Origin of the sequence: Nocardia coffeae, assembly GCF_019890715.1 — a bacterium.
GTDB lineage: Bacteria > Actinomycetota > Actinomycetes > Mycobacteriales > Mycobacteriaceae > Nocardia > Nocardia jiangxiensis.
Genome location: NZ_JAINZY010000027.1, coordinates 1 through 50,832, shown reverse-complemented (window position 1 = coordinate 50,832; position 50,832 = coordinate 1). Strand labels below are relative to the sequence as shown.

The window sequence follows — 50,832 nt, the reverse complement described above, 5'->3', positions numbered from 1 at the left end:
AGCAGTCAACGCTTTCGCGATCACCTTCGCCGACCGCTGGCCCAACACCCAAACCTACTGAGAGACAACGCCGGAAACACCGTTAGCGAGATAGACCCCGGCCCGCAACACGCGCCTAGCTTGAGTTTTTTTAACCTTTATGGCGTGGTCGAGGCCCGGCTGGTTTTGATGCTCGGGTGTTGCTGGTGGTTTTGATGTGCACGTCGTAGCGGGTGTTGGTTGGGGTGGCCGGGTGGCCGGGTGGCCGGGTGGCCTGCGCGGTCCGGGCCGGGAGGGTTCGGTGCTCGGGCGGGACAGTCGATGTTCGCGCGTAGGTGCCGAAACCCTCGCCGGATGCGTGTTGGTGTAAGCCGTTGCGGGGCAGCGGGTTTCTCCCACGGCCTTCTCAGGTCGGCGGCCAGGCTGCGGGCCAGGCGGAGCTGGGTGTAAGCAGCCAGGTCCACCGGTCGGCCGTAGTCGGGTCGCGGAGTTTCGGACTGGTCCGGCCCAGGGTCTTTTTCAGCATGCGGAAGGTGTGTTCGATATCGAACCGGCGAAGAAACGCCTGCTCTAACACATCGACCGTGTCCGTGTCGAGATCGACGACCGAATGCCACAACCACACCGGTTTCAGGATGGCGTCGCTGGGCAGCCGGTCGACCTCGAGTCGGATTACGGTGCCCTCGATCACCGGCAGCCTTCCGAGCTCGGTTACCCCGGACGAGCGGTGAGTCAGTCTGGGATGCAGGTGATTCCACGATCTGGCGGCTGTGGCGCACCGGTGGAGGTATCAGCGGTGACCTGCTCGACATCTGCTCATCCCCTGCCAAATTAACCCGGCCGGAACTGCATTCACATCGGTACCCGATCGGCAGCGTCACGGATGAAACCGCGACTTCTTGCACCGCTGGCCGGCCGGATCTTCATTCCATACCGCAGCGCCGACACCACCAACTATGGCGGCAGTCTCTACGCTCGATAATCCTGTGCGATCTCGCACAGGAGGATACGGGAGCTCTTCTCGGACAATGCTATTCGACTCAGCTGGTCGGTGACGCTCTCGTAATGACCGATGTCCCCATCCCGTTGCAGGCGCAGGGACCGGGGGGCGCCGTCGATGAAGACCTCCGGGGGCTCTGGTGGGTCACCAGCCAGCTGCACCCCGAACTCCAGCAGAACGAAACTGGCGAGGTGAAGCCCGATGTGGCTGGTCACCTCTGGGCCTATTATGCGGATCGAGACCGTCGGTCGCGCGCTGATCTCCACCAGATGCGACAACTGAGCGAGCATCACCTCCGGTCCCCCCATCACGTGCCGCAACGCCGATTCGAGGATGTATATGCGAGCTTGAAAGTTATTGGTGTCTATTCTTTCCCTGTGCTGCTCGGCTAGCTCGACTCGCCGGTCGATATCGGTGGGCGGATCATGCGGGTGCAGGATTCGTTCGAGGGCGTGGCGGTAGTCAGCGGTGTGCGCCAGCCTCGGTACCAGGGTGCCGCCGAATGCCGTTCCCGCTACCGCGTGCTGTTCGAGCGCAAGTCGATCCAGTTCGTCCGCGGACAGCAGATCGGTGAATGGACTCCACCAGTCTTGTCTCGACCGCCGAGCTTCGCGCGACTGTTGTATCAGCTCGAGCAGAAGCTCGCGGCCGTCCCCGGTGACCCCGTAGAGATCGCACAGAGCGTTGATGTGGAGGTTCGACATCCGCGTGTATTGGCCGTCCTCGATTCGGCCGATGGACTGCGCGGACAGATAGACAGCTTTTCCCGCCGTACTTTGGCTCATACCAGCCGCGATCCGAAGCGTGCGCAGGTGGCGGCCCAACGACCGCCGAACAGGATCCAGCATCTCAACCCTCTCGTAGTTCATGGTTTTTCACGTCCATGCGCACCCGCCCGACCGAGGCGCAGCCGTAGCAGGTCACCTGTCGTGCATTCCTGGGGATGCGATGCGGGCACGCAGACCGGGCACGAGGCGGCGGACTTCACGAAGCGACATCCCGAATGCCCTGATCGTCAACGCTGGGACGGTGCCGTCATCGGGAAGACCTGCCAGAAACAACGCGTCACGCAGGCGGCGCGCCGAGGCGAAATCGGCTGTCGCGGCGATCATCTCCGCGTACGTCTCACCCTGCCCGGCCCGCAGCGCGCTCTTGGCCACCTGCAACCTGATATCGGCGGCCACGACACGATCCACAACGAGAGCGATCTGTTCCTCGGGCACCCGATACTTGGGCGCCGGCTCCGATGCCGAATCGTAGGTAATCCCCTGTCGCCCACGTTGTTTGGCTCTGCAGGAGCCTTCGTCACAATAATGATGGAGGTCGAGCAGTATGCGGCCCACGGGTTCGGGGACCGGGCCGGGGTCGATGCGGCAGTACTCGTAGGGCACGTCAACCACCGGGGAGGCCGCCACCAAGGCATTGACCCGGTCGATGTGGGCGTTGTACGCGCCCTCGAGGCACTCACGCGGCGGGAACAGGTTGACGCCGAACTCGTCGAACGCCTCGCACACCCGCGCGTGCATCCTGCACTGCTGCGGGTCGCACTCACGCGTGAGATCAGCACAGGCAACCGCAATCGCCACCGAAACGATCGGGCCCGGATCCTCATCACAATCGTGCCAGGGAATTCCGCCAACACCAGTATCGAACACAGAAGATCCCCTCCCACACAGAGCGTTCCGTTCACTTCCGCCGGTGAGCGTTTTCTGCCGCAACCGGGCCATTGCCGCACGCAGGACCGGGCATTCGTCGAGCCGGTGGTCGGCATGGAACTCGGCCAGCTCCTGCGCGCGAGTGAGAGACAACGCGTCGTAAAACTCCACGCCGCACATGTCCTCGGCGAAGCGGCTCTCGGCATCCACGAACATGTGCGGATGCGACCGATCAGCCACGCTGATCACCACCCTCGCGACTCCGGCTCCCTCGATCGGCACAGGTCACGTTTGATCCTCCGTTTCTTCAGGTAGGCCCGTCAGCGGTATTGCTGCGGCACAATAGATTTCGATACAAATTCAGGCCCTCGCTGGTGAGCCAGTACACCGGCTCACGATGCCGCCCCGCGGTGTGTGATGTGCCCGAATCCACGTACCCGCCGTCGAGCAGCCAGCGCAGCGCGGCGATGGTCGGTCCGAGCGGGAAGCTGCCCGCGAGACTGCGGGCCGACATCGGCTTCCCGATCAACCCCAACGCCCGAATGGTCCGGGTCAGGCTGCGCGAGAACTCGGCGTGGTCACCGACAGAATCCGATACGCGATCCATCTCGCCCATCGGTCAGATCGCTCCGCTCGAATTCTGTTGTCCTGGAGATAATTCCGCCCAATATTCCCGACGGATCGCGTCCCACAACTCCGACGGTCTCGGGAACCGCTCACGCATCTCGGCCAAATCCGGCGCCGCAGCGAGCATGGCGGCGGAAAACAGGTGCTCTGTCTCGGATCTATTACGTACCAGCAGTATTCGAATGCAGTGGTGGTCCAGACTCCAGTGCGCGACCCAACCGCCTGCTTCGGTGCAGCGCTCACTCATAACCGACCCCTCGAAACGGCTAGCGATCGCCGTCGACGCCAGGTGTGCTCCCTGCAGGCGAGCCCAACTCCGAAAGCTTGCTCAGCACATCGCGGATCGTGTGCGTCGGGAGCTCGCTGGGCCCGCACGGTTCACCGAGTCTCGTCGGGAACGTGAGCCCCCGTGCCGCAGCTCGCTCACGTGGGCTCCACCTCGGGGGCATGAGCCGGCCTGCATCCACCAGCGTGCGATAGGCCGCCGTCTTCCACGCACACCGATCGACCCGGCAGCCCAGATGATGTTGCATCAGCTCATGCGCTACCTCGACATCAGCACGGTCACAGACCCGTGACGGTGCCACGATCACAGCTTCGTCCATCACACCGCCCCCGACTCGACCGAAACCGGATGTGCGGCCCGCGCCCACGTCTGTGCCGGGCACACGGCTTCCAGATCGAAGTCCTCACACACCCGCGACGGTTGATTGTCGACCTGAGCCAGGTCGTACACCACGATCACCGCCGCATCGAGCCCGGCCGCGATACCCAGCGCGTAAGCGATCGGGTCGGCAGCGTCGCGCGGGGGCCGCACCGTGTACAAATACCGATACCCCAACCCGATCGCGTGACGCTCCACCTCCAGCGCATGCCGCGGCGCATCTATCCCCGACACCTCACCTCGCACCACACCGATCGCCTTCGGACGACCCTCCTCTGAATCTGGTTGCGCTGCTTTCTCATTCGTCATTCCGACGCCTCCGGTTGATGGGGCAGACATAAGTTGCGCCGAGCTGAGCGCAGATTCCCGATCCGTGGCCGGAAAATTCGGCCAGTCCGCCGTTCTGTCTGTATCAAAACCACTGTCCAGCAAGCTATTTCGACTACGCGAGGCAGCGGGTTCAGGAGTGCAGGCGGTCGATCTCCACGCTTGCTTGATGTGCACGCACCAAGTAGACACCCAACGCCAGCTTGTATGGAATGTTCCATGCTATATTTAGTCATATACATTTATTCCATGATGACACGGTTTATATGACCAGTTCAGGTAGCCGTTCCATTCGAACGGCTACCTGTAGCTACGCTAACGAAAGGTGAGCGATGGCCAGTACGAGATTGCCCCAACGGATGATGGCGAAAGCCCTTGTGCGACTTCGGGAGTCGGCCAATCTCAGCCGCGAGACGGCGGCAAAGCACATCCAGGTCGGCACGCAAACCTTGTGGCGTTGGGAAACTGCACGCGGAGGCAGTCTGCCGAAACGCGTCTACATCGATGCCTTGTGTACCCGGTACGACGCTCCTCCGGAAGTTCGGGAAGCCTTGCTCGCGTTGACTGACGAGGCGCACGACACCGCATGGTGGCACCGCTACACTTCCGCCATCCCCGAAGACTTCGACTTCTTCTTGGGCTTCGAAATGTCCGCTAAGGAGATATGGACATACCAAGCATCACTGCTGCCGGGTCTGCTACAAACGCCGCAGTATCGACAAGCGATGATCGAGGCTGGAGCCCTGGGCGGCTCACCATTGGTGTCTCAACAATGGATCGAGCTGACTGCTCGACGACAGAAACGGCTGGGCGAGGACGAATTTTCGCTGAACGCTGTGATGCCGGAGTCGGTGCTGCACTACCCGATCGGAGGCCCGGCGATCATGTCCCGACAGCTCACAAGGCTTGCCGAGACCTCCGAGCTACCGGGCGTGTCGGTCCGGATCATCCCGTGGTCTGTGGGCGGTCATGCCGGGCTGACCTCGGGCTCTTTCGTGCTGTTCGATTTTCCGCCACAGAAGCTCGACTGGATGAACGAAGACCCGATGGTGTACATCGAACAGCGCGCCAGTGACCTTTACCTGGGTGACGCTGCAGCGGTGGACCAGTACCGTAGTGTCTACCAGGCCGTCGAGGCTGTGGCACTACCCGAGAACGAATCGAGACAGCTCGTTCTCAAGATCGCAGAGGAGCTCGTTCGTGATCGCTGACCTATCCGGGGCACAGTGGTTCAAATCCAGCAAAAGCCCCAACAAGGACGCCTGCGTGGAGGTGGCATGGCTCAGCGGTGGTCACGTCGGCGTTCGGGACTCGAAGAACCCCACCGGTCCCGCGCTGGTCTTCGCTCCGAGCGAGTGGGACGCATTCGCTACGTGCATACGGGACGGGGATTTCAACCGGCAGGGGGCGTAGCAGTCTTCGACTGCGTATCGCACATGTCAAGCGGTCCCACTCTGACCGATGTCGGAGTGGGACCGCTTCCTTGTGACCGCACGGGCTGCGCGGCATAACTCGAGAGCATCTGTCCCATGTGCGGCGGACAGGCCGGTAGGTTGACCGACGGCTTCGATACCGTGAGAGCTGCCGCGTAACCGGATGGGAGGACCGCGCACTGTGGGCAGGATCGAGTACTACAACGACCCGCAAGCCCCCAAGCCGAATTCGCTTGTGGTGGCCTGCAATCTACTCGTCACCGACGACTCCGGAGCCATCCTGCTCCAGCGCCGCCGCGACACAGGGCAATGGGCATTGCCCGGCGGCGCGATGGACCTCGGCGAAACCGCCGCACAATGCGCCCTACGCGAATGTCACGAAGAGACCGGCATCACCGCGCAGATCACCGGCTTTCTCGGCATCTACAGTAACCCCAACCACATCATCGCCTACACCGACGGCGAGGCCCGCCAACAATACGAGAACACCTACATCGGAACAGCCATCGACGGCGAGCCCACCACCAACGCTGAAGCCGATGGCGTCGCGTACGTCCAGCCCGACGAACTCGACCAGTACGACATCCACCCGAGCATGCGCCAACAGATCGGCGACTTCCTTTCCGGTACTTATCCTCACCTCGGGTGACTTACCGAAATACCCTCAACCCCCACCTGCAGTCGCGAGAGTCTCACAGGGCGCGCAGCCTGGGCGCTATGTCGCGTTCGAACAGATCCAGAAAACGGCGCTGGTCGCGTCCGGGAGCATGGAAGACGATGTGGTTCAACCCAGCCTACACATTGGGGTTGATCTGCTGCGCGTCCTCGTCCGGGTCGGTAATCCAGTGCTTCTGCTCGGCGGTCGGCGACAGTGACTGCGCTCGCCGAAAATCAGTGAGCGCCGTCATACTGCTGGCGATCCCGCTACCGCACCGGTTGGTTCCTTGGGGGTCGGCGTGGACGACTTCGCCCTGAGGCGCTGAAACCGTTGCGGCACAGCAGGATGTTGGTGTCGATGTGGGTAGGGGAGGTTCACGAGGTTGGTGCGGGCGCGTCGCGAGGTCCCCACGGGATATGTTGGAGGAGCGACAGATTCGCAAGCTCCGTCGCAGCGCGGCATGCTTCGGGGGATTCGCCGGTCGCAGATGATCCATCGAGAGCGCTGCCGCACTCGGATGCCTGGGAGAGTAGTCGGCTGTGGTGCGGCGGCGCGCTGTCTTTGCGTCGCGGTTGCGCGTCCTGCTGATCGCGGCATACCCGATCCAGTTGTTCCACAACGCATGCACCTCGGCCCACCGTTGAGGGTCCGCTCCGCCTGCCGCTCTCATCAGCGACCGCCGGGGCTCTGAATCATCAGCGCACCACAACTTTGCACCCGAGCCTTTATCCGGCGCCCGCTGGCAATATATTCGACCCTTCACCGAGCATCGACACACCGAACATGCCCGGCACATTCTGTTCGACACCGTCCATACACATCTACCGCGGACCAACCCCGGCCAACCCGCCCCAACGGGGCATGACCGGGAACGGCAGCGGCGAGGCAGACCCGCCGCCCCGCCGGAAACTACCCTGGTCCGCGCGCCGTAGGCGCACGGACCACTCACGACAACCACTGGTGGATCCGGCCTGCCCTGTGGACGCTCAGGCCACAGCGCGGGTGGTCGGGTACCTTGCGTGAAGGTCGGTGCGGGTTCGATCGGCGATGACCTCAGACTTGTTCGACGGTGCCCCGCAGCGGGGTGGCGTTCTTGACGTTGTCGAACATCGGTGAGGTCGCTTCCGCGGCCGCCCGGATCTCTTCGAGGACGTTCGCGGGGGCGTCGGTGTCGACGTGTACGACATAGTTCACGCCGGTGAATCCGGGCCGGACTTTCTCATCCAGCGCGAGATAGCCGCGCAGATCGTAGTCGCCGTTGACCTCGACCCGCAGGTTCCGGTACTCGATGCCGCGTTGGACCGCTTGGGTCACCCATCCGATGGTCAGGCAGGTGCCGACTGCGGCGAGTACCAGTTCCATCGGATCGAAGGCCTTGTCCGTGCCGCCCAGTGGTGCGGGCTCATCGGTTTCGAGGGTGAACGAGCGGGCGGTGGTGCGCGCTTGCGCGCCCGCGGTCCAGGTCGTCACGGTGCTGAACGCCCCGGTGCCAACGCTCGCATCATCGGCCACCGCCGCCTTGGTGGCTTCGTAAGCCGACAGGTCGAGCGTGTGAGCCTTCGTCATGGTTACCCCGTTCTCATGGACAGAATGATTTGTACGGACAATTGCCGTATTGTACGGACAATTGACCCTGCCAAGTATGGCCGATCCGGGCCCGCCGCGCTGCTCGTTCCACCGGACCGGTCGCGGACGAGAGGAGTTGCGGTGCCGAAGGATTCGCGACAGGGATCAACCCTGTGGTCCACCGTGCTGGCCGATCTACGCACACGGTTGGACGCCGGCGAGTTCACCGAACGCTTCCCCAGCGACCGGGAACTCGTCGCGCACTACGGGGTGAGCAGACACACCGTCCGAGAAGCGGTCCGGCGCCTGGACATGATCGAACGTCGCCCGCGAGTCGGCGGACTGGTGCGCACCCCACCCACGGTTCTGCGCCGGTTACTCGACACCCTCACCGCTCTCGGTGTGCAGACCTCCCGCACGACCACGACGGGTGAACATCACTCGGTGGAGATCGCCGGTCGGCTCGACCGTGCCCCTCGCACCCTGCTCACCGTGCACACCGCGGTATTACGCGCGGATGGGGGACCATTGATCTGCCTGCAGATCTGTTCCGCCGCATCTGATTCGGTGCCCAGCGAACTCGCGGATATGTTGCTCGACGGATCGGACCGGGAATCCGGTCAGGTCAGTGTCGTGTATGAGGGCACGGTGCCTGCTGCACCCGACCCCGAGGTCTGCGAGGCGCTCGGGATCCCCACTGGCAGTGTCACCTTCTGCATCGAGGCGCGTCTCGACCTCGCCGACGGTGCACCCATATTGCAGCGCGCATACGTCCGCCCCGACCGATACCCCTGCATCCTGCAGTTCTCCGCACCATGAACCACACGTACGCCACACCGCGAAACCGTATGAGCCGGTGCCGATTGCCGCAGCTTCCACACCCGCCCACTGGTGCCACACCGACCTACCCGGAGTTCGCGCGGCTCGGACCGTCACGAACTCCTCGGAAGGGAAACCGATGCTGATCCCTGCCCCGCAATCACAGTCACTGACCTGCGCAAAACCACGCGACCGAGCCCCTACCCCGGGTATGGTAGACGTCACGAAACCGACTATCGCCCGTGTCTACGATTACAGCCTCGGCGGTAAGGACAACTACGAGGTCGACCGCGCAGCCCTGGCGAAGGTCGAACGCATCGCGCCGCGGCACGGTGAACTCGCGCAGATGAACCGTCGCTGGCTGGTTCGGGTGGTTCGGTTTCTGGCGGGCTCGGCCGGGATCGATCAGTTCCTCGACATCGGCGCCGGGTTGCCCACAGCAATCAACACGCATCAGGTTGCGCAGCAAGAGAACTCCGACGCCCGGGTGATATATGTCGACAACGATCCCATGTGCGCTGTCTACGGCCGCGCGCTCCTCGAACAGAACCAGAACACCCATTACCTCCACGGCGACATCCTCGAAGCCGGCACCCTACTGCAGAACGAGCAAGTGACTCGCCACATCGACCGGGACCGGCCGATCGGCGTCCTCGTCTGTGGGCTGCTGCAGCACCTCGACGACGGCCTCGATCCAGCCCAGGTGATGCGCGAATACAACACGCTGCTACCCGACGGATCATTCATGGCCGTCACCAATTTCTGGGATCCAGCCGAGGAGAACCACGAACTTCACACGCTCGCCGAACAACTCGAACGAGCGTTCCTCGACGGCGGCCTGGGCTCGGGCTGGTTCCGCACCCGCGAACAGCAACTCCAGTACTTCGACGGGCTCGAACTCCTCACGCCAGGCTTGACCGAACTCGAAGACTGGTGGCCCGCCGGACCAGCGACACAGCCGCAGGCACCGGAGCAACGGGTGGTCCTCGGCGGAGTCGGGTACAAACGCCCACCTGATCCGCGTCGAATTCACCCGCGCTGAAAACGGTGAACCGCAACCGGTCCCGGGAGGCGAAACGGTGCATGTTGTCGGTGTCGGCGAGAAGCCGTGCAGCACCGCAGGGGCCGATGCCGTTCAGGTCCATCAGGGTCGACCCGCGTGCGAGGACCAACTGTTTGAGTTCCTTGTCGGCAGCTTTGGTTTTCCGGTCGACGACCTCGAGATCGTCGATCAGCTCGCTCACCAGCCGCAGACGAACCAGGGCCGTGGCATCGACCGGTTCGACGGTCTCGGCCAGGGCGCGGGCTTGCATGGCCGGCAGAACCCTCTCGGCACCTCCGGGTACCAACTCCAGCAGCAGCCGGTGGATACGGTTCAACAATTCGGTGCGGGCACGACCGAGCTCGTCACGACGATCGACCAGCAGACCCAACGCGACCAGTTCCGGATCCGCCTGTACCTGACGTAGATTCGGCGCCCGCAACGCCGCCAACGCGACCGGATGCGCATCGACCGGGTCGGTTGTGCGGCCGTTGCCGGTGGCGAACACCCGCACCTGCGCCGACAGTTTCGCCGGGACGTCGATGACGGTTTCCCCGTCGGCTACCAGCCGGTGCGCAACATGCCAGCCGACACCGTTGCAGCCCTCGATCGCCCACACCTGTTGCGGGAATCGTTGTGCAGCGGTGAGCATTTCACCGTATCCGGGGGTGTCGGTGCCGTAACGCCCGGATACGATGAAATGCCCACGGACAGCGGGATTCCCGCACGTTCGGACAGAACGAACGGAGCGGCTCGTCGGCCGGCGCTGTGCCACCACCCTGTGGACGCGGCGTGAACTCTGGCATCAACGGATCGGCCAGCGCCCACAACTCATCTGGGACAAGGCATTTGGACAACTCATCGACCACAAATCGAACATCATGCAGCACAACCGGATCTGACGCAGCAGATCCGAATCACAACCACGTATGGCAGACGTCTAAGGGCTCGTGGTTAATTAATCACGAGTGCCTAATCGACAGAAGATCCCGAATCGCTGTCATCGGGTCCCATAATTGGCGATCGGTCCCTGTCACCGCTTGCGGTTGACGAGTTGGCCTCAGTGGCGTCAGGGGAATGCCGACTCGGCCCGTCAGACGGTGTTTCCCGCATGCAGCGCATGGCGACAGTCGCTGTACGGTCAACTAGATCCTGCAGTAGTCCCGGCCTTCTGCTCGTCAGCGACGTTTCTTGTCGCTGGCTGGCGTCGTTTCTACTGCACGGCAGCCGATGCCTATCGAATCACCGCAGCAGAAGCCGGTCGAGGATGATCGGGCTGTGTGGATTCGATGCAGTCGAGAAAGGCGGCGACCGCAGGGTTCGTTTCTCCCGACCGCCACACCGCGTACAAATCGAGAGTTGGTACCGGCTCCATCAATTTCACCGCGACTGAAGGGCTGCCGGGCTCGCCGCTACCCATATAAATTGCGCGCGGTAAGGACGCGAAACCGACCAGCGGCCGTACCGACACCAGGTGCGCCGTCGCGCCCGGATCATCGGCCTGATGCGACACCGACAGCGAGATTTGTGACTGCGCGGCCGCGTGGAAAATGGTGTCGTACATGGCCGGGCATTGCTCGCGACCGAACAGCACACACTCCTGATGCTGCAGTTCGTTGAACGACACACCTGGCCGATCTGCCCACCTGTGCCGCCGCCCAACCACCGCAACCAGCGGCACCCGATGCAGCACCTTCCGGTACCGGAAGTCCACGGTGCTGGGGTGACCGTAGACGAGGGCAATATCCAACGATCCGTCCGAGAGCGCAGTGAGCTGCGGCCCAGTGCGCTTTTCCCACAACGACACCACTACATCCGGATGTCGCTCGGTCATCCGGGTCAAAGTGCGCGGCAGAATGTGGCGGCTGGCGGGCAAGTTGTAGCCGACACCGACCGAGCCTGCCCGGCCCTCGGCGGTGGCCTTGGCTACTGCGGCAGCGCGGTCCATCCGGACCATGATCTGGCGAGCTTGTGGCTCGAACGCCCGCCCAGCCGCAGTCAACTGCACCTCGTGCGAGTTGCGGGCGACCAGGCGTACTCCGAGAGACTTTTCCAATTTCTGTAGCTGGGCGGACAGGCTTGGTTGAGTGAGGTGAAGGCGCTGCGCTGCGCGACCGAAATGTAGCTCTTCGGCGATGGCGATGAAAGAGATCAAATGCCGGAATTCCATGACGCTGCTCCTTCCGAGCGTTCGCCACGGTAGCGTGGAGAGATAACCAGCGATGAATCATTGGGGCACGGTCACCATCAACTTGGTTGCATGCCAGTGAATCCGAGTAGCCAGCCTGCAAGATAAGTAATTGCAGAATGCTATATCCCCAAGAATTACCCTGCAGTTCGTGGTCGGACACAGTGTCGCAACACAACGAGCCACCAGATGTACGTCTTCATTCCGGGAACCGAATGTCGAGCCCGCTCGGCGCTGTTAATGATACCTCAATTCCACCAAGCGTCCAGTTCGGCGCCAATTACCGCCGATCCACCGATGGGCAGTTCGGGTATCAACGGGGATCGCTGCCTGAATGTCGGTGATCGCCGGGGTGTAGTGGTTAGCGCACATCGCGGCCGGACGCTGCGGCCCCGGTCGCTCAGCCGTGCGGCGGTAACAGTCGAACGTCCTCATACCAGTAGACCGGTTCGGTAATCACTGGAACCGGATGTCGCCATGAAGGGCTGAGTGCGGATTGGTGCGGTGCGGCGAGCTTTGTGCAGGTAAATCGGATGACGACGAGGTGACCGTGACCCTGGAACCGATCCATTCGGGACGGAGACGGACAACTCTGACGCGATCCGTGTGCGAGCCGACGGTGTAGCTATCTAGCAGTTACCAATTGACTGCGTCGTCGTTGCCGTCGACGACGGTAACCGTACCGAGAAGAAGGCGATATTGACCGTTTTCTCCGCTATGAGGGGCGCGCCCAGCTGGACTCGCCGGAAGATTGTCATGTGTGAGAGTCGGCTGGATAGGGTGGGAAGCGCCGTCGCGGCATCGGGTGGAGATTGGCGTAATCGCGATGGTGGAGCCCCGTTCGTCCGCGTTGCCTGTGGCAGGTCCGCTGTGAGGCGGGCGGGGCTATCCGATTGGCGGGTGAGAACCGGGGTGATTCTGATGATGAAGGAAAGGAAGCGATGCCGGTAGTTCTGAACACGACTGCGGCGCATCTGGTTAGGGATATCGTGGCCCGGTACGGTTCGTTGGACGCGTTCTGTGCGCATCTGCGGGGCAGTGTCGAGAATCCGACCGAGGAGCTACGCCGCTTCACAGGCCACTGGGCTGGACCCGGGGCGATTCAAGCGCCAGAGAAGGCCGTGAGCGAGAGCTACGGCGGCAGGCACCGACTGCAACGCTGAGCCTTGGTGGGCGCAGCGCGATGTACTGACCAGAAGTGGTTGATTCTTCCCTCAATCCTGGTTCTGCGCCTCAGGGCAGCAGCCCTGCACGACACCGTTCATGCCGAGCCCGCGCATGATCCGGTCGACCGTGCAGAACGCCACAGTGTGGCCTTGACGGCGCAAGTAGCGGGTCATCTTGCGGCGCCCGTACATCGCTTCGGGTTTCTCGCGCGGATCACGCAGGGCGTTGTCCACAAAGGCATCGGCGATGTCGCGGGCCGAGGGTGGTCGGCGGCGGGCTTTGCGATAGGTCCTGAGGTGGCGACGGAAGCAGTATTTCTACCGGGTTATTGTCTCGACAGCGAGGATCAAGCCGAACGCAGTGAGCAGGCAGCCGACGCCGATCTCGAATCGCCACGCGCCTCGCGGTCCGAGATTCCCGACGAGCTTCGCGGCACACACCACGATGATCGGAAGAAGCACGAGACCCGCCGCGACGTCGGCGGCTCCCAGTATTGCGAGTTGCCGAGCGGGTGGAAGCGGTGCTCTGTCATCGACGAATTGCGGGAGAACGGCAATGAAGAAGAGCAGTACTTTCGGGTTGGTCAGGTTGGTCAGCAGAGTCGCTGCGAAAATTCCCCCGCGGTGACGTGGTGAGTGTGTGTCCGCGCCTTCGTGGCCGTCGTGGGGGAGTTCGCGCGGAACCGCTCGGATCGCAGCAATCGTTCGCAAGCCGAGGTAGGTGAGGTATCCCGCCCCCAAGAGCGAGAGGATCTCGATGCTTTCCGGTCGAGCGGAAATGAGCGTAGCCAGGCCGGCAGTGCTGAGAACGGCATATACGGCCAGCCCGGTGAGTGCACCCGCCGCGGCCGCGAAGCCCGTGGCGCGTCCGTGGCGGCTCGCCCGGATGATCATCATCGCGTCCGGGCCCGGAGAGAGATAGCTGACGACCAGGACGCCCATGAAGAGCCACCACTGCTGGCCGGAGAGCATCGGTGTCATGACAGCCAGTGTCTGGGATGCAAATCGCCAGCAGAACTGATGACTTGAGGACTGCATCGTAAGATCTTCTTATGATCGATGTGCAGCGTCTGGCGGTATTCCGGGAAGTGGCGTCAGCCGGCTCCTTCGCGGGTGCCGCCACAGCTTTGCATCACACTCCATCGGCGGTATCGCAGCAGATCGCCGCGCTGGAACGGTCGGTCGGTGTGCAATTGGTCGAACGAAGTACTCGTGGCGTGAGATTGACGGCCGCAGGCCACATCCTGCTCGAAGGTGCCGTCGCCGTGGCCTCCGAAGTGCGGGCTGTCGAACGACGATTGGCCGAGTTTCGCGCCGAAGGACCGTCGTCCCTGACCGTTGTCGCCTTTCCCAGCGCTGGTGAGGTGCTGCTTGCGCCCGCTTTGACAGATTTGACCGCCGACGCTCACCAACCTGCTGACATCACGGTGGTCGAAGCCGAGCCCGACGATGCCCTCGCAGCGGTCCGTCACGGTGAGGCCGACTTGGCGCTCGTCTATCACTTTCACACTCCCGAACCCCCGCGCAACTGGTCGGATCTGGCCGGTCCCGGTGAATACCAACACCTGATGAGCGACGAACTGCGACTCGTGGTCCCGGCAGATCACAACCTGGCCGGGCGGTCGTCCGCGAGCATCACGGCATTCGCCCACGAACGATGGATCCATGCGTGGGGTGAGCCTGGATCCGTATTGGACACTCTCGCAGCAGTTCACGGGTTCCGTCCCGAGGTCGCCTGCCGATCGAGCGACTACCGCTTCATGTGTGCGCTCGTCGCCGCAGGTGTCGGCATCGCGCTCGTGCCACACCTGGCATTGGCCGGTATACCCGGCACATCCGATCTCGCGATCGATACTCTGCCGAAAAGGTTCGTGGGCATCTACATGCCGATCCGGCCGTGGCGACACGGCGCAGCACAACGTTTGGCCGCTGCGCTCGAGATACGGGCACGGTCACTCACCGGCAGCCGGAGCCGCAATGATTCTTGAGGCAGTCGTATTCGGTTGTGGGACAAGACCTTACCGACGCATGGTGAGATCAGTGTCAATGTAGTGCGTGACGACACACTGGCGCCCAGTGCATTCCACGCGATCGCCGACAGCGCCGCCGGTTGATGGAGATGCTCGGCGCCGGAGAGACAGCGCTCGTGGCCCGGTCACGCCTACGGCCGACACATACCGCCTCTGAACAGTGCGGCCGAGATGCCACACATGCCGTTACGTGCGGCATCTCGGAAACGACAGGCATCTACGGGTGTGTGAGACAAAGTCTCAGTCGGCAGGCAACGCCATCTTTCCAGACTGAGGGTCGGGGCGAGCGCGTACCGCCCGCCAGGCTTGGGCGAGGACTCTTGCGCCGGCGACGATCGAATCCTCAGTCATGTTGGCGTATCCGAGGACGAGGGTAGGTCTGTTGTCCTGCAACTCCTCGAGTCGGAATCGTTGCAGGCTCAGAACAGGCAGCGAGAGTCGTGCAGCCTCAGCGACCAGGCGATCCTCGGCGCAGATATTCGGGAATCGAACAAGGAGATGCAGTCCGGCCGGGGCGGAGGAGATCTCGATGTCATCGAGTTCAGCGTGGAGGGCGGAGATGAGGGCATGTCGTCGGCGGTTGTATTTCGGGCGCGTTCGACGCAAATGACGGTCGAGCAGTCCGGTGGTGATGAGGTACGTCAGCGCCAGTTGGTCGATGACTGGAACCCCGAGGTCGAAGTGCTCCCGTATCGCGTTGACGCGCGGTGTCATCCAGGTCGGCGTGACCATCCAGCCCAAGCGGAGGGCAGGGCTGAGGATCTTGCTGGTGGTCCCGAGGTAGACGACTCGGTCCGGCATAGTGGATTGCACTGCGTGGACTGCGGCAGTCCCATAGTTGAACTCGGCATCGTAATCGTCCTCGATGACGAGGGCGTCGCGCGTGGTGGCCCATTCGAGAAGTTCGGAACGCCGAGCGTCCGACATGATCACTCCAGTCGGGAATTGGTGCGCTGGTGTGAGGAGCACGACCCGTACGTCCGGATGCGCCCACAGATCCGCGACGCAGATCCCCTCGTCGTCGACGCGGATCGGGACCAACTGTAGGTCGACCGATGCGAGCGGCGGACGCAACCGGTCCCAGCTGGGGTTCTCAACCGCTATGGTGCTGTGGCCCTCGTCGGCGAGCACACGTGCGAGCAGGCTGATCGACTGCACTGTGCCGCCGCATACATGAATATCGTGCGGCTGGGCTGCGACTCCTCGTATACGGGCCAACCGTTCGGCAAGCGCTTCGCGGAATTTGGCATTTCCGTTCGGGCTCGAATATTGCAGATCGTCACGTGACGCCGTGGACATCACATGTCGAATGGCATTCGTCCACTCTGTGCGGGGAAACGAACTGAGGTCGGCTACCCCTGCGGCGAAGGTTAGCTGCGATGTAGGAGACTTCACGGGTAGTCGGGGAGCGGGAGCGGCGGCGGGGCCCTCCGCGACGACGGTGCCCGAGCCTCGTCGAGATTGCAGGAATCCCTGCATGGTCAGCTGCCCATAGGCGTTCACTACCACCGACCGGGAGCAGTGCAGCTCACGGGCGAGCGTGCGCGAAGGCGGCAACCGGGCGCCTGCTGCGAGATGTCCGTTTCTGATCGCCTGTTTGATCGCCTCCTGAATGCGAACCGTCATCGTCTGTCGGCGGCCTGGGCTGTCGATGGTCAGGTCCAGACGCAGATCAGCGGCCCACTTCGGTGCGAAAGTTGTCATACGAAGGTGCACCCTCTCTCAGTGCGAGCACGCACAGTCACTCAACCCCCGTCGGCCCGCTGGCCTTCACCATAGCCATCGCTGCCGACAAGAAGCACCTACGCGAATTGGTCTGCGATCGCGGACCAGAATTGGATCCTTCGCTGATCTCGAACGCGACTAACGTCTGTCAACCTACGGGCAGAAAGTGCCCCAGATCACCTGCATGCCGCTGCTACGGAAAGATTACAGACGAATGAAGATCGGTTACCTAGGACCTGAGGGTTCCAACCACTGGCACGTGGCGACAACGATTGTCGAACGATTCGGAGGGCAGATCCAACCAATCGACACGCCTGCGGAACTGGCGACCTGCGCCGCGACCGGCGCGGTGGACTTCAGCGTCTTGGCCATGGAGACCAACCTCCTCGGCATGATCGAACCGCACTTCCGTGAGCTGCTCGATAGTGCCCTGGAGGTGTGCGGGGAGGTGGTCTACGAAGCGCCGCTCGCGCTCGTCGCCAAGCCGGGAACCGAGCTGAGCGAGATTACGCGGATCCACAGCCACCCGGAAGCGCTCTCGGAATGCCGAGCTTGGCTCAAGACGAACGTTCCGCACGCCGCTGCAGTCTTCGCCGGGTCGACCGCAGCGGGTGCCCGGGAAGTGGCGGCCAGCGCGGGGCGTGATCGAGCGGCGATCTGCGCACCGGACACCGCCGCGGCTCTCGGATTGGAGCAGCTCGTTGCTGACATCGCGGATCCGCCCGGCGACGTCACTCGCTTCTGGATGCTGGGCCGGGTGAACACTGTCGAGGCACCGGCCACGAAGACCAATCTGCTGATCACCCCCCTGGGGGCCGATGTCTCCGGCGTCCTGCGCGTTCTCGCCGCCTCCGGCGTCGCGATCGAACGTGTCGATGCCGTGACCCGACGGGGCGCCCTCGGGGACTACTCGGTGCATGTGAGCCTCCACCGGGGCCGCGACGGCGACAACATCGCTCTCGTCCGGAAAGAGCTCGAAGGCCTAGCGGATGTCCGTCACCTGGGCAGCTACGCCGAGTTCGCAGCCTGACTTTGCCGACCCCTACACCGATGCGAAACCAATCAGGAGCAAGACGATGACAATCACACTGGGAAGAAAACGGGGCCGCACCGCGATGTCGGTGACGGCACTGCTGGTAGCGGGTGCGCTCATTACAGCAGGGTGCGGTGCGCAGAAGGTCGGTGAGGCCGGAAGCTCGGGCGCGAACGGTGGCGCGAAGGCCAAGTTCAATTCCATGCTCCCAGAGCAGATTCGCGCAGCCGGCGTCCTGAAGCTGGGTACCGATGCGTCCGCGCCGCCCTTTGCCTTCATCGGGTCGGATAACCGGACTGTGGAAGGGGTCAACGTCGACCTCGCCAATGCCGTCGGCCCGCTGCTCGGGGTGCGGATAGACCTGCGGAATGTCGCGTTCGACCAATCGATTCCGTCCGTCACCAGCCACCGGGTGGATCTGTACTGGGACTGGACCAAGGACCGTGCGCAATCGCGGCTGAAGGTGGACTTCGTCGATTTCGCCATCACCGGCGCAGGAATCCTGGTCGCCCAGGGCAATCCCGCCAACATCCGGGTCCCCGCCGATCTGTGTGGCAAGACGGTGTCGGTGCAGGACGGTAGCAGCAACGTCGACATCGTCGAGACCCTCAGCGAGCAACAGTGTGCCGGTTCGGGAAAGCCTGCCATCGAGGTGTTGAAGTTCGACACGGTCCCGTCCGCGCTGCTGCAGATCAAAGGCGGGCGTGCTGTTGCCACTGTCGCGTCCTACGGAGTCGCGTCCTACGAGGGGCGGACAAGTCCGGACTATGACGCGACCGGCGATATCATCAGTCCGATCAAGGCTGGCTTCACAATGGCGAAAGGCCAGCCCGCCCTTCGCGATGCGGTGCGCGCTGCACTGCAGGAGCTCATCGCAACCGGACAGTATGGAGAGATCATGAACAAGTGGTCGCTCAATGGCTCGAAAATCGACAGCATAACCGTCAATGACGGAAATGCCTAGCATTGAACGTGCTTCAGGATGGATGAAATAGAAAATGAAAAGCAGCGCGACTACGCCGATCCAAGAACTGGCGAGACCGGTGGAAATAGTTCGTAAGAAACACTACGGGCGCTATGTGACAGGGGCGGTCCTGGTAGTCATCGCCGCATTGTTGATTCGGGCCTTCGCGAATGCCGATATTGGCTACGGTATTACCGCGGAGTACTTTACTCAGCCCTTCGTCATTTACGGCGTACTCAACACGGTCATTCTGAGCGTGACGGCGATGGCCATCGGACTTGTCCTCGGCGTTCTCGCCGCGCTGGCGCGGCTGTCGGCCAATCCCGTGCTCAAAGGTGTGGCCAGCACCTACATCTGGCTGTTCCGTGGTACCCCGGTGCTCGTCCAGTTGCTGTTGTGGTACAACATGTCACTGATCTTCCCCACGATCTATGTGCCATTTCTGGGCGAATACACCACCAATTCGATCATGACACCGTTCGTTGCAGCACTGATCGGACTCGGCGTGAACGAAGGCGCCTACATGGGTGAGATCATCCGCGGAGGCATCCTGTCCGTCGACAACGGTCAACGCCAAGCCGCCAAAGCGCTGGGCATGAGCCCTTTCCAGGTGACCACCAGGATCGTGCTACCGCAGGCGTTCCGCGTGTGCCTGCCCGGCACCGGCAATCAGTTCGTGATCATGCTCAAGTCCTCCTCGCTGGCGAGCATCGTCCAGTACAGCGAACTCCTCAACAAAGCCGAGACGGTGTACCAGCGGAACCTCGCCATCATCGAATTGCTGCTGGTGGCGTCGCTGTGGTACATCATCCTCACGACGATCTTCACGTTCGGACAGTCCCTGCTCGAGCGACGAGCCGGACGCTCCCAGCTCACTACCGCCAGACAGAGACGGTTCTTCCGGCGAAACCTCGCCGGAGCGTAACGTGTCGAGCCCGGCCCGCCCCAATGCATGGCGATCGACTCGGGCTTCGGACGCAAGTCTTACATCTTGGACAGTTCGAGTCGTCGGCACCGCTGGTCGGCGCAGGATCTAAGGAAAACCCATGCCTAACGACGTTATCGTGACAGCTCGCGATGTCGAGAAATCATACGGAACCAACTCGGTGCTGCGCGGCGTGAGCTTCGACGCTGGACGGGGCGAGGTCACGTGCCTCCTCGGCCCCTCCGGTTCGGGGAAGTCGACGCTCCTGCGCTGCGTCAATCACCTCGAAACCATCGACAAAGGTGTGATTCGGGTAGACGGCGTCGTAGTCGGCTATCACGAAAAGGACGGCAAGCTGTACGAGATGTCCGAGCGTGATGCGGCTCGTGCGCGGCACGGAATCGGGATGGTGTTCCAAAGCTTCAATCTATTCGCGCATATGACAGTCCTCGAGAACGTCATGGCCGGGCCCCGTATCGTCGGTAAACGGAAAAAGGAGCCGTCCCGGACCACAGCCTTGGAACTGCTGGACCGTGTCGGCTTGGCTGCCAAAGGTCAGTCCTACCCCGCACAACTATCCGGTGGACAGCAGCAACGAGTGGCTATTGCGCGAGCGCTCGCCATGGAACCCAAACTCATGCTCTTCGACGAACCAACCTCCGCTCTCGACCCCGAGCTTGTCGGCGAAGTGCTCAGTGTCATGAAGGAACTCGCGGCCGAGGGGATGAGCATGCTCGTGGTGACCCATGAAATTGCCTTCGCCCGAGATGTCGCCGACCAAGTGATCATGATGGATGGTGGAAGGATCATCGAAAGCGGGCCGCCGCAGAAGGTGCTCACTACTCCCGAACACGAGCGCACCCGAGCCTTCCTCTCGCGTATTCTCTGATCCTGTTATGAATTTCAACCTGGAGATGGGTGTCTGACCGTGCCCGAGTTCGTCCTGGGATAATTCTCCGACTGCCTGCATAAGTGTGGTCTGTCGTAGCGGACCTCGATGTCACTCTGGTCGCACTCGCACCACCGGGGCGGTTTCGTCGGTGTGCCCCGCAGGCCGCGCTGGCGATTGGATCAGCAGGCGGAAAGACCCAGTAGTCGATCGATTTCGCCAAGTCCTATACCGATCAGTACGTCATCGAGGCGAACAAGACCATCGGTAGCGGAGGCTGGCGACTGGACCCGATGAGGGGCGTACGACGGGCGGAGCAACAACTCCGCCCGTCGTATGTATTTATCTGGGGCACAGGAGAATTCGGATCCATCACCTGCTTCCCGCTCAGTCCTACCCCGGCCCGGCCACGGTGCTGCTCACGGTGGTTGCCTTCGCATTGGGCAGCGCCACCGGCGTTTGCCCCAAAAAGCTGAGCGCAAGCTCGGCTATGTGCTCATCCTCGTCGAGGAGGGACATGCGTGTCGGGTTGGGGGAGCCGCAGGTGCTCGCTACGTGTGGGTGTGCAGAGGTGTGCCCGACAATGCGAGCATTGCCTCACCCAGTGCCTCGTTCTGAGTGGGGTGCGCGTGGATGAACGGTGCGACGTCGGAGGGCAGCGCTTCCCAGGCGACGGCCAGCTGGGCCTCGCCGATCAGTTCGCCGACGCGATGGCCGACCATGTGCACTCCCACCACAGGGCCGGTGTCGCCGGCACGTATCACCTTGACCCCGCCCGAGGTCTTCAGGATCTGACTCTTGCCGTTACCAGTGAGGTCATACACCACGGACGTGATGTTGCCGTAGCGCTTCCGCGCGGCGTCTTCGTCGAGCCCGACGGACGCGACCTCCGGATGCGAATATGTCACGCGTGGAATGAGCTGGTCCGCAACAGGAACCGGCGCGAGGCCGGCGATCTCCTCGGCGACGAAGATTCCCTGATGGAAGCCGCGGTGTGCCAGCTGGAGCCCTGCCACGATGTCCCCGACGGCGTACACCCCCTCGGCGCCGGTGCGCAGACGATCGTCGGTGACCACGAAACCACGGTCGAGGGCTACGCCATGTTCGGCGAATCCGCTGTCCGCCGTGCGCGGACCACGTCCCACCGCCACCAGCAGGATGTCCGCCTCGAGCGTGTCGCCACCGGCGAGTTCCACATGAACTCGGTTCGAGGTTTCCTTTGCCGCGGCGACCCGCACGCCGGTGCGGGCGGAAATTCCGCGTCTGCGGAATGCGCGTTCGAGTTGCTTCGAACACCACGGGTCCTCCGCGGCTATCAGGCGGGGGAGAGCCTCGACTACGGTCACCTCCGCACCGAACGATGCCCAGACGCTGGCGAATTCGACACCGATCACGCCTCCGCCCAGAACGATGGCCTTGTTCGGAACGAACCCGAGGTTCAGTGCTTCGTTGCTGGTGACGATGCGCTCACCGAGGTCGATGGACTCGATCGTGCGGGCGTAGGACCCGGTCGCCAGCACCACGGACGTCCCCGTGTAGCGAGTGCCGTCCACCTCGATCGTCTTGTGCCCGACGTACTTTCCGTGCCCGTTCACGAAAGTTACCTTGTGGTGGACGACCAGGCCTTGCAGCCCTTTGTGCAGCCTCTCGATGGTGCTGTTTTTGAACTGGTGCACTGCCTCGATGTCGATCCCCTCGAACATCGTTCGCACTCCGAACGCCGCACCGCTGCGGGCGGTGTCGGCGACTTCGGCGGAATGCAACATCGCCTTCGTGGGGATACAGCCTCGGTGCAGGCAGGTTCCGCCAACCTTGTCCGCCTCGATCAGCGTGACCGACAGTCCGAGTTGCGCGGCGCGGAAGGCGCAGGCGTAACCGCTGGAGCCGCCACCGAGGATCAGGACGTCACTGTGCACGCCGGTCATCAGAGCCTCCCCAGCAGAGTGATGGGATTCTCGATGTAGTCGGCGAATAATCTGAGGAACCCGCCTGCGATGCCGCCGTCGCATACTCGGTGATCGAAACTCAGCGATACCTGAGTCACCTTCCGGACGGTCAACTGCCCGTCCACGACCCATGGTTTGTCGACGATGCGGCCGACTCCCACGATCGCGGCCTCGGGATGGTTGATGATCGGGGTCGACCCATCCACGCCGAAGACCCCGTAGTTGTTGAGGGTGAACGTGCCACCCGTCAGTCGTGTCGGCGGGAGCGTTCCCGCGCGGGCCAGCGCCGTGGTCTCCCGCAGTTGCCGGGCGAGTTCGACAGTCGTGAGCGCGTCGGCCTTGTCGATCACCGGGACGACGAGCCCGCGAGGCGTTTGTGTCGCGATGCCCAGGTGCACATGCCGGTATCGGACGATTTCGTTGTCTTCGGTATCGACGGAGGAGTTCAACTCCGGGAACCAGTGCAGCGCGGCGATGGTCAACCGCGCGAGCAGCGCCAGCAGACTGATCTGCTCGTCGTCGGTCAGAGTTGCATTGATCGTGCGTCGAGCCGCCAAGAGTTCGGTGGCATCGACATCCACCCACGTGGTCGCGTCCGGGATCTCCCGTCGACTGGTCGAGAGCTTGTCGGCTACGGCCTTGCGTAGCCCCTTGAGCGGGAATCGCTGGTCCGCTGTTGCCGGGCGAGATGATGTGCTCGGGTTGTCCGGGGCATCGGCGAGGGCGCGGTCGATGTCGGCACGGGTGATCACACCACCCACGCCGGATCCGGACAACGCCGCCAGATCCAAGCCGTGGGTGTGAGCGAGAAAGCGCACCACTGGAGAGATCACCCGGCTCGGTGGCCTGGGCGCAGCGGATGGTCTTGGTTTCGTAGAAACGACAGCGTCCGATGGCGCCCTGCTGGGGGGCGGAGCGACCGGTCGTACACGGCGCCTGCGGCGGCGGGTGTCCTGGTTGGTGCCGTACCCGATGAGAACATTGCCGGACCTGCCCCGTTCCTCCTCGAGGTGTTGCTCACCTGCGAGTGCGATCGAGCTGTCAGCGGTGTCGGCGTCGGACTCGGCGCCGCTGATGGTGATCAGTGGCGTGCCGACCTTCAGCGTCGAGCCTTCTTCGCCGTGCAATGCGATCACGGTGCCTTCGAAGGGAATTGGTACCTCGACCGCGGCTTTGGCGGTCTCGACTTCGACGACCACCTGGTCGATGGTGACGGAGTCACCGACCTGGACCTTCCATTCGGCGATATCGGCTTCGGTGAGTCCTTCGCCGAGGTCGGGGAGCACAAATACTTGATTGCTCATGCGGGCACCGACCAACGGGTGTCGACCGAATCGTTCCACTGCAATCGGTCGATACTGTCGAGTACCCGGTCGACGCTCGGCAGGTGGAGATGTTCGAGTTTTGGGGCGGGGTACGGGATGTCGAATCCACTGACCCGCAACACCGGTGCGTGTAGGTGATGGAAGCACCGTTCCTGGACACGGGCGACGATCTCGGCTCCGACCCCGGCGAATCCCTGTGCTTCCTGAATGACGATGCACCGCCCGGTCTTGCGGACCGATGCCATGACCGTGTCGTCGTCGAACGGCACGAGCGAACGCAGGTCGATCACCTCGATGTCACGCCCCTCTGTTGCGGCGGCCGCGGCGGACTCGAGCGCGACGGTCACAGACGGTCCGTACGCGATGAGGGTCGCGTCCTGGCCGGGACGACGCACGGCGGCCTGCCCGATCGGCGCACCTGCCCCCAGATCTACGTCGGCGCGCGAGAAGTACAGGCGTTTGGGTTCGAGGAAGATCACCGGGTCGGGGTCGTTGATCGCAGCGCGCAACAGGGTGTAGGCGTCCGCGACGGTGGACGGGGCGACGACTTTCAGCCCGGGGGTGTGCGCGTAGTAGCCCTCGCTGGAATCGCAGTGGTGCTCGACGCCGCCGATACCCCCGGCGTATGGGATGCGGATGACGATCGGGACGGACAGTGCACCTTTCGTGCGATTCCGAATCTTCGCGACGTGGGACACGATCTGCTCGAACGCCGGGTAGGCGAACGCGTCGAATTGCATTTCGACGACCGGTCTGAACCCGGCCATCGCCATGCCGATCGCGAAACCGATTATGCCGGATTCGGCGAGCGGGGTGTCGAAGCAGCGATCGTCGCCGAAGTCGCGGGTGAGTCCGTCGGTGACGCGGAAGACACCGCCGAGAGCGCCGACATCTTCGCCGAAGACGACGATGTTCTGGTCGGCGGCGAGGGCGTCGCGCAGTGCGGTGTTCAGAGCCTGGGCCATGGTGAGTGTGGGCACGGTGTCAGTTCTCCTGGGATTCGGCGGCCAGTTCGGCTTCCGCCTGTGCGCGCTGCTCTCGTAGTTGCGGGGTCTGCTCGGCGAAGACGTACCGGAACAGATCCATCGGGTCGGTCGGTCGATCGAGGTTCATGCCAGCGCGCAGGGCCGCTGCGGCGGCTTCGGCGTCCTCGGTGAGCGCATCCGCCGATGTGTCGTCGAACAAGCTCTTTCCGCGCAAGTACGTCTCCAGCCTGCTCAGCGGGTCACGCGAGAGCCACTGCTCGACTTCGGACGAATCGCGGTAGCGGGTGGCGTCGTCGGCATTGGTGTGCGCGTCGATCCGGTAGGTGTGAGCTTCGACGATGACCGGACCGTTGCCGGCACGGACGAATTGCGCGGCCTCGTCCATCACGGCGAGCATGGCGACCGGGTCGTTTCCATCGACGTGTTCGCTGCCGATGCCGTAGCCGACTCCCTTGTACGCCAATGTCGGCGCCGCGCTTTGCCGGGCGATCGGCACGCTGATCGCGAATCCGTTGTTCTGCACCAGAAAAACCACCGGGGCTTTGAACACGGCGGCGAAGTTGAGGGCCTCGTGGAAGTCGCCTTCACTGGTCGCCCCATCGCCGCAGAACGCGAGGGCGACGGTGTCTTTTCCCTTGCGGTGTTCGCCGTGCGCTACTCCTGTCGCGTGCAGCAACTGGGTTGCCAGCGGGGTGCACTGAGGTGCGCTGCGGTGATGGGCAGGGTCGTAGCCGCAGTGCCAGTCGCCGGCGAGCATGCTGAGGATCTCGACCGGGTCGATGCCGCGCGCGGCGAGCGCCACCGAGTCTCGGTATGTGGGGAACATCCAGTCGGTGGGCCGCAGACTCATCGCCGCCGCGATCTGGCACGCCTCCTGCCCCCGCGACGACGGGTACACGGCCAGCCTGCCCTGTTTGGTCAGGGCCGTCGCTTGCTGATCGAAGCGCCTGCCCAGCACCATGTTCCGGTACATCTGCAGCAGGCGTTCGTCGGTCGGCCTCGGATATCGGGCCTCGTTTCCGGTCAGCTCACCGGCCGCGTCGAGGTACTGCACCGCACGCTCGGCGGGTAGGAATTTCCTATAGGGCCTTGTCGGGGTCGCGTCTACCGGCATCACATCTACCTTCGAAAGACAATTTGTCCACCGATCGTCGCAAGTGGTCTGACATGTGGACAACAGGAGAGATAAATCGAAGATAAATGGTCTATAGTTACGCAGAACGTGACAATTTGTCTCACTTCTGGTGTGAGCGGCCACAAAGGGATGGACAGATGGCTACGGACGCATCGGGTGCCTACGAGCTCGACGCGATCGACCGACGCATCATCAAGGAACTCGTCGCTGACAGCCGTGTCTCGATGCGAGCGTTGGCGGAGAAGGCGCACATCTCCCGCGCACACATCTATATCCGCATCGAGCGGTTGCAGGACGCGGGGATTATCGAAGGCTTCACCACAAGGATCTCCCATGCCAGGGCTGGACTGCGCTCGTCCGCGTTCATCGCCCTCTCGATCCGGCAGGACTCGTGGCGCGGGATCGCCTCCCAGCTGCGCACTCTGCCTTTCATCGAACACTTCTCGCTGCTCGGCGGGGACTTCGACGTTCTGGTCCTCGCCCATGCGCCGGACAACAACGCACTACGCCACCTTGTCCTCGAGCGATTACAGAGCCTCGACGGAGTGCGGTCGACAAAAACGTGGCTGATCTTCGAAGAGGCCAACGGACCCGGTCCCGACTGGGTCGAGGACTTCGACCAACAACGGCGAATTGATGAACCCGCAGCTCGGAGCCCAACGAAACCGACTGCACTCAACACTTCCCGCTCTTGATAAGGACCCCGATCTCAAACTCGGTCGCCGCAAGTCGACCAGAACGGTCGGCACACCAGCACCGACCAGCTCGGACTGCCGAAATGGACGCAGGCACAAGAAGATCCGGACCGGCTCTGGGCATCGAGGATTGCCGTCACATGACCCTGCGCGACCTCTCGCGACCACGTGATCCGAATGCCGCCGAAACTCACACGATATTGCGTGATCGAGGACCATCGTTCCCGGCGGCTTGCCGAAAACATCTGGGCGGCAATGCCAAAACCCGGTGACGGCGGGCGGGGTGAACGCCACTGCCGTCGTCACCGGGCGTGATCGTCGAGTTGGCGGAGTACTGGCTTCGCGGGGTCAGGTCGCTCGAATCGTCTTGCTGTCACCGCGGAACTCGGCGATGATTCGATGTTCCGAGTCGCTGACGGTGACATCGTAGATTCCGTTGCGGCCGAACCGGGCTCGTTCGGTGGCGACGGCGGTCAAGACGTTGCCCGCTCGGGTCGGCCGGAGGTAACGGATGTCGGCGGCGGCGGCGACGGCAGACTGGCCGTGGCTGTTGCAGGCCAAGGCGAAGGTGGTGTCGGCGAGGAGGAAGACGTAGCCGCCGTGGGTGATGCCGTGGCCGTTGACCATCTGCTCGGTGACCGTCATCGATGTGGCGGCCCGTCCGGCATCGAGTTCGACGATCTCGATGCCGAGCAGGCGAGAGGCGACATCAGCGGCGAACATGCGCCGCGCGGCCTCGACCTGGAAGCCTTCGACGGCAGTCATCCGGCGCGTACCGTTTCGAGGTCCTGGACGAACATCGTTGCACCGCCGGTGGCGAAGTTACGGACGTCTTTGCCCGCGGCGCGCATTTCCGGTGAGGCCAGGGCCTGCTGCAGCTCGGCTTCGGTGGCGAATTGCAGCTGTGCGACGGCGAAGAATTCGGGTTCTGATCCGTCCAGGGACCGGCACAGGCCCCAGGTGAAGCCGGACAGACCGGGGACCTTCTCGGTGAGCGGGATGTGGGTCGAGCGGTAGTATTCCTCGAATGCGGCGGCGGCGTCGGGCTTTCGGTAGCACACCGAAATCTGGTACGTCACTTGCTTTCTCCTTCGGGCTTGGCGACGAGTGTGAGGACGTCGTAGGTGGCGACGGGCTCGTCGTTCTGGTTGGTCACCGTGGCGTCCCAGCGGACCTCGCCGTATCCGGCGTTGGCGCGGGGGCTGATCTGCTTGGCGGTCAACGTCACGGTCAGCGAGTCCTCGGCCTTGACCGGGGTGAGGAACCGCAGGTTGTCGACACCGAAGTTGGCCAGCACCGGGCCGGGCGCCGGGTCGACGAACAGTCCCGCGGCCAGCGACACCACCAGGTATCCGTGTGCCACGATGCCACCGAAGAGCGGATTCGCCGCCGCGGCCTCCGGATCGGTGTGCGCGTAGAAGGTATCGCCGGTGAACTCGGCGAAGTGGGCGATGTCCGCGAGGGTGACCTGACGAGGACCGCCGACGATGGTGTCGCCGATCCGCAACTCGCCCAGATCCTTTCGGAACGGATGCACCTGGCTGTGGGCTCGTTCCGCGCCGGGGACCCAGCGGCCACCGACCGCGGTGAGCAAGGCCGGAGTGCCCTGCACGGCGGTGCGTTGCATGTGGTGCAGGACGCCGCGGATACCACCGAGTTCTTCGCCGCCACCGGCACGGCCGGGGCCGCCGTGCACCAGGACCGGCAGCGGGGATCCGTGTCCTGTGGACTCACGCGCATCCACGCTGTCCAGCACCAGGACGCGTCCGTGGTACGCGGCCAGGCCCAGTACGATCTCGCGGGCGATCGCCGTATCGGCGGTGACCACCGAGGCGACCAGACTGCCCTTGCCGCGCGCCGCCAGCTCGATCGCATCGGCGGTGTCGCGGTAGCCGATGAGGGTGGCCACCGGGCCGAACGCCTCGATCTCGTGCGGCTCGGCGGCGTCGCGGTCATCGCAGCGCAACAGGATCGGCGAGAGGAACGCACCCGTGGCGGCATCAGCGCCGGTGACAGCCACGGTGTCCGGGTCGCCGAACACGATGCGGGACGTGGTTGCCAGCTCGCGCACGGACTTGCGCACCTCTTCACGCTGATCGAGGCCGGCCAGTGCGCCCATGGTGACGCCTTCCGCGTCGGGTGCGCCGACGACGACCTTGCCCAGGCGCGCGGTGGTCGCCTCCACAACGGCGTCGAGCAGGTTCTCGGGAACGAGGGCGCGACGGATCGCGGTGCATTTCTGGCCGGCCTTGGCGGTCATCTCGGTGACCAGCTGCTTGACGAACAGGGTGAATTCCGGGCTGTCGACGCTGACGTCGGTGCCGAGGATGGAGGCGTTGAGCGAATCGGCCTCGGCGGTGAAATGCACGCCTTCGCGGACCACGGTCGGGTGCGCGCGCAGGATCGCAGCGGTGTCGGCGGAACCGGTGAAGGCCACCGAGTCCTGGCCCGACAGGTGCTCGAGCAGGCTGCCGACACTGCCGCACACCAACTGCAGTGCGCCCTCGGGCAACAAGCCGGATTCGATGATGCGGCGGACTACCAGTTCGGTGAGGTAGGCCGTCTGGCTGGCCGGTTTCACGATCGAGGGCACACCGGCTATGAACGTCGGCGCCAGCTTCTCCAGAAAGCCCCAGACCGGGAAGTTGAACGCGTTGATCTGCACGGCCACACCACGTCGCGAGGTGAAGATGTGCTGGCCGACGAACGTGCCCTTCTTGCCGAGCTGCTCCACCGCGCCGTCGAGGTACACGGTGTGGTTCGGCAGTTCGCGGCGCGCCTTGCTCGCGTAGCTGAGCAGGGTGCCGATGCCGCCGTCGATGTCGATCGCGGAATCGCGGGTGGTCGCGCCGGTGGCCGAGGACAGTGCGTAGAACTCGTCCTTGCGTTCGAGCAGGTACGCGCCCAGGGCCTTCAGAGCGGCGGCGCGCTCGTGGAAGGTCAGCTGCGCCAACGCGGGCCCTGCGACGGTGCGGCCGTAGTCGACCATGTGCGCGGTGTCCAGGCCTGTCGACGAGATGCGAGCCACCACGCTGCCGTCCACGGCGCTGTGCAGTGATGTGCCCTCATCGGGCGCGGTGTACCAGTGTCCACCCGCATAGCTGCGCAGCAACTCGGTCATGAAACCTCCAATGAACTGAACATTCGGTCGGTAATTACGATCCGCGAGAGTGCTGCGCCTGTCAAGGGGCAGTGGGGGAGAAGGACGTCAGGAAGCGTCCGGAGTGGGGTGGCGCAGGCCCTGGAACACGATGGTGACCACGGCGTCGGCGATCTCGTCGGCGGTGTTGTCACCGCGGGGGCGGTACCACTCGACGATGGAATTGACCATGCCCCAGATCAGGCGGCTGACCAGTGCGGGATCGATATCCGGCGCCAGATCGCCCTCGGCGGCGGCGGATTCGACGAGTCCGGCGACGAAGGCGTCGAATTCGCGGCGGCGAGCCAGCGCGCGCTTTTCGGCCGGGGTGTTGCCGCGCACGCGGAGCAGCAGGGTGACATAGGGGAGATCGGTGATGAGGATCTGGACGCTGCGGCGCACGAAGTACTCGAGCCGATCGATGGAACGGCCGGTGGTCGCCTGCTCCTCGGTCGTCGCGGCCAGCAGTCCGTTCAGTGCCCGCGACAGCGCGAGCTCCAGGAGTTCAGCCTTACCCGAAACGTGATGGTAGATGGCCGATTTGGCGATGCCGAGACGCTTGGCGAGGGTCTCCATGCTGGTGGCGTCGTAGCCCTTGTCGTTGAAGACCTTGACCGCGACCGACAGCAGGGAGTCCAGGTCGTACCCGGGCCGGCCGGGACGTCTCGTGGTCTGGGCCGTGCGCGCCGTAGTCATGCGTCCATCTTGACGCATCGGTGCGGAAGGATTCGACAAGAACTCCGTCGAGACTTGATACTGACCGAATGTTCGGTTAATAATTCGAGGTGTACGCAAACAAGGAGCTGTGATGGTCGAAGTCTTCCTGGTTGATGGGGCACGGACGCCGCAAGGGCGCTACGGCGGGGCGCTGGCCGGAGTCCGGCCCGACGATCTGGCCGGGCTGGTGGTCGGCGAGGCTGTGCGCCGTGCGAATGTGGCCGTCGACGCCGTCGACGAGGTTGTACTGGGGGCGGCGAATCAGGCCGGTGAGGACAACCGCAATGTCGCCCGTATGGCGGTGCTGCTGGCAGGCCTGCCCGACGAGGTTCCCGGCTACACAGTGAACCGCTTGTGTGCCAGCGGACTGACCGCCGTTGCTACCGCTGCTGCCGCCATCCGCAGCGGCGAGGCCGATATTATCGTTGCGGGCGGGGTGGAATCGATGACCCGAGCCCCCTGGGTGATGGCCAAGCCCGGTACTCCGTGGGCGCGTCCGGGTGAGGTGGCCGACACCTCGCTGGGTTGGCGGTTCACCAACCCGGCTTTCGCCGCGGCCGACGCGGCGGTCCCTGCGGGACCCGACCCGCGGACTCGCAAGATCACCCTGTCGATGGGCGAGACGGCCGAGGAAGTCGCTGTCCTGGAAGGGGTCTCGCGTCAGGAGAGCGATGCCTTCGCGCTGCGCAGCCAGCAACGGGCCGTCGCGGCGGCCGACGCTGGACACTTCCGCCGTGAAATCGTCCCGGTCCCGGTCAATGGTGGTGTGGTCGAGGTCGACGAGGTGCCGCGCCGCGGGACGACCGCGGAAAAGCTGGCGGCGCTCAAACCGGTCTTCCGCCCGAACGGCATCGTCACCGCCGGTTCCGCGTCCCCGCTGTCCGACGGCGCTACGGCCCTGGTGCTGGCCAGCGAAAGCGCGGTGCACCGTTATGGACTCACGGTGCGAGCCCGCATCGTGGCCAGCGCCAGCGCGGGCGTGGCACCGAACATCATGGGCTTGGGTCCGGTGCCGGCCACGAACAAGGTTCTGGGACAGGCGAAGTGGGCGTTGCCGACGGTGGGTGCGGTGGAGTTGAACGAGGCGTTCGCGGCTCAGTCACTGGGGGTGATCCGGCAGCTGAAACTCGACGAGGAGATCGTCAATGCGGACGGCGGCGCTATCGCGCTGGGGCATCCGCTGGGTTGCTCGGGCGCGCGAATCTTGCTGACCCTGGTCGGCAGGATGGAACGCGAAGGCGCGCAGCGTGGCCTGGCGGCGCTGTGCGTTGGTGTCGGTCAGGGCGTGGCGATGCTGATCGAGGCACCGTGAGCGAGCTAACCACGGTACACATCGCCGATCACGCAGACAGGGTCGTGGTCACCCTCGACCGTCCCGCGCAGCGCAACGCGATCAATGTGGAGATGATCGGCGAACTGCATCGCGTATGCGAACGCCTGGAGCGTGAGCCGAAGCTGCTGCTGTTGACCGGCCGCGGCGAGCACTTCGCCGGGGGTGCGGATATCGGCCAGCTGCGCGAACGCAACCGCGACGACGCGCTGGCCGGGATCAACCGCAATCTGTTCGATCGTATCGCCCGCCTGTCGCTGCCGACCGTCGCGGCGGTGAGCGGGTATGCCCTGGGCGGTGGCGCGGAACTGGCCTATGCCTGCGATATGCGAATTGCCACCACCACCGCGAAGTTCGGCAATCCCGAACCCGGGCTGGGGATCATGGCCGCGGCGGGTGCGAGTTATCGCCTGCCGCAACTGGTCGGCGCGTCGGTTGCCAAACAGGTTCTGCTCGGCGGCCGGGTCCTCGACGCCGACGCCGCACTCGCCACCGGGCTGGTCATGCAGGTCACCGACCCCGACACGCAGGTGGACGCGGCGCACCGGGTGCTCGACCGTATCGCCCGGTCCGCGCCACTGGCGCTGCGGTTGACCAAGACGATCGTCGACGCCCCCGGATTCCACCCGTTCGCCGACGACATCGCCCAGGCGGTGCTGTTCGGCACCGACGACAAACACACCCGTATGACCGCATTTCTGGAGAAGAAGGCATGACACAGACAGTGATTCCCTGCCGCGTAGCCGTGGTCGGCGGCGGGCGCATGGGCGCCGGTATCGCCCAGGTGTTCGCGACTCTCGGCAGCGTGGTCGTCATCGCCGAGGCCGGCGATCGAAGCGCCGCGTTCGACCGGGTCGCCACCGGCCTGCGCCGGGCGGGCGAACGCGGCAAACTCGGCAACCTCGATGTCGAGGACATCCTTGCCCGTGTCACCACCGTCGGCGCACCCACGGATCTGCCCTCCGACTTTGACCTGGTGGTCGAAGCCGTACCCGAGGATCCGGCGCTGAAAGCCGACGTGCTCGCGGCGGTCGACAAGACGGTCGATTCGCAGGCGGTGATCGCCAGCAACACCAGTTCGCTGTCGATCACCGAGCTAGGCGCCGTGCTGGCCGACCCGGGCCGGTTCCTCGGCATGCACTTCTTCAACCCCGTTCCGGCCTCGGCGCTGGTCGAGATCGTTCGTGCCCCCGCCACCGCTGACACAGTGGTCGCCCGTGCGCAGGGCTGGGTGGCGGCGCTGGGCAAGGCCGAGGTCGTGGTGAATGATTCGCCGGGCTTCGCGACCAGCCGTCTGGGCGTCTGTCTCGGTCTCGAGGCGATCCGGATGGTCGAGGAAGGCGTGGCCGACCCGGATGCGATCGACCGGGCCATGGAACTGGGTTACCGGCACCCGATGGGGCCGCTGCGTTCCACCGATCTGGTCGGATTGGATGTGCGGCTCGCGATCGCCGAGCATCTCGCGGCGACCCTCGGCCGACGTTTCGAGCCGCCGAAGTTGTTGCGGGACAAGGTGGCTCGGGGTGAACTCGGTCGTAAGTCCGGTCGAGGATTCTTCACCTGGAACACCGCCACGGCAGGAGCACCGCGATGAACGCCGAAACCACGACCGTCCAGGCCCGCGTCGAGGAGGCGCTGGCCACAATTACGCTCACCCGTGCCGCGGCCTCCAACGCACTCGACCTGGTGACCAAACAGGATCTGCTGGCTGCGGTCCGCGGCGTCGCGGAGGATTCCGGGGTCCGTGCGGTGTTGTTGACCGCGGAGGGCAAGAACTTCTGCGTCGGCCAGGATCTGGCCGAACATGTCGAGGCGTTGCGGGCCGATGCGAGCTCGGCCATGAATACCGTTGGCGAACACTACAACCCGCTCATCCGTGCGCTGCGTGCCCTGCCGGTTCCGGTGGTGGTGGCGATTCGCGGAGCCTGTGTGGGCGCGGGCTTGGGCATCGCGCTGGCCGGTGACCTCCGCGTCGCCGGTGCCGGAGCGAAGTTCGCGACGGCGTTCACCGGTATCGGATTGGCCAGCGACTCCGGGCTGAGTCATGCGCTCGTGCAAGCCCTGGGGGCCAGCCGGGCTGCCGGATTGATGCTGCTGGGTGACCGATTCACTGCCGCCGAGGCATACCAGTGGGGTCTGGTTCATCGCGTCGTGGACGACGGTGAGGTCGACGCCGCTGCCCGCGAACTCGCACGTCGCCTCGCCGACGGCCCGACAGCGGCTTATCGGCAGGTCAAAAAGCTCCTGCGGGCCGAAACGGCCGGCCTGTCCGAGGCACTCGAACGAGAACGCCACGCGCAAGAGGCCCTGGGGGCCAGCCACGACCACCGGGCCGCCGTCGACGCATTCCTGGCCAAGACACGACCGGTCTTCGAAGGCCACTGACCCGTGACTGCCCAGCAGCCGACACCCCTGACCGAAGCGAGGCCGACATGACCACGGCAGCACCTTCCTCAACCGAACTGCAGCAGCAGTTCGACGACACTATTGCCGCCGACCAGCGCATCGAACCCCGGGACTGGATGCCCGAGGGCTACCGCAAGACGCTGATCCGGCAGATCGCCCAGCATGCTCATTCCGAGATCATCGGCATGCAGCCCGAAGGCGTGTGGATCACCCGGGCGCCTTCCTTGCGGCGCAAAGCGATCCTGATGGCGAAGGTGCAGGACGAAGCGGGCCACGGCCTCTACCTGTACTCGGCCGCGGAAACCCTCGGCGCGGACCGCGCGGATCTGACCAGGCAACTGATCGACGGCAAACAGAAGTACTCCTCCATCTTCAACTACCCGACCCTGAGCTATGCCGACGTCGGCGTAATCGGCTGGCTGGTCGACGGTGCCGCGATCTGCAACCAGGTTCCGTTGTGCCGCAGCAGTTTCGGACCCTACGCGCGTGCGATGATCCGCGTCTGCAAGGAGGAGTCGTTCCATCAGCGCCAAGGCTACGAACTGCTGCTGACGATGATGAGTGGCACCGACGACCAGCGCGCGATGGTGCAGGAAGCCGTCGACCGCTGGTGGTGGCCCGCGCTGATGATGTTCGGCCCGCCCGACGACCGCTCACCGAACACCGAACAGTCCATGGCATGGGGCATCAAACGGCACACCAATGACGAACTGCGCCAACGCTTCGTGGATATGAGCGTGCCGCAGGCGCAGATACTCGGCGTGCGCCTGCCGGACCCGGATCTGACCTGGAACGAGCAGCGGCAGTCCTACGACTTCGGCACTCCCGACTGGACCGAGTTCGCGGCTGTCGTCGCGGGCAACGGCGCCTGCAACATCGAGCGAATCACCAACCGCCGCACCGCACACGAGGACGGTGCCTGGGTGCGGGAAGCGGCGACGGCCTTCGCCGAACGAGAACGAAAGGGCACCAGCCGATGACCGGAACAACGACCGATCCCACACCTATGCGGGCGGACTGGCCGCTGTACGAGGTGTTCGTGCGTGGCAAGCGCGGCCTGAACCACGTGCACGTCGGATCGCTGCACGCCGCTGACGACGACATGGCGTTGCGGCACGCGCGTGACGTATACACCCGTCGTAACGAGGGCGTGAGCATCTGGGTGGTGCAGTCCGTGCGGATCACCGCCTCCAGCCCGTCGGAGAAGGACCCGTACTTCGCGCCCAGCGGCGACAAGGTCTACCGGCATCCGACCTTCTACGACATCCCCGACACCGTCCCCCACATGTGAGGCCCGACCGATGATCGATCACGACACCGCCTACAGCGGCCTGTTCGACGGTGACAGCCACGGCCAATGGGCCTTCGGCACCAGCTTCGACGATCCCCTGGCCGGTGTTGACACCACCGTCCCCGACGATGTCGACACCGCCGCACTCGCCCGGTACTGCCTCATGCTCGGCGACGACGCTCTCATCGCCGCACAGCGACTAGCCGAATGGGGTATGCGGGCACCGGAATTGGAGGAAGAAGTCGCCCTGATGAACATCGGCCTGGACCTGCTCGGCCAGGCCCGGCTGCTACTGGCCCGCGCTGCTGCCGCGGATGCGACGATCGTCCCGTTCATTTCCGAGACCTCACCTGTCCCGGCCGAGGACGCGCTGGCCCTCTTCCGGTCCGTCGACGCGCTGCGGTGTGTCCGGCTGGTCGAGGTTGCCAACGGCGACTTCGCGCGCACCATCGTGCGGTCGCTGGTGTTCTCGACCTGGCGGCTCGCGGTGCTCGATCGACTGCGCACCTCTCGTGATCCAGTGCTGGCCGCCGTCGCGGAAAAGGGCGTCAAGGAATTGACCTACCACCGTGACTACGCGGCGCGCTGGACCGTGACTCTCGGCTGCGGCACCGACGAGTCACGCCGACGCATGATCGATGCGCTGGAGTTCGTGTGGCCGCTCGTCGAGGAATTGTTCGTGCCCACCGAGGAAGAGCTCGCGTTGGTCTCGGCCGGTGTCGCGGTGGACCCGCGCACGACCCGCGACGAGTTCGAGCGTGTTCTCGCGCAGGTCCTGCATGCGTCCGAACTGCACGCTCCGCGTGGAGCGTCCGTTGGCACCGTCGCCGGGCGTGCCGGTCGTCAGGGGATGCACACCGAGGCGTTGGGGCTGCTGCTCGCGGAGATGCAGAGCGTCGCACGCGCCTACCCGGAAGGGACGTGGTGATGTCGACACGGGCACACGTGCGCAGCGTCGTCGATTCCGTGCTCGATCCGGAGATGCCGATGCTGACGCTGGCAGACCTGGGCATCGTGCGCGAGGTCCAGATCGACGCGGCGGCCCGGGTCGTGGTCACCATCACGCCCACCTACTCCGGCTGCCCGGCGATCGCGACCATGCGCGCGGACATCACCCGCAGCCTGCACCGGCACGGATATCGCGACGTGCGAGTCGACACCACCCTGTCGCCCGCATGGAGCAGCGACTGGATCTCGGACGAGGGGCGGCGCAAACTCAGCGCCAATGGCTACTCCCTGCCGGGTCCGGCACCGCGGCGTATCGACGGTCCTATTCCGCTCACCCTGAGCGCTCGGCCACGCGAGGTCACCTGCCCCCACTGCGGCTCGAGCGAAACCAGGCTGGTGTCCGAATTCGGTGCGACCTTGTGCAAAGCCCACTACCGCTGCGCGGCCTGCCTCGAGCCGTTCGATCACGTGAAGGAGCTCTGACCATGAGCGCACCGGCCCAGAACCTTTCGCCTCGGGCAACCCGTAACCGGCCGTTCCATTCGCTGGTAGTCGCCGACATCGAGCGGCTGTGCGAGGACGCCGTAGCCGTCACCTTCGAGATTCCCGCAGAGCTGAGTGAAGAGTTCGCTTTCCTGCCTGGGCAGTCGCTGACCCTGCGCCGGATCGTGGACGGTGTCGAATACCGCCGCTCATACTCCATCTGCGCACCGGTCGGCCAGTCGCCGCGCGTCGGCGTGCGGACAGTGTCCGGGGGATTGTTCTCGACCTGGCTGGTCGAGAACGTCACTGCGGGCGATCGGATCGACGTGCAGGGGCCGAGCGGCACCTTCATCGCCGATCCCGCGGTGGCCGGTCGGCAGCTGTTGATCGCGGCGGGCTCGGGTATCACGCCGATGTTGTCCATCGCCGGCTCGGTCCTGGCGAACCCCGACAGCGAGGTCGTGCTGCTCTATGGCAACCGGAAGGTGCGGTCGGTGATGTTCGCCGAGGAGATCGCCGATCTCAAGGACCTTTACGGCGCGCGGTTCGAGGTCATCCACGTGCTCTCGCGCGAACCCCGCGACGTCGAATTGTTCACCGGTCGGCTCGATGCCGAGCGGCTACGCGCGATCCTTGGCTCGGTCGTGCCGATCGGCGATATCGACCACGCCTGGCTGTGCGGGCCCTACGGCATGGTCACCGATGCGCAAGCCGTCCTCGGCGAATTCGGCCTCGGAGCCGACTGTGTCCACCACGAACTGTTCTTCGTCGAAACCGACCCACCGACCCCGCAGGCACATCGCGAACCGGGCGTCGACGGGCCCACCAGCAGCGTCACCATCACCCTCGACGGACGTAGCACCACCGGCCGATTGCCCAGGGACACAACGATTCTCGACGCAGCCGAGCAGATCCGCTCGGATCTCCCGTTCGCGTGCAAGGGCGGCGTGTGTGGCACCTGCCGGGCGCGGGTCACCTGCGGTGAGGTCGATATGCGCCGCAACTACGCCCTCGAGGACGCCGAGGTAGCCGCCGGTTTCGTCCTCACCTGCCAAACCTATCCCGTCGGCGAGTCGGTCACGGTCGACTTCGACGCCTGAGCCACCTCATCCGGAGCCATCATGAGCAGCGTTACCCCCGTCTCCTCGTCCACCGACATCGAATTCGCTTCCCGCGACCACATTTCGGCCCTGCAACTGCAGCGCCTCCAATGGTCGATAGCGCACGCGTACGACAACGTCCCGCACTATCGGGCTGCGTTCGATGCCGCCGGGGTGCATCCGTCGGATCTGAAGCAGCTGTCGGATGTGGCGAAATTCCCCTTCACTACGAAGTCGGATCTGCGGGCGAACTATCCGTTCGGCATGTTCGCCGTTCCGCAGGAACGGATCTCGCGCGTCCACGCCTCCTCGGGGACGACCGGCCAGCCGACAGTCGTCGGATATACCGAGACGGATCTGAATAATTGGGCCGACCTGATCGCGCGCAGCCTGCGGGCCGGTGGCGTCCGCCCCACCGACAAAGTGCACATCGCCTACGGCTACGGGCTTTTCACCGGCGGCCTCGGCGCGCACTACGGCGCGGAACGCTACGGCTGCACCGTGATCCCGATGTCGGGTGGAATGACCGAACGACAGGTGCAACTCATCGAGGACTTCCGGCCGGACGCGATCATGGTCACCCCCTCTTACATGCTGACCATCCTGGACTCGATGCTGGACAAGGGGATCGATCCAGCGGCGACCTCGTTGCGGGTCGGCGTCTTCGGTGCTGAGCCGTGGACCGAGAAGATGCGGCTGGAACTCGAGCAGCACCTGGCCATCGATGCTGTCGACATCTATGGCCTCTCCGAGGTCATCGGCCCCGGCGTCGCCATGGAATGCGCCGAGACCAAGGACGGGCTGCACATCTGGGAGGACCACTTCTACCCCGAGATCGTCGACCCCGAAACCGGCGCGGTACTGCCCGACGGCGAAGAAGGCGAACTCGTGTTCACCTCCCTCACCAAAGAAGCGATGCCCGTGATCCGTTACCGCACAAGAGATCTGACCCGACTGCTACCCGGCACCGCACGGACGATGCGACGGATGCAGAAGATCACCGGCCGCAGCGACGACATGATCGTGCTCCGCGGAGTCAACCTCTTCCCCACCCAGATCGAGGAAATCATCCTCACCGTTCCGGCACTCGCACCGCAGTTCCAATGCGTGCTCGACCGCCCATCCCGCCTGGACACCCTGACCGTGCGGGTCGAGACGCGCGCGCACACGCTGCCCGACCAGCGTGCAGCCGCAGCGAACGAGTTGCGCAGACAGATCAAGAACCGGATCGGTGTCACCGTCGAAGTCGAACTGCTGGACCCGAGCGCGTTGGAACGTTCGGTCGGCAAAGCGCGAAGGGTGATCGACAACCGTCCGTCGTGAAGTGTGCCGGCATGGAGGTGTCGATCGAATAGAACGTGGACGGCTGCATGTCCAACCCGCACGGATGGTCCCACTGCGAAGGCATTCACCGCTGCGGATCCATCCACTGCGAGCAGCAGCACGGACTGGCTCTGCAGGACCGACTGAATTCAGGCATCGGCGAGGGGACCGCCCTGAGAACTGGCCGCAACCGGGCGCAACGCAAGGCCGTTGGATTACGACGGCGCGTAGGGCAGCGAGTTGGTCCTGCTCGTCGGGGTAGGCGGTGAGGATGAGGCAGTACAGGTGTTGGGGGTTGTCGTACAACAGGTCTCGGCACATGCGGCTGAGTGTTCTATGGCCCAAGATCGACCAGTTCCGCGAGCGCTAATTCTCCGGTACCGAATCATTGCTTTCCGGAACTGTATTCGCAGTCCGTATCACCATCGAATCCGGCCACCCGCCCCGACGGCTTGGCCGAGTGAACCGGGCCGACGGAGTCGATCAGTAGCGGCACGTGCGGCCGTGTCGGTGCCCGCTTCGAGGGCTGTCCGGCGAATCGGACAGCCTCTCACATCTGACACGATCCCGGTGCGGGGCGCCGTTGATAACACGCCGATATGGCCATTCGGGAAGCTGGAGGCCGCGCCGGAGTCGTACGGGATGGTGTTCTGTCAGCTGCCGTGGGTCGACCGCCGCCGATCTTCAGGGCATTGACCATCACGCCGCACGCGCGCGGACCACAACAGTCGTCAGTCGGTGGATCGAGCCGAAGGCCGGGTCGGTTCGGGAACGAACTGCGCCTTGCCGTCGATGATCTCGAGAAAGCCTGTCGAGTCACCGGGGAAGTGTGACCCGAAGATTCGCGTGCCGCTGTTCGCATATCGCGCGATGAACTCCCGTCGAGTGCGCGCAGCCAACTCGGGATCGGCATCGAGGAACATTCGCCAATTTGGCTCGATATACTGCACCGGGTTGTGCGTGAGATCGCCGGTGATCACCGCGTCTTCGCCGTTCGAAGAAATCAGTACGCAGACATGGCCAGGGGAGTGACCAGGAGAGGGCACGAGCTGAATCTCGGAGGTGACGACGTGGCTCATCTCGACAAGGTCGGCGGCGTCCGCCTCGTACACCGGCTTAACGGCGCTGTCGAACGTCCAGGCCGCGCCCTCGGCACCAGACTCCCAATATTCGTAGTCGGGCCGACTGAACAGATACCGCGCATTGGGAAAGGTCGGCACCCACGCACCGGACTCGTCTTGTATTGTGTTGCAGCCGACGTGGTCGATGTGCAGGTGGGTGCACACGACGTAGTCGATAGCGTCGCGAGGGAACCCGATGCCTTCGAGGTCGGCAAGGAACGTCGAGGGCTGGTTGGACATCCCTGGAACCGCAGCGACCTCGCGCGTCCCCACACACGTGTCGACGAGGATGATCTTGCCTTCGGATTCGAGCACCAAGCCGTGTGTGGACAGTCCGAGCGTGCCGTCATTCGCCACATAGGGCTCGAGCCAGTGCTCGTGGCCTTTGAGTTTGGCTGGGTCGTATTCGGGATACAGGGCTTCGAGAGGCAGCGTGATCAAGCTCTCCTGAACCCTGGTCACGCGCACGTCACCGATCGTCCACTGCATGTAGCCGCTCCCTCGATTTGTAGAATCGAATTATTATAATATATGAACTAAATCTCGTCAGTGTGAAGCCGACGATCGGCTCAGGGGCTGCTCAGATTTCGGTCTGAGGCTGGTGGCCATTCGGTTGAGGGCAGCGCGTAGCTGCTCGAGCCAGCTTTCCCGCCGTGCGCGAGCTCTGCCAGCTCGGCGGAGGTCACGGCCGGTCCGTGACCGCGGTCGTATCGGCATCGGCCCAGAACGTGGACCAAGTCGGGAACCCTTGTGGCAGTGCGGGTTCCGTCGCGTGCTCCCATGAGCTGAAGCCGACTGCCGATGGTCGCTCCAGCACATCGGTCGCGTACCAGTGCAGTTCTTTGCGTCGAGCGAAGAACCACTCTCCGTCCACTTTGGTATAGCGGTCGTCATAGCAGATGCCCATGACGATGAATCGGTCCCCGACTTCGTGTTCGGCCCGGCAGTAGGTCTTCCCTGTCGCCGATACCTCGTCGACCAACTCGACACGATGACCGCAGATCTGGTGCAGCGAACGGTAGAACCAGCGTAGGTGCGGTTCGATATAACTGCGCAGCGCCGCGCGGCCGCGGCCGTGCCGCCCACAGTCGACATTCGGAGCGAACAGTTCGACCCATGCATCGAGGTCCCGGCCATCCACGGCGAGCGCGTACCGTATCGGCAGCTGGCCGATTTCCAGCCGATCTTCCACGGCGGTGAGCCTGCGCTCGAAGTCCACGATCGTTCCTCCTTCAGCCGAGCAGTACACGACCACCGTTGAGCATGACGGTCGCTCCGGTCAGGTAGCCCATGTCATCGCTCGCCAGCGCCGCGACGGCGCGTCCGATGTCCGTCTCGGGGTCGCCCATGCGGCGTAGGGGAGTCCCGGCCAGGTTGGCCTCGAACCGGTTCGGGTAGGCGTCGCGGTACACCTCGGCGGCAGGGGTCATCGCGGTGGGGACGACCACGTTCACCCGAATGCCATAGGGCCCCCATTCCCTGGCTGCGACCCGGGACAATCCGCGGATAGCCTCTTTCGCCATCGCGTAGGACCCGAATGTCGTGTCGCCTTGCAACGCTGTGCTCGACCCGAAGTTGATCACCACTCCGCCGCGGACCTTGAGGTGCGGCAGCGCGGCCTGCATCCCGTACAAAGTGCCCAGGGCTCCGGTCCGCCATGCGAGGTCGACGTCCTCATCGGTGGTCTCCTCGAGTTTGCGCTGCACTGAGGACTGGGCGTTGTTGACCAGTACGTCGAGCATGTCGAATCGATCAATCGTGGCTGCGACGGCACACGCGACATCCTCCCGGTCGGACACGTCGCCGGCCAGCGGAAGTGCGGACGCACCGAGCGCCTCCAGTTCCCGAGCAACTGCATCGACCTTCGCGAATGTGCGTCCGACGAGCGCGACCGCCGCACCCTGCGCAGCCATCGCCCGGGCTATCCCACGCCCGACGCCTTGTCCCGCGCCGGTGACGAGGGCCACCTTGCCAGCCAATCGGCCGTCGGTCATTGGCCGACTCCCCGGCTTCCCGCCTGGGCGTGCACGAGGCATCTGCCCGCGAACAACTCGACTCTGAGATTCTCCAGCGCAGTCTGCATAATGAGGAAGCTTAGCAATATGAATTAGTTGATTCACGGCTTTGCCTCGAGTTGCCCTGTGGGGCCTGCAGCTCCGGCGCGGGCCAAACCGTGGGTGTCAGGGCAATGACATGTCTCATTGACGAAGGAGGACGAGATGACAGCGGCACAATTGACCGGCAGGGTGGCCCTCGTGACCGGAGGCGGATCCGGCATAGGGCGCGCGACGGCCCTGCGGTTGGCCGCAGACGGCTCGGTCGTCGTTGTCAACGACCTCGATGCCGGACGGGCACAGGAGACCACAGAGTTGATCACGCGCGCCGGCGGCAAGGCGGAGGCACGCGCCGGCGACGTCACCGACTCCGCGCTCGTGGATACGCTCGTCGATGGGACCTGGGCCCGGCACGGGCGCCTCGACGTGTTCCACAGCAATGCTGGAACCGGCTTGGCGCATGGTGAACTGACGTCGATCTCCGACGAGGGCTGGCGTGCTGATGTCGAGCTCAACCTCAACGCCATGTTCTACTGCGTGCGTGCAGCGCTGCGCGTCATGTCTGCCGCAGGCGGGGGCTCGATCATCTGTACGTCGTCCGCCTCGGCGCTGGGCGCGGTACCAGGAACCGGGCCCTATGCGGCGGCCAAGGCTGCGATTCTGCAGCTCGTCCGTTCGGCGGCCGTCGAGTACGGCGGCACCGGCGTGCGCGTCAACGCGGTGATTCCAGGTGCGGTGAAGACCCCGGCTTTTCGTCGTTACATCGGCAGCGACGAACGGCTTTCCGCTTATGAGCGACAGATTCCGCTGGGCCGCGCCTGCGTGCCCGAGGACATCGCCGCTGCCGTCGCCTGGCTGGCCTCCGACGAGTCCGCGTGTGTCACCGGCACGACGCTGGTCGTCGACGGTGGCCTCACTGCTAAGCGGGCCGAACCCTTGATCGGGTGAGTTGTTCGCGATGTCGAGAAAATATCGTTGACATATTAAACTGAATGAACTGATAATGCGCGAAGGGTTGCGACCCATCTCTGCCCGAGCTGCGGCTCCCTGAGACCGCAAGCCGATGACGACGCGAGGAAGCTGACATGCATATAGGCAATAGGACAGTCGACCCGGTAAGTCAGGCGAGGGCGGTAGCAGGTGCCTGATGGTGCAGGCCAACGTCTCGACGTCCTCGAGCAGGCGGTGCCTGCGGTCGCGGCGACGGAGTGGCTGTCCAGATCGATCCCCGAGCTGCAACCACCACTGCAGTTCGCTCCGATAGGTGGTGGCCACTCCAACATCACGGTCCTCGTGACGGACGCTGTCCAGCACCGCGTTGTGTTGCGCCGGCCCCCGCTCGGGTCGTTGCCCCGCGGCTCGCACGATGTGCTCCGCGAGGCGCGGACGATGGCGGCAGTCAGTGCAGGGGGCATTCCTGCGCCGCGGATCCTCGCCACATGCGATGACCCCGAGGTCATCGGCGCTGTGTTCGTGGTTGCCGAGTTCGTCGACGGTGTCGTCGTCGAGAACCCCGCTGACGTTGAGAGGCACCTGCCGGAAACAGCACAACGTCGCCGTGCCGCCGACGACCTCGTAGAGCGGCTCGCCGCGCTACACACTCTCGATCCGCAGGCGGCAGGACTAGCAGATCTCGTCCGTGCCGGTACCTTCCTCGAACGGCAGCTCCGCAGGTTCGCTGCCATCTGGTCGTCTGACCACAGCCGCGAACTCCCGCTGATCGACGAGCTACACAGTCGGCTGGCGGCGGCTATGCCCCGGGAACGTCACCGAGCGATCGTTCACTCCGACTATCGTCTTGCCAACACGATGGTGCAGCCATCCGGTGAAATCTCCGCCGTCCTGGACTGGGAACTTGCTGCGGTCGGAGATCCGTTGGCAGATCTGGCGTTCTTCCTCAACAACTGGGAAGAGCCGGACGGAGCGGCCGCCCGGGTGTGGATGGAAACCCCGCCCACGTGCGCGGGCGGATTTCCCGACCGAGGGCAGATGGTCGAGCGGTACGCGCAACTCACCGGTTTCGACATCGACGATCTCGAGTACTACCGCGCGTTCTCGTGGTGGCGGATGGCCGTGATCGCCGAAGGCATCAAGAACCGCTACGAGACCGGCGCCATGGCCAAGAGTGTCGACATGGTCCATGTGGTGAGCCGCGTCGAATGGCTCGCGGAACTTGCCCACCAGCACTTGCGGGCGCACGGCGCCTGACCGAAAACCCGCGGGCGACGAGTACGTCGTCACGGTCCCCAACCGAAGCCAACAGCGTGGAGGCGCAATGTCGGATCGCAAACTCACTCCCGTCGATGATTATCTTCATCAGGTCGGAACCCAGCAGAACTGGAATGAGAGCCGTTACATCGATTTCCACGACCCCGCGACCGGTACCGGTGGCTGGTTCCGGATTGGCATGCGTCCCAACGAGGGGCATGCGGAGATGTCCGTGAGCATCAACCTCCCCGATGGGCGCCACGCGTTCTTCTTCGAGCGTGCGCCGATCGAGGGCAACCGACTCATCGCAGGAGGCCAGGAATGGACCATCGGAGACCCATACCGATCGTGCACGGTGTCGTACTCCGGTCCCGTGCTGATCCTCGAGGACGCGTGGGTACTCGCTGACCCGAAGAAGGCATTCACAACATCGCCTCGCGAACACGCGGAAATCAGCCTCGAGGTGCGTACGGAAGGCTTGGAGGCTGTCATGGGCAGCGACCAGGAAGATATCGACAAGATCTTCCTTCCAGGCCAGGCCGATTGGCATTATCAACACTTGTGCTGGGTCAAGGGAACCGTGACCGTCGGTGACCAGACGTTCGAAGTCGACGGGCGTGGCGGCAAGGACCACTCGTGGGGTCCACGCAACTGGCTTGCCAAGATCTACCTGCGCTGGCTGATCGGCACCACGGACGACGACGAACTGGGTTTCATGCTCGTTCGCGGTGTCGGTCCGACCAAGAGAACCCGAAGCGGACACGTATGGGAGAAAGGACAGTTCTTTCTCGTGGACGACTTCGACATGAAGAACACCTACTCGGACACGAGCCCCTACGAACTCTTGCGTTGCGATCTGGCCATACGGTCGGGCGACCGGGAATGGACCGTAACTGGCACCCCGGAGGCGTGGGAGCCGTTGCGGCACCGTGCCAAGGATGAGAACGGCGACCCCGCCATCCTTCGCATCGTCAAGTCGCCCACCCGCTGGACATTCGGTGACGGACGACTGGGGGCAGGGATGTGCGAGATCCACGACCGCTTGTCCGCCAGCGGCGTGCCCGCCGGTATCGAGGACTAATGCGCAGTCGCGGCGGTCGAGTGGGCCCATTTCACCGACCGCCGCGATCCCATTCACCGGCGCGACCCCGGGCGAGGCGATCATGGTCGACGCCGATGCGGCCGGGCGCGGCGTGCTGCGCCTCCGTCGAATCGCCGGCGGCAGACCGACCACAGGGTCGTGCACTGACATGGCCCTGCATGTGGGCTGGAGTGACATCTCACGCTCGCCCCGACGAAAAGGAGTGACGCGATTGCGGGATTGGGGCCGACCCAGTACGGAGGCAGCAACATGACCGTCCGCGATACGTCCTACGAAAGCCGCCGGTATCGGGCCTGGCAGACCAACAGCTTCGGTATTCCGGCAGAGGTCATGAACTTCACTCACCTACCTCGCCCCATCCCTGCCGCAGGGCAGGTGAGCATCGCCGTCGAGTGTGCCGGAGTAAACCTGCCCGACCTGCTTCTAATCAACGGCACACACCAGCTGCGTCCCGAGCCTCCGTTCACCCCCGGGCGGGAGGTGGTTGGACGGATACTGGAGACTTCGAGCACGGGGGAGTGGCGGTGCGGGACTCGCGTCGTCGCACGACCGCTGCTCCCCTACGGGGGCTATGCCGAAGTGACTGTAGCGCGCACGAAGGATCTGTTTCCGGTCCCCGAAGACCTCGAGCCCACCGTCGCTGCGACCCTCCTGGTGGCCTGCCTGACATCACATGTGGCCCTTCATCATCGCGCGGGTCTGCAGCGGGGCGAGACCGTGGTGGTCCTCGGCGGCGCCGGCGGTGTCGGGTCTGCGGCGATCCAGCTCGCCAAAGCTGCCGGAGCCACGGTCATCGCCACCGCGGCCGGGCGCGCCCGGATGGCGGCGTGTCAGCGCCTGGGCGCCGACATCGTGGTGGACCGGCACAACGACAACCTCACCGCTGCCATCCGGGATGAGACCCGTGGCCGCGGCGCGGACGTGATCATCGACGCGGTCGGCGGGGAGGTCTTCGACTCCGCGCGGAAAGCGCTTGCCTTCGAAGGACGCGCCGTGCTGGTGGGAACCTCTTCAGGCAGCGCCGCCACCCTCAGTGGCACCGCCGTCTTATTGCGAAACCAATCCATTTTCGGGTTGCACCTCGGGCCCTACCAGGACCACGCGCCCGCGATAACGCGCGCCGCGTTCGAGCAGTTGATCACACTCGTCGAGGCAGGAAAACTGCAGCCGCTCATTGCGGACGTTCTGCCGCTTTCCGACGCTCTGGCCGGGCTGGAGCGACTTCAGTCAGGAGATGTTATCGGGAAACTCGTACTACGCATCTGAACTCCGTGCTGAGGACGATGAACTTTGCGCGGGAGTCTCCCCAGAAAAAGTGAAATTTTCCGAGCCGATGTGTCTGGCACGCATCGGCTCTTCTTCGCCCGACAGCATCTTGCCGAGGCCTCGGTATGGCATTCGGACTCGACGAGGAACCATTTTCAGCTCTCATGGCAGGATTCGCCGAGTCCTCGATGGACTGGAAGTACACCACGGAAATTTACCGCCTTACCGTTTCCGAATGCTGTGCTCCAGGTCATAGGAAATCCGCAACGCCGGTCGTGGTGGACGATTAAGGCTGGGTTTCAGCTGTGGCTGTGAGCCGCAGACCAGTCGGACTGTGTTTCACTTGTCATCGGCTCTGAGTGTTGGAAACTGAATTCTCCGGGATATGCGTCGAACGAGCCAGTTTGCGTTGGTCGCGAGTGCGGTCACCATCGCGAACGGTGCCATGCTCGCGTTTCCGGCGTCGGAGACACCACATTCATGACAGACAGGTCGAAAGGCCTGGCCATCCACCGACTAGCTGCCGGCGAGGCGAGCAGCACGGACACGATTATCGCCAGTGTCCCCAGCGGAGCGCTGACCGACGCTTCGTGCACGGTCAGCAGCACCCCGGAGGCGATTAGCAGCAGGACCTGCGTGGTGAGTACGACCGATCGCGGCCAGCACTGGCCGCGGAGCAGTGCCCAGCCTGCGACCAGCAAAGTAGCCACTACCGCACCGGCCGCTACCGCGCTGACCGTCGCCAGCGGCGGGCCATTACGAACGAGGACGCACGCCCGTGTGCTCAACTCGGCGACCCGGCGGTTGAGGGTGACCCAGGCGGTGGCGATTATCGCACCTTCGATCACCGTGAACGCGCCTGCGAGCCGGATCGCGACGGGCGGCCGGTGTGAAACGCGAATGGTGGGTATCTTGCCGGAGTTGTCCATCTGGTTGCCTAACGCTCGCATTTGGAGCTGTCCTGCCGGGAAACATCGTGCCGTCTCGCGTTGTGGACCGGTCTTTCGGCACCAGCTGTCGGCGTTCCATGACATGGTGAGGTCGGTCGCGGTTGACGACGGAGCCCGGAACGCGCACTCGCTGAAACGCGTGTTCCGGGCTGCTGTCGGGGAGTCGCCGATATCCTCGACCAGGACGCAGTCGTATTCGCCGACACCTACAGGCGCACCCTGCAACGACCACAGATGGGGTTCGCAAGTGAGGTGATCGAGTTCATGCCTCTCCGAATAGCGTACCGCCACAACCAAAGTCTGCCCCAAGTATCTTTCCGATGCGCGAGGGTCAGACCCACGCCGGGAGCGCGTCCTGGGCATAGCGTGCGCCGAACCCTCCGTTGGGCAGGATGTCGTGGATGGCGCTGAGGTCGGTGTCGGTGAGTTTGACCTCGGCCGCTCGAGTGTTCTCCTCGACACGTTGGGGGCTGCGGGTGCCAGGGATAGGCACGATATGGTCACCGCGGGTCAGCAGCCAGGCCAGGGCCAGTTGAGACACGGTGATGTCCTTGGCGGCGGCGAGTTCGCCCAGTCGTGTGACGGCGTCGATGTTTTTCTCGAAATTGCCTGGCTGCCAGCGAGGATCGTGGTTCCGGTAGTCGGTGGGGTCGTATTCGCTGGCGGGTTTGGCGGCACCAGTGATGAAGCCGCGACCCAGCGGGGAGTAGGCGACGAATCCGATGCCGAGTTCCTCGAGAATGGGGAACAGCTGCTCGACGTCGCGTTCGAACAGTGAATATTCGGTTTGCAGCACTGATACTGGCTGCACGGCGTGTGCGCGGCGGATGGTCTGTGGTCCAGCTTCGCTGAGCCCGAAGTAGCCGACCTTGCCCGCGTCGATGAGTTCTTTCACCGCTCCGGCGACGTCTTCAATTGCGACATCGGGGTCGACACGGTGCTGATACAGCACGTCGATGCGGTCGACGCCGAGGTTGCGCAGGCTGTTGTCGACGACTTCGCGGATATGGTCGGGACGGGAGTTGAGGCCGGAGTCGCGGGTGAAACCGAACTTGGTGGCGATCACCACTTCGTCGCGGAATCCGGCAACTGCTCGGCCGATGATCTTCTCGTTCTCGCCCCACCCGTAGAGCTCGGCGGTGTCGAACAGGGTCACGCCCAGATCGTGGGCGCGCTGGATCGCGGCGAGGCCTTCTTGGGTGTCGCTGGGCCCGTAGGCCATCGAGATCCCCATCGACCCATAACCGATCGCTGAGGTTGCCAATCCTTGGAGACCAAGTGTCCTGGACTGCATGAATACTCCTCTGGTGTCGAACCGAACTGTTCAGTCTGAACCGTACACCGACATCTCCGTTTCGTCGAACTGAACGGTTCGGTCTGGTAGTGTGGCAGGATGTCGCCCTCAGCTGCTGTCGACTCGACTCGTGACCGCATCGTCGGCGCCGCGAAAGCCGAATTCGCCCGTTACGGGATCGCAGGCGCGCGGGTGGACCGGATCGCGAAGAACGCCAAGACCGGCAAGGAACGCGTCTACGCGTATTTTCGCAGCAAAGAGAACCTCTACCGATACATCGCGGCCGAGGAACTGGCCGCGATCGCTGAGGCGACGCAGATGGACCCCACCGATCTGCCCGGCTATGCCGGGCGGATCCACGACTACTTCGTCGCCCATCGTGCGAACTATCGTCTCATGAAGTGGGGGCGGCTCGAGTTCGGAGGCGGTGGACCGGGTGATCCCACTCGGGAGACGATAGCTCGCAAGACTGAGCAGTTACGGTATGCGCAACGTGCTGGTCATCTGGATTCCGAGTGGGATCCGCGCGACATTTTGGTTTTCGTGGATCAGCTCGCCACGGCGTGGATTGATCAAACCGACCTCACAGCTTCGATCGGGTCTGCGGCTGAAGGCGCCGAGTTCCTGGCCGCTCGTCGCGCGGCTATCGTGGCCGCCGTCGAGCGCCTGTTCCCTGCGGCCAACGCGTCCGGTGGATGGAGAGCCGACTCGTAGGTTCCTGTGAGAGTGACCGCTGCATGACCGACGATCCCACGGCGGCATGGCGCGTTCGGTTTCGCCTGTTCTGAGCGTTGAGGCTGGGGTTGGCAGGCCGCAGCAATGCACCTCGGAGTCCGGCTCAGCCGTTGCAGAGAGCAGGGGCCACCGTTGTATCGAGTTCCCGGGCTGACGTGCTGCGGTCGGGCCAGCCGCCGTCGATCCTGTTCGTTCCAGGTTCAGCAGGTGTAGATGTTGAACCTGGAATAGTTTGCGGCCGGTGCTACATGTGGTCCGCGGTGCCAGTGGCCGAATAGACCGCGCTGTCGAAATCAACGGTCGGTCGTATCTGGCGGCGCATCCAGCTCAAACCACACCGTTGTTCGTCGGAAGAATGTGGATGTCGTTGGTCTGGACAGATGAGTGCCTGGAAACCGAACCAATTGCGGAAGCCCAAAGTCGTCAGCGATCCGGTATGCACGGTGAACAGATAGCGATGCGGTGCTGGACAGTTATATGTTCATCTTCCAGTTCCCTCACCGGGGCGTGTCGCGGGCCCGCCGCTGCTCGCGCCCGCGAAGCGGCCCCACCGAGTCGATCGGTGTGGGCCGTTCGCAGCGAAACTCC

The 50,832-nt window shown here is 64.1% G+C and carries 49 protein-coding genes and 3 pseudogenes; 27 read left to right on the top strand and 25 right to left on the bottom strand.

Annotated features, from left to right (window positions below; translation table 11 throughout):
* Positions 1 to 385: 385 nt before the first annotated feature.
* The 5 genes from K7711_RS45600 to K7711_RS45580 form a co-directional block, all read right to left on the bottom strand.
* On the bottom strand, positions 386 to 670 hold the full coding sequence (locus K7711_RS45600; protein ID WP_222979187.1) for a hypothetical protein: 285 nt from the start codon (positions 668 to 670) through the stop codon (positions 386 to 388).
* Between the two features lie 278 nt (positions 671 to 948).
* Complete coding sequence (locus tag K7711_RS45595; protein WP_268929831.1) at positions 949 to 1,827, bottom strand: helix-turn-helix domain-containing protein; 879 nt, start codon at positions 1,825 to 1,827, stop codon at positions 949 to 951.
* Between the two features lie 72 nt (positions 1,828 to 1,899).
* Positions 1,900 to 2,886, bottom strand: coding sequence for a hypothetical protein (locus K7711_RS45590; RefSeq protein ID WP_222979183.1), 987 nt, complete (start codon positions 2,884 to 2,886; stop codon positions 1,900 to 1,902).
* A 55-nt stretch (positions 2,887 to 2,941) separates the two neighbouring features.
* Positions 2,942 to 3,250: a hypothetical protein gene (locus K7711_RS45585; RefSeq protein WP_222979181.1), complete on the bottom strand. Its 309-nt coding sequence runs from the start codon at positions 3,248 to 3,250 to the stop codon at positions 2,942 to 2,944.
* Positions 3,251 to 3,865: 615 nt separating this feature from the next.
* Entirely contained in the window at positions 3,866 to 4,234 is a 369-nt protein-coding gene (locus K7711_RS45580) for a hypothetical protein (RefSeq protein ID WP_222979179.1), read from the bottom strand.
* Positions 4,235 to 4,584: 350 nt separating this feature from the next.
* On the opposite strand from K7711_RS45580, the gene K7711_RS45575 reads away from it, so the two are divergent.
* The 3 genes from K7711_RS45575 (at position 4,585) to K7711_RS45565 (ending at position 6,334) form a co-directional block, all read left to right on the top strand.
* Positions 4,585 to 5,463: a helix-turn-helix domain-containing protein gene (locus tag K7711_RS45575; protein ID WP_222979177.1), complete on the top strand. Its 879-nt coding sequence runs from the start codon at positions 4,585 to 4,587 to the stop codon at positions 5,461 to 5,463.
* Positions 5,453 to 5,665, top strand: coding sequence for a DUF397 domain-containing protein (locus K7711_RS45570; protein ID WP_222979175.1), 213 nt, complete (start codon positions 5,453 to 5,455; stop codon positions 5,663 to 5,665). The genes K7711_RS45575 and K7711_RS45570 overlap by 11 nt, the downstream gene beginning before the upstream one ends.
* A gap of 201 nt (positions 5,666 to 5,866) precedes the next feature.
* Positions 5,867 to 6,334 (top strand): NUDIX hydrolase, encoded by a 468-nt coding sequence (locus tag K7711_RS45565; protein ID WP_222979172.1) that lies wholly within the window; start codon positions 5,867 to 5,869, stop codon positions 6,332 to 6,334.
* A 43-nt stretch (positions 6,335 to 6,377) separates the two neighbouring features.
* On the opposite strand, the pseudogene K7711_RS45560 reads toward K7711_RS45565, so the two are convergent.
* Both K7711_RS45560 and K7711_RS45555 read right to left on the bottom strand, forming a co-directional pair.
* Positions 6,378 to 6,536 (bottom strand): annotated as a pseudogene (locus tag K7711_RS45560) (glucose-6-phosphate dehydrogenase (coenzyme-F420)); the annotation flags it as partial.
* Positions 6,537 to 7,396: 860 nt separating this feature from the next.
* A complete protein-coding gene (locus K7711_RS45555; RefSeq protein ID WP_222979170.1) occupies positions 7,397 to 7,909 on the bottom strand; it encodes an OsmC family protein in 513 nt (170 codons plus the stop codon).
* Positions 7,910 to 8,050: 141 nt separating this feature from the next.
* Between K7711_RS45555 and K7711_RS45550 the strand changes: the two genes are divergently transcribed.
* Positions 8,051 to 8,728 (top strand): GntR family transcriptional regulator, encoded by a 678-nt coding sequence (locus tag K7711_RS45550; RefSeq protein WP_222979168.1) that lies wholly within the window; start codon positions 8,051 to 8,053, stop codon positions 8,726 to 8,728.
* Between the two features lie 211 nt (positions 8,729 to 8,939).
* Positions 8,940 to 9,770, top strand: coding sequence for an SAM-dependent methyltransferase (locus K7711_RS45545; RefSeq protein WP_222979166.1), 831 nt, complete (start codon positions 8,940 to 8,942; stop codon positions 9,768 to 9,770).
* Between the two features lie 310 nt (positions 9,771 to 10,080).
* On the opposite strand, the pseudogene K7711_RS48210 reads toward K7711_RS45545, so the two are convergent.
* Positions 10,081 to 10,545: pseudogene (locus tag K7711_RS48210) on the bottom strand (IS110 family transposase); the annotation flags it as partial.
* Positions 10,546 to 11,004: 459 nt separating this feature from the next.
* On the bottom strand, positions 11,005 to 11,940 hold the full coding sequence (locus tag K7711_RS45540) for a LysR family transcriptional regulator (protein ID WP_222979164.1): 936 nt from the start codon (positions 11,938 to 11,940) through the stop codon (positions 11,005 to 11,007).
* Positions 11,941 to 12,899: 959 nt separating this feature from the next.
* On the opposite strand from K7711_RS45540, the gene K7711_RS45535 reads away from it, so the two are divergent.
* A complete protein-coding gene (locus K7711_RS45535) occupies positions 12,900 to 13,121 on the top strand; it encodes a hypothetical protein (protein ID WP_222979163.1) in 222 nt (73 codons plus the stop codon).
* A gap of 51 nt (positions 13,122 to 13,172) precedes the next feature.
* Here K7711_RS45535 and K7711_RS45530 read toward each other — a convergent pair whose 3' ends face one another.
* Together K7711_RS45530 and K7711_RS45525 are read right to left on the bottom strand one after the other, a co-directional pair.
* The gene (locus K7711_RS45530; RefSeq protein ID WP_222979162.1) at positions 13,173 to 13,358 is read right to left on the bottom strand and encodes an IS3 family transposase; all 186 of its coding nucleotides are present in this window, start codon (positions 13,356 to 13,358) and stop codon (positions 13,173 to 13,175) included.
* A gap of 84 nt (positions 13,359 to 13,442) precedes the next feature.
* Positions 13,443 to 14,105, bottom strand: coding sequence for a LysE family translocator (locus K7711_RS45525; RefSeq protein WP_222979161.1), 663 nt, complete (start codon positions 14,103 to 14,105; stop codon positions 13,443 to 13,445).
* A gap of 71 nt (positions 14,106 to 14,176) precedes the next feature.
* Here K7711_RS45525 and K7711_RS49500 point away from each other — a divergent pair, with 71 nt between their 5' ends.
* Entirely contained in the window at positions 14,177 to 15,112 is a 936-nt protein-coding gene (locus K7711_RS49500) for a LysR substrate-binding domain-containing protein (protein WP_222979159.1), read from the top strand.
* Between the two features lie 282 nt (positions 15,113 to 15,394).
* On the opposite strand, the gene pdxR is transcribed toward K7711_RS49500, so the two are convergent.
* Entirely contained in the window at positions 15,395 to 16,780 is a 1,386-nt protein-coding gene (gene pdxR, locus K7711_RS45515) for a MocR-like pyridoxine biosynthesis transcription factor PdxR (protein ID WP_222979158.1), read from the bottom strand.
* A gap of 313 nt (positions 16,781 to 17,093) precedes the next feature.
* On the opposite strand from pdxR, the gene K7711_RS45510 reads away from it, so the two are divergent.
* From K7711_RS45510 to K7711_RS45495, 4 genes are all read left to right on the top strand, one after another.
* Positions 17,094 to 17,909 (top strand): prephenate dehydratase, encoded by an 816-nt coding sequence (locus tag K7711_RS45510; RefSeq protein WP_222979157.1) that lies wholly within the window; start codon positions 17,094 to 17,096, stop codon positions 17,907 to 17,909.
* Between the two features lie 46 nt (positions 17,910 to 17,955).
* On the top strand, positions 17,956 to 18,876 hold the full coding sequence (locus tag K7711_RS45505; protein ID WP_222979156.1) for an ABC transporter substrate-binding protein: 921 nt from the start codon (positions 17,956 to 17,958) through the stop codon (positions 18,874 to 18,876).
* A 34-nt stretch (positions 18,877 to 18,910) separates the two neighbouring features.
* Entirely contained in the window at positions 18,911 to 19,801 is an 891-nt protein-coding gene (locus K7711_RS45500) for an amino acid ABC transporter permease (RefSeq protein WP_222979155.1), read from the top strand.
* A 121-nt stretch (positions 19,802 to 19,922) separates the two neighbouring features.
* Positions 19,923 to 20,690 (top strand): amino acid ABC transporter ATP-binding protein, encoded by a 768-nt coding sequence (locus tag K7711_RS45495; protein ID WP_222979154.1) that lies wholly within the window; start codon positions 19,923 to 19,925, stop codon positions 20,688 to 20,690.
* Positions 20,691 to 21,241: 551 nt separating this feature from the next.
* Here the strand turns inward: K7711_RS45495 and lpdA are convergent.
* The 4 genes from lpdA to pdhA are packed head-to-tail and all read right to left on the bottom strand — an operon-like array spanning position 21,242 to position 26,061.
* Positions 21,242 to 22,615 (bottom strand): dihydrolipoyl dehydrogenase, encoded by a 1,374-nt coding sequence (gene lpdA / locus K7711_RS45490; protein WP_222979152.1) that lies wholly within the window; start codon positions 22,613 to 22,615, stop codon positions 21,242 to 21,244.
* Positions 22,615 to 23,940, bottom strand: a complete 1,326-nt coding sequence (locus K7711_RS45485) for a dihydrolipoamide acetyltransferase family protein (protein ID WP_222979150.1) — start codon at positions 23,938 to 23,940, stop codon at positions 22,615 to 22,617. Before K7711_RS45485 ends, lpdA begins: the two co-directional genes overlap by 1 nt.
* A complete protein-coding gene (locus K7711_RS45480) occupies positions 23,937 to 24,941 on the bottom strand; it encodes an alpha-ketoacid dehydrogenase subunit beta (protein WP_222979148.1) in 1,005 nt (334 codons plus the stop codon). Before K7711_RS45480 ends, K7711_RS45485 begins: the two co-directional genes overlap by 4 nt.
* A 4-nt stretch (positions 24,942 to 24,945) precedes the next feature.
* Positions 24,946 to 26,061 carry a pyruvate dehydrogenase (acetyl-transferring) E1 component subunit alpha gene (gene pdhA, locus K7711_RS45475; RefSeq protein ID WP_222979146.1) on the bottom strand — a complete coding sequence of 372 codons (1,116 nt, stop codon included), beginning with the start codon at positions 26,059 to 26,061 and terminating at the stop codon, positions 24,946 to 24,948.
* A gap of 158 nt (positions 26,062 to 26,219) precedes the next feature.
* On the opposite strand from pdhA, the pseudogene K7711_RS45470 reads away from it, so the two are divergent.
* Positions 26,220 to 26,690: pseudogene (locus K7711_RS45470) on the top strand (Lrp/AsnC family transcriptional regulator); the annotation flags it as partial.
* Between the two features lie 435 nt (positions 26,691 to 27,125).
* On the opposite strand, the gene paaI reads toward K7711_RS45470, so the two are convergent.
* The 4 genes from paaI to K7711_RS45450 all read right to left on the bottom strand — a co-directional run bounded on the left by paaI (position 27,126) and on the right by K7711_RS45450 (position 30,612).
* On the bottom strand, positions 27,126 to 27,542 hold the full coding sequence (gene paaI / locus K7711_RS45465) for a hydroxyphenylacetyl-CoA thioesterase PaaI (protein ID WP_235748817.1): 417 nt from the start codon (positions 27,540 to 27,542) through the stop codon (positions 27,126 to 27,128).
* Positions 27,539 to 27,856, bottom strand: a complete 318-nt coding sequence (locus K7711_RS45460) for an EthD family reductase (protein WP_222979144.1) — start codon at positions 27,854 to 27,856, stop codon at positions 27,539 to 27,541. The genes paaI and K7711_RS45460 overlap by 4 nt, the downstream gene beginning before the upstream one ends.
* A complete protein-coding gene (paaZ, locus tag K7711_RS45455; protein WP_222979142.1) occupies positions 27,853 to 29,898 on the bottom strand; it encodes a phenylacetic acid degradation bifunctional protein PaaZ in 2,046 nt (681 codons plus the stop codon). Before paaZ ends, K7711_RS45460 begins: the two co-directional genes overlap by 4 nt.
* Positions 29,899 to 29,985: 87 nt before the next feature.
* Positions 29,986 to 30,612, bottom strand: coding sequence for a TetR/AcrR family transcriptional regulator (locus K7711_RS45450; protein WP_222979140.1), 627 nt, complete (start codon positions 30,610 to 30,612; stop codon positions 29,986 to 29,988).
* 112 nt (positions 30,613 to 30,724) lie between these two features.
* On the opposite strand from K7711_RS45450, the gene K7711_RS45445 reads away from it, so the two are divergent.
* Genes K7711_RS45445 through paaK form a run of 10 tightly spaced genes read left to right on the top strand, consistent with a single transcriptional unit; the run spans position 30,725 to position 39,514 of the window.
* A complete protein-coding gene (locus K7711_RS45445) occupies positions 30,725 to 31,945 on the top strand; it encodes a thiolase family protein (protein ID WP_222979138.1) in 1,221 nt (406 codons plus the stop codon).
* Positions 31,942 to 32,679, top strand: coding sequence for an enoyl-CoA hydratase/isomerase family protein (locus K7711_RS45440; RefSeq protein WP_222979136.1), 738 nt, complete (start codon positions 31,942 to 31,944; stop codon positions 32,677 to 32,679). The genes K7711_RS45445 and K7711_RS45440 overlap by 4 nt, the downstream gene beginning before the upstream one ends.
* The gene (locus K7711_RS45435) at positions 32,676 to 33,557 is read left to right on the top strand and encodes a 3-hydroxyacyl-CoA dehydrogenase family protein (protein WP_222979134.1); all 882 of its coding nucleotides are present in this window, start codon (positions 32,676 to 32,678) and stop codon (positions 33,555 to 33,557) included. Before K7711_RS45440 ends, K7711_RS45435 begins: the two co-directional genes overlap by 4 nt.
* Complete coding sequence (locus K7711_RS45430; RefSeq protein ID WP_222979131.1) at positions 33,554 to 34,348, top strand: enoyl-CoA hydratase/isomerase family protein; 795 nt, start codon at positions 33,554 to 33,556, stop codon at positions 34,346 to 34,348. The genes K7711_RS45435 and K7711_RS45430 overlap by 4 nt, the downstream gene beginning before the upstream one ends.
* A gap of 47 nt (positions 34,349 to 34,395) precedes the next feature.
* Positions 34,396 to 35,349 carry a 1,2-phenylacetyl-CoA epoxidase subunit PaaA gene (paaA, locus tag K7711_RS45425; RefSeq protein ID WP_222979129.1) on the top strand — a complete coding sequence of 318 codons (954 nt, stop codon included), beginning with the start codon at positions 34,396 to 34,398 and terminating at the stop codon, positions 35,347 to 35,349.
* The gene (gene paaB / locus K7711_RS45420; RefSeq protein ID WP_222979127.1) at positions 35,346 to 35,660 is read left to right on the top strand and encodes a 1,2-phenylacetyl-CoA epoxidase subunit PaaB; all 315 of its coding nucleotides are present in this window, start codon (positions 35,346 to 35,348) and stop codon (positions 35,658 to 35,660) included. The genes paaA and paaB overlap by 4 nt, the downstream gene beginning before the upstream one ends.
* A 10-nt stretch (positions 35,661 to 35,670) precedes the next feature.
* Positions 35,671 to 36,588: a 1,2-phenylacetyl-CoA epoxidase subunit PaaC gene (gene paaC, locus K7711_RS45415; protein WP_222979125.1), complete on the top strand. Its 918-nt coding sequence runs from the start codon at positions 35,671 to 35,673 to the stop codon at positions 36,586 to 36,588.
* Complete coding sequence (paaD, locus tag K7711_RS45410) at positions 36,588 to 37,091, top strand: 1,2-phenylacetyl-CoA epoxidase subunit PaaD (RefSeq protein WP_222979119.1); 504 nt, start codon at positions 36,588 to 36,590, stop codon at positions 37,089 to 37,091. Before paaC ends, paaD begins: the two co-directional genes overlap by 1 nt.
* 2 nt (positions 37,092 to 37,093) lie before the next feature.
* Positions 37,094 to 38,191, top strand: a complete 1,098-nt coding sequence (gene paaE / locus K7711_RS45405; protein WP_222979116.1) for a 1,2-phenylacetyl-CoA epoxidase subunit PaaE — start codon at positions 37,094 to 37,096, stop codon at positions 38,189 to 38,191.
* 21 nt (positions 38,192 to 38,212) lie between these two features.
* On the top strand, positions 38,213 to 39,514 hold the full coding sequence (paaK, locus tag K7711_RS45400; protein WP_222979107.1) for a phenylacetate--CoA ligase PaaK: 1,302 nt from the start codon (positions 38,213 to 38,215) through the stop codon (positions 39,512 to 39,514).
* A 731-nt stretch (positions 39,515 to 40,245) separates the two neighbouring features.
* On the opposite strand, the gene K7711_RS45395 is transcribed toward paaK, so the two are convergent.
* From K7711_RS45395 to K7711_RS45385, 3 genes are all read right to left on the bottom strand, one after another.
* A complete protein-coding gene (locus K7711_RS45395; RefSeq protein ID WP_222979103.1) occupies positions 40,246 to 41,124 on the bottom strand; it encodes an MBL fold metallo-hydrolase in 879 nt (292 codons plus the stop codon).
* 193 nt (positions 41,125 to 41,317) lie between these two features.
* Complete coding sequence (locus K7711_RS45390) at positions 41,318 to 41,854, bottom strand: nuclear transport factor 2 family protein (RefSeq protein ID WP_308015238.1); 537 nt, start codon at positions 41,852 to 41,854, stop codon at positions 41,318 to 41,320.
* A 13-nt stretch (positions 41,855 to 41,867) separates the two neighbouring features.
* Positions 41,868 to 42,629 carry an SDR family NAD(P)-dependent oxidoreductase gene (locus K7711_RS45385; RefSeq protein WP_222979101.1) on the bottom strand — a complete coding sequence of 254 codons (762 nt, stop codon included), beginning with the start codon at positions 42,627 to 42,629 and terminating at the stop codon, positions 41,868 to 41,870.
* Between the two features lie 225 nt (positions 42,630 to 42,854).
* On the opposite strand from K7711_RS45385, the gene K7711_RS45380 reads away from it, so the two are divergent.
* The 4 genes from K7711_RS45380 to K7711_RS45365 all read left to right on the top strand — a co-directional run bounded on the left by K7711_RS45380 (position 42,855) and on the right by K7711_RS45365 (position 47,265).
* Positions 42,855 to 43,637: an SDR family NAD(P)-dependent oxidoreductase gene (locus K7711_RS45380; RefSeq protein ID WP_222979099.1), complete on the top strand. Its 783-nt coding sequence runs from the start codon at positions 42,855 to 42,857 to the stop codon at positions 43,635 to 43,637.
* A gap of 237 nt (positions 43,638 to 43,874) precedes the next feature.
* On the top strand, positions 43,875 to 44,897 hold the full coding sequence (locus K7711_RS45375; protein WP_222979097.1) for a phosphotransferase family protein: 1,023 nt from the start codon (positions 43,875 to 43,877) through the stop codon (positions 44,895 to 44,897).
* 67 nt (positions 44,898 to 44,964) lie between these two features.
* Positions 44,965 to 45,978: a DUF7064 domain-containing protein gene (locus K7711_RS45370; protein WP_222979096.1), complete on the top strand. Its 1,014-nt coding sequence runs from the start codon at positions 44,965 to 44,967 to the stop codon at positions 45,976 to 45,978.
* 270 nt (positions 45,979 to 46,248) lie between these two features.
* Complete coding sequence (locus K7711_RS45365) at positions 46,249 to 47,265, top strand: NADPH:quinone oxidoreductase family protein (RefSeq protein ID WP_222979095.1); 1,017 nt, start codon at positions 46,249 to 46,251, stop codon at positions 47,263 to 47,265.
* A 425-nt stretch (positions 47,266 to 47,690) separates the two neighbouring features.
* Here the strand turns inward: K7711_RS45365 and K7711_RS45360 are convergent, their stop codons facing one another.
* Both K7711_RS45360 and K7711_RS45355 read right to left on the bottom strand, forming a co-directional pair.
* Entirely contained in the window at positions 47,691 to 48,524 is an 834-nt protein-coding gene (locus tag K7711_RS45360; protein ID WP_222979094.1) for a hypothetical protein, read from the bottom strand.
* 22 nt (positions 48,525 to 48,546) lie between these two features.
* Positions 48,547 to 49,509, bottom strand: a complete 963-nt coding sequence (locus K7711_RS45355; protein ID WP_222979093.1) for an aldo/keto reductase — start codon at positions 49,507 to 49,509, stop codon at positions 48,547 to 48,549.
* A 99-nt stretch (positions 49,510 to 49,608) separates the two neighbouring features.
* Between K7711_RS45355 and K7711_RS45350 the strand changes: the two genes are divergently transcribed.
* Positions 49,609 to 50,223, top strand: coding sequence for a TetR family transcriptional regulator (locus K7711_RS45350; protein ID WP_222979092.1), 615 nt, complete (start codon positions 49,609 to 49,611; stop codon positions 50,221 to 50,223).
* Positions 50,224 to 50,832 lie beyond the last annotated feature (609 nt).

Bases quoted from the DNA above. Each gene is read 5' to 3' on its own strand.
- paaD (WP_222979119.1), top strand. From the start codon at position 36,588: ATGTCGACACGGGCACACGTGCGCAGCGTCGTCGATTCCGTGCTCGAT.
- paaA (WP_222979129.1), top strand. From the start codon at position 34,396: ATGACCACGGCAGCACCTTCCTCAACCGAACTGCAGCAGCAGTTCGAC.
- K7711_RS45595 (WP_268929831.1), bottom strand. From the start codon at position 1,827: ATGCTGGATCCTGTTCGGCGGTCGTTGGGCCGCCACCTGCGCACGCTT.
- paaZ (WP_222979142.1), bottom strand. From the start codon at position 29,898: ATGACCGAGTTGCTGCGCAGCTATGCGGGTGGACACTGGTACACCGCG.
- K7711_RS45385 (WP_222979101.1), bottom strand. From the start codon at position 42,629: ATGACCGACGGCCGATTGGCTGGCAAGGTGGCCCTCGTCACCGGCGCG.
- paaI (WP_235748817.1), bottom strand. From the start codon at position 27,542: ATGACTGCCGTCGAAGGCTTCCAGGTCGAGGCCGCGCGGCGCATGTTC.
- K7711_RS45435 (WP_222979134.1), top strand. From the start codon at position 32,676: ATGACACAGACAGTGATTCCCTGCCGCGTAGCCGTGGTCGGCGGCGGG.
- paaK (WP_222979107.1), top strand. From the start codon at position 38,213: ATGAGCAGCGTTACCCCCGTCTCCTCGTCCACCGACATCGAATTCGCT.
- pdxR (WP_222979158.1), bottom strand. From the start codon at position 16,780: ATGACGGTTCGCATTCAGGAGGCGATCAAACAGGCGATCAGAAACGGA.
- K7711_RS45535 (WP_222979163.1), top strand. From the start codon at position 12,900: ATGCCGGTAGTTCTGAACACGACTGCGGCGCATCTGGTTAGGGATATC.
- K7711_RS45545 (WP_222979166.1), top strand. From the start codon at position 8,940: ATGGTAGACGTCACGAAACCGACTATCGCCCGTGTCTACGATTACAGC.
- K7711_RS45540 (WP_222979164.1), bottom strand. From the start codon at position 11,940: ATGGAATTCCGGCATTTGATCTCTTTCATCGCCATCGCCGAAGAGCTA.
- K7711_RS45395 (WP_222979103.1), bottom strand. From the start codon at position 41,124: ATGCAGTGGACGATCGGTGACGTGCGCGTGACCAGGGTTCAGGAGAGC.
- K7711_RS45580 (WP_222979179.1), bottom strand. From the start codon at position 4,234: ATGACGAATGAGAAAGCAGCGCAACCAGATTCAGAGGAGGGTCGTCCG.
- K7711_RS45445 (WP_222979138.1), top strand. From the start codon at position 30,725: ATGGTCGAAGTCTTCCTGGTTGATGGGGCACGGACGCCGCAAGGGCGC.
- K7711_RS45450 (WP_222979140.1), bottom strand. From the start codon at position 30,612: ATGACTACGGCGCGCACGGCCCAGACCACGAGACGTCCCGGCCGGCCC.
- K7711_RS45370 (WP_222979096.1), top strand. From the start codon at position 44,965: ATGTCGGATCGCAAACTCACTCCCGTCGATGATTATCTTCATCAGGTC.
- paaE (WP_222979116.1), top strand. From the start codon at position 37,094: ATGAGCGCACCGGCCCAGAACCTTTCGCCTCGGGCAACCCGTAACCGG.
- K7711_RS45485 (WP_222979150.1), bottom strand. From the start codon at position 23,940: ATGAGCAATCAAGTATTTGTGCTCCCCGACCTCGGCGAAGGACTCACC.
- K7711_RS45525 (WP_222979161.1), bottom strand. From the start codon at position 14,105: ATGACACCGATGCTCTCCGGCCAGCAGTGGTGGCTCTTCATGGGCGTC.
- lpdA (WP_222979152.1), bottom strand. From the start codon at position 22,615: ATGACCGGCGTGCACAGTGACGTCCTGATCCTCGGTGGCGGCTCCAGC.
- paaB (WP_222979127.1), top strand. From the start codon at position 35,346: ATGACCGGAACAACGACCGATCCCACACCTATGCGGGCGGACTGGCCG.
- K7711_RS45365 (WP_222979095.1), top strand. From the start codon at position 46,249: ATGACCGTCCGCGATACGTCCTACGAAAGCCGCCGGTATCGGGCCTGG.
- K7711_RS45585 (WP_222979181.1), bottom strand. From the start codon at position 3,250: ATGGGCGAGATGGATCGCGTATCGGATTCTGTCGGTGACCACGCCGAG.
- K7711_RS45380 (WP_222979099.1), top strand. From the start codon at position 42,855: ATGACAGCGGCACAATTGACCGGCAGGGTGGCCCTCGTGACCGGAGGC.
- K7711_RS45355 (WP_222979093.1), bottom strand. From the start codon at position 49,509: ATGCAGTCCAGGACACTTGGTCTCCAAGGATTGGCAACCTCAGCGATC.
- K7711_RS45350 (WP_222979092.1), top strand. From the start codon at position 49,609: ATGTCGCCCTCAGCTGCTGTCGACTCGACTCGTGACCGCATCGTCGGC.
- K7711_RS45575 (WP_222979177.1), top strand. From the start codon at position 4,585: ATGGCCAGTACGAGATTGCCCCAACGGATGATGGCGAAAGCCCTTGTG.
- K7711_RS45495 (WP_222979154.1), top strand. From the start codon at position 19,923: ATGCCTAACGACGTTATCGTGACAGCTCGCGATGTCGAGAAATCATAC.
- pdhA (WP_222979146.1), bottom strand. From the start codon at position 26,061: ATGCCGGTAGACGCGACCCCGACAAGGCCCTATAGGAAATTCCTACCC.
- K7711_RS45505 (WP_222979156.1), top strand. From the start codon at position 17,956: ATGACAATCACACTGGGAAGAAAACGGGGCCGCACCGCGATGTCGGTG.
- K7711_RS45555 (WP_222979170.1), bottom strand. From the start codon at position 7,909: ATGACGAAGGCTCACACGCTCGACCTGTCGGCTTACGAAGCCACCAAG.
- K7711_RS45430 (WP_222979131.1), top strand. From the start codon at position 33,554: ATGAACGCCGAAACCACGACCGTCCAGGCCCGCGTCGAGGAGGCGCTG.
- K7711_RS45510 (WP_222979157.1), top strand. From the start codon at position 17,094: ATGAAGATCGGTTACCTAGGACCTGAGGGTTCCAACCACTGGCACGTG.
- K7711_RS49500 (WP_222979159.1), top strand. From the start codon at position 14,177: ATGATCGATGTGCAGCGTCTGGCGGTATTCCGGGAAGTGGCGTCAGCC.
- paaC (WP_222979125.1), top strand. From the start codon at position 35,671: ATGATCGATCACGACACCGCCTACAGCGGCCTGTTCGACGGTGACAGC.
- K7711_RS45500 (WP_222979155.1), top strand. From the start codon at position 18,911: ATGAAAAGCAGCGCGACTACGCCGATCCAAGAACTGGCGAGACCGGTG.